The organism is Kribbella koreensis, from assembly GCF_039525325.1.
Taxonomy (GTDB): domain Bacteria; phylum Actinomycetota; class Actinomycetes; order Propionibacteriales; family Kribbellaceae; genus Kribbella; species Kribbella koreensis.
The window spans coordinates 148,537-205,786 of record NZ_BAAAHK010000009.1 but is presented as its reverse complement, the minus strand read 5'-3'; the positions used below and the strand labels follow the sequence as shown (position 1 = coordinate 205,786).

52 protein-coding genes are annotated in these 57,250 nt (G+C 68.8%); 36 read left to right on the top strand and 16 right to left on the bottom strand.

Going from position 1 to position 57,250, the window contains the following annotated elements; all coding sequences use genetic code 11:
* The first annotated feature begins 134 nt into the window (after positions 1-134).
* Positions 135-1,106: a heme o synthase gene (locus ABD116_RS20570; protein WP_425552107.1), complete on the top strand. Its 972-nt coding sequence runs from the start codon at positions 135-137 to the stop codon at positions 1,104-1,106.
* 880 nt (positions 1,107-1,986) lie between these two features.
* Complete coding sequence (locus tag ABD116_RS20565; RefSeq protein ID WP_343972371.1) at positions 1,987-2,964, top strand: ScyD/ScyE family protein; 978 nt, start codon at positions 1,987-1,989, stop codon at positions 2,962-2,964.
* Here ABD116_RS20565 and ABD116_RS20560 read toward each other — a convergent pair.
* From ABD116_RS20560 to ABD116_RS20550, 3 genes are all read right to left on the bottom strand, one after another.
* The gene (locus tag ABD116_RS20560) at positions 2,957-3,883 is read right to left on the bottom strand and encodes a COX15/CtaA family protein (protein ID WP_343972368.1); all 927 of its coding nucleotides are present in this window, start codon (positions 3,881-3,883) and stop codon (positions 2,957-2,959) included. The genes ABD116_RS20565 and ABD116_RS20560 overlap by 8 nt on opposite strands.
* A 25-nt stretch (positions 3,884-3,908) precedes the next feature.
* Positions 3,909-4,685: an ABC transporter permease gene (locus tag ABD116_RS20555; RefSeq protein WP_343972365.1), complete on the bottom strand. Its 777-nt coding sequence runs from the start codon at positions 4,683-4,685 to the stop codon at positions 3,909-3,911.
* Between the two features lie 151 nt (positions 4,686-4,836).
* Positions 4,837-5,556, bottom strand: a complete 720-nt coding sequence (locus tag ABD116_RS20550; protein WP_343972362.1) for an ABC transporter ATP-binding protein — start codon at positions 5,554-5,556, stop codon at positions 4,837-4,839.
* Between the two features lie 127 nt (positions 5,557-5,683).
* Between ABD116_RS20550 and ABD116_RS20545 the strand changes: the two genes are divergently transcribed.
* Genes ABD116_RS20545 through ABD116_RS20510 form a run of 8 tightly spaced genes read left to right on the top strand, consistent with a single transcriptional unit; the run spans position 5,684 to position 12,241 of the window.
* A complete protein-coding gene (locus ABD116_RS20545; RefSeq protein WP_344836389.1) occupies positions 5,684-6,412 on the top strand; it encodes a helix-turn-helix transcriptional regulator in 729 nt (242 codons plus the stop codon).
* Entirely contained in the window at positions 6,409-7,821 is a 1,413-nt protein-coding gene (sufB, locus tag ABD116_RS20540; RefSeq protein ID WP_343972359.1) for a Fe-S cluster assembly protein SufB, read from the top strand. The genes ABD116_RS20545 and sufB overlap by 4 nt, the downstream gene beginning before the upstream one ends.
* Positions 7,821-9,011, top strand: coding sequence for a Fe-S cluster assembly protein SufD (gene sufD, locus ABD116_RS20535; protein WP_343972356.1), 1,191 nt, complete (start codon positions 7,821-7,823; stop codon positions 9,009-9,011). Before sufB ends, sufD begins: the two co-directional genes overlap by 1 nt.
* 2 nt (positions 9,012-9,013) lie before the next feature.
* Positions 9,014-9,349 (top strand): non-heme iron oxygenase ferredoxin subunit, encoded by a 336-nt coding sequence (locus ABD116_RS20530; RefSeq protein WP_328324176.1) that lies wholly within the window; start codon positions 9,014-9,016, stop codon positions 9,347-9,349.
* A gap of 23 nt (positions 9,350-9,372) precedes the next feature.
* Positions 9,373-10,137, top strand: coding sequence for a Fe-S cluster assembly ATPase SufC (gene sufC, locus ABD116_RS20525; RefSeq protein ID WP_343972353.1), 765 nt, complete (start codon positions 9,373-9,375; stop codon positions 10,135-10,137).
* Positions 10,134-11,390: a cysteine desulfurase gene (locus ABD116_RS20520; protein ID WP_343972351.1), complete on the top strand. Its 1,257-nt coding sequence runs from the start codon at positions 10,134-10,136 to the stop codon at positions 11,388-11,390. Before sufC ends, ABD116_RS20520 begins: the two co-directional genes overlap by 4 nt.
* A 1-nt stretch (position 11,391) precedes the next feature.
* Positions 11,392-11,862 (top strand): Fe-S cluster assembly sulfur transfer protein SufU, encoded by a 471-nt coding sequence (gene sufU, locus ABD116_RS20515; protein ID WP_343972348.1) that lies wholly within the window; start codon positions 11,392-11,394, stop codon positions 11,860-11,862.
* Between the two features lie 22 nt (positions 11,863-11,884).
* Positions 11,885-12,241 carry a metal-sulfur cluster assembly factor gene (locus ABD116_RS20510; protein WP_425552112.1) on the top strand — a complete coding sequence of 119 codons (357 nt, stop codon included), beginning with the start codon at positions 11,885-11,887 and terminating at the stop codon, positions 12,239-12,241.
* Between the two features lie 60 nt (positions 12,242-12,301).
* Here the strand turns inward: ABD116_RS20510 and ABD116_RS20505 are convergent, their stop codons facing one another.
* Positions 12,302-13,324 carry a chymotrypsin family serine protease gene (locus ABD116_RS20505; RefSeq protein WP_343972343.1) on the bottom strand — a complete coding sequence of 341 codons (1,023 nt, stop codon included), beginning with the start codon at positions 13,322-13,324 and terminating at the stop codon, positions 12,302-12,304.
* Between the two features lie 113 nt (positions 13,325-13,437).
* Here ABD116_RS20505 and ABD116_RS20500 point away from each other — a divergent pair, with 113 nt between their 5' ends.
* Entirely contained in the window at positions 13,438-14,064 is a 627-nt protein-coding gene (locus ABD116_RS20500; protein WP_343972341.1) for an acVLRF1 family peptidyl-tRNA hydrolase, read from the top strand.
* A 48-nt stretch (positions 14,065-14,112) separates the two neighbouring features.
* On the opposite strand, the gene ABD116_RS20495 is transcribed toward ABD116_RS20500, so the two are convergent.
* The 3 genes from ABD116_RS20495 to ABD116_RS20485 are packed head-to-tail and all read right to left on the bottom strand — an operon-like array spanning position 14,113 to position 22,334.
* On the bottom strand, positions 14,113-14,670 hold the full coding sequence (locus ABD116_RS20495) for a hypothetical protein (protein WP_343972339.1): 558 nt from the start codon (positions 14,668-14,670) through the stop codon (positions 14,113-14,115).
* Positions 14,671-14,673: 3 nt separating this feature from the next.
* Entirely contained in the window at positions 14,674-15,204 is a 531-nt protein-coding gene (locus tag ABD116_RS20490; protein WP_343972337.1) for a hypothetical protein, read from the bottom strand.
* A 56-nt stretch (positions 15,205-15,260) separates the two neighbouring features.
* Complete coding sequence (locus ABD116_RS20485; protein WP_343972335.1) at positions 15,261-22,334, bottom strand: hypothetical protein; 7,074 nt, start codon at positions 22,332-22,334, stop codon at positions 15,261-15,263.
* 196 nt (positions 22,335-22,530) lie between these two features.
* Between ABD116_RS20485 and ABD116_RS20480 the strand changes: the two genes are divergently transcribed.
* From ABD116_RS20480 to ABD116_RS20420, 13 genes are all read left to right on the top strand, one after another.
* The gene (locus ABD116_RS20480; protein ID WP_343972332.1) at positions 22,531-22,956 is read left to right on the top strand and encodes a hypothetical protein; all 426 of its coding nucleotides are present in this window, start codon (positions 22,531-22,533) and stop codon (positions 22,954-22,956) included.
* 51 nt (positions 22,957-23,007) lie between these two features.
* Entirely contained in the window at positions 23,008-23,739 is a 732-nt protein-coding gene (locus tag ABD116_RS20475; protein ID WP_343972328.1) for a hypothetical protein, read from the top strand.
* Complete coding sequence (locus ABD116_RS20470; RefSeq protein WP_343972325.1) at positions 23,739-24,548, top strand: CpaE/TadZ family protein; 810 nt, start codon at positions 23,739-23,741, stop codon at positions 24,546-24,548. Before ABD116_RS20475 ends, ABD116_RS20470 begins: the two co-directional genes overlap by 1 nt.
* Entirely contained in the window at positions 24,545-25,855 is a 1,311-nt protein-coding gene (locus tag ABD116_RS20465) for a TadA family conjugal transfer-associated ATPase (RefSeq protein ID WP_328324149.1), read from the top strand. Before ABD116_RS20470 ends, ABD116_RS20465 begins: the two co-directional genes overlap by 4 nt.
* Positions 25,855-26,760 (top strand): type II secretion system F family protein, encoded by a 906-nt coding sequence (locus tag ABD116_RS20460; protein ID WP_343972316.1) that lies wholly within the window; start codon positions 25,855-25,857, stop codon positions 26,758-26,760. The genes ABD116_RS20465 and ABD116_RS20460 overlap by 1 nt, the downstream gene beginning before the upstream one ends.
* The gene (locus tag ABD116_RS20455; RefSeq protein WP_343972313.1) at positions 26,757-27,677 is read left to right on the top strand and encodes a type II secretion system F family protein; all 921 of its coding nucleotides are present in this window, start codon (positions 26,757-26,759) and stop codon (positions 27,675-27,677) included. The genes ABD116_RS20460 and ABD116_RS20455 overlap by 4 nt, the downstream gene beginning before the upstream one ends.
* A 115-nt stretch (positions 27,678-27,792) precedes the next feature.
* The gene (locus ABD116_RS20450; RefSeq protein ID WP_343972310.1) at positions 27,793-28,032 is read left to right on the top strand and encodes a hypothetical protein; all 240 of its coding nucleotides are present in this window, start codon (positions 27,793-27,795) and stop codon (positions 28,030-28,032) included.
* Positions 28,033-28,036: 4 nt separating this feature from the next.
* Positions 28,037-28,555 carry a TadE/TadG family type IV pilus assembly protein gene (locus ABD116_RS20445; RefSeq protein ID WP_343972308.1) on the top strand — a complete coding sequence of 173 codons (519 nt, stop codon included), beginning with the start codon at positions 28,037-28,039 and terminating at the stop codon, positions 28,553-28,555.
* A gap of 7 nt (positions 28,556-28,562) precedes the next feature.
* Positions 28,563-29,045 (top strand): TadE/TadG family type IV pilus assembly protein, encoded by a 483-nt coding sequence (locus tag ABD116_RS20440; RefSeq protein ID WP_343972306.1) that lies wholly within the window; start codon positions 28,563-28,565, stop codon positions 29,043-29,045.
* On the top strand, positions 29,029-29,859 hold the full coding sequence (locus tag ABD116_RS20435) for a TadE/TadG family type IV pilus assembly protein (protein WP_343972304.1): 831 nt from the start codon (positions 29,029-29,031) through the stop codon (positions 29,857-29,859). Before ABD116_RS20440 ends, ABD116_RS20435 begins: the two co-directional genes overlap by 17 nt.
* Positions 29,859-30,545 carry a hypothetical protein gene (locus ABD116_RS20430; RefSeq protein WP_343972302.1) on the top strand — a complete coding sequence of 229 codons (687 nt, stop codon included), beginning with the start codon at positions 29,859-29,861 and terminating at the stop codon, positions 30,543-30,545. The genes ABD116_RS20435 and ABD116_RS20430 overlap by 1 nt, the downstream gene beginning before the upstream one ends.
* 109 nt (positions 30,546-30,654) lie before the next feature.
* Complete coding sequence (locus ABD116_RS20425) at positions 30,655-31,593, top strand: hypothetical protein (RefSeq protein ID WP_343972300.1); 939 nt, start codon at positions 30,655-30,657, stop codon at positions 31,591-31,593.
* Between the two features lie 13 nt (positions 31,594-31,606).
* Positions 31,607-34,579 carry a LysM peptidoglycan-binding domain-containing protein gene (locus ABD116_RS20420; RefSeq protein WP_343972298.1) on the top strand — a complete coding sequence of 991 codons (2,973 nt, stop codon included), beginning with the start codon at positions 31,607-31,609 and terminating at the stop codon, positions 34,577-34,579.
* Positions 34,580-34,646: 67 nt separating this feature from the next.
* Here ABD116_RS20420 and ypfJ read toward each other — a convergent pair whose 3' ends face one another.
* Positions 34,647-35,552, bottom strand: coding sequence for a KPN_02809 family neutral zinc metallopeptidase (gene ypfJ / locus ABD116_RS20415; RefSeq protein ID WP_343972295.1), 906 nt, complete (start codon positions 35,550-35,552; stop codon positions 34,647-34,649).
* A 130-nt stretch (positions 35,553-35,682) separates the two neighbouring features.
* Between ypfJ and abc-f the strand changes: the two genes are divergently transcribed.
* Entirely contained in the window at positions 35,683-37,281 is a 1,599-nt protein-coding gene (abc-f, locus tag ABD116_RS20410; RefSeq protein ID WP_343972292.1) for a ribosomal protection-like ABC-F family protein, read from the top strand.
* A gap of 36 nt (positions 37,282-37,317) precedes the next feature.
* Here the strand turns inward: abc-f and ABD116_RS20405 are convergent, their stop codons facing one another.
* Complete coding sequence (locus ABD116_RS20405) at positions 37,318-38,238, bottom strand: phosphotransferase family protein (RefSeq protein WP_343972290.1); 921 nt, start codon at positions 38,236-38,238, stop codon at positions 37,318-37,320.
* 23 nt (positions 38,239-38,261) lie between these two features.
* On the opposite strand from ABD116_RS20405, the gene ABD116_RS20400 reads away from it, so the two are divergent.
* Genes ABD116_RS20400 through ABD116_RS20385 form a run of 4 tightly spaced genes read left to right on the top strand, consistent with a single transcriptional unit; the run spans position 38,262 to position 42,938 of the window.
* Positions 38,262-39,911, top strand: a complete 1,650-nt coding sequence (locus ABD116_RS20400; RefSeq protein WP_343972287.1) for a glutamate--tRNA ligase — start codon at positions 38,262-38,264, stop codon at positions 39,909-39,911.
* Positions 39,912-39,963: 52 nt separating this feature from the next.
* On the top strand, positions 39,964-40,734 hold the full coding sequence (locus ABD116_RS20395; RefSeq protein ID WP_343972285.1) for an enoyl-CoA hydratase/isomerase family protein: 771 nt from the start codon (positions 39,964-39,966) through the stop codon (positions 40,732-40,734).
* 58 nt (positions 40,735-40,792) lie between these two features.
* Positions 40,793-42,706 carry an ABC transporter ATP-binding protein gene (locus ABD116_RS20390; protein ID WP_343972282.1) on the top strand — a complete coding sequence of 638 codons (1,914 nt, stop codon included), beginning with the start codon at positions 40,793-40,795 and terminating at the stop codon, positions 42,704-42,706.
* Between the two features lie 55 nt (positions 42,707-42,761).
* On the top strand, positions 42,762-42,938 hold the full coding sequence (locus tag ABD116_RS20385) for a hypothetical protein (RefSeq protein WP_343972278.1): 177 nt from the start codon (positions 42,762-42,764) through the stop codon (positions 42,936-42,938).
* Here the strand turns inward: ABD116_RS20385 and ABD116_RS20380 are convergent.
* A complete protein-coding gene (locus ABD116_RS20380; protein WP_343972275.1) occupies positions 42,928-43,155 on the bottom strand; it encodes a helix-turn-helix domain-containing protein in 228 nt (75 codons plus the stop codon). The genes ABD116_RS20385 and ABD116_RS20380 overlap by 11 nt on opposite strands.
* A gap of 19 nt (positions 43,156-43,174) precedes the next feature.
* Positions 43,175-43,663, bottom strand: coding sequence for a hypothetical protein (locus tag ABD116_RS20375; RefSeq protein ID WP_343972272.1), 489 nt, complete (start codon positions 43,661-43,663; stop codon positions 43,175-43,177).
* A 91-nt stretch (positions 43,664-43,754) separates the two neighbouring features.
* Here ABD116_RS20375 and ABD116_RS20370 point away from each other — a divergent pair, with 91 nt between their 5' ends.
* Positions 43,755-44,828 carry an ATP-dependent DNA ligase gene (locus ABD116_RS20370; protein WP_343972269.1) on the top strand — a complete coding sequence of 358 codons (1,074 nt, stop codon included), beginning with the start codon at positions 43,755-43,757 and terminating at the stop codon, positions 44,826-44,828.
* Between the two features lie 43 nt (positions 44,829-44,871).
* Positions 44,872-45,423, top strand: coding sequence for an FHA domain-containing protein (locus ABD116_RS20365; RefSeq protein ID WP_343972267.1), 552 nt, complete (start codon positions 44,872-44,874; stop codon positions 45,421-45,423).
* 168 nt (positions 45,424-45,591) lie between these two features.
* Here the strand turns inward: ABD116_RS20365 and ABD116_RS20360 are convergent, their stop codons facing one another.
* The 3 genes from ABD116_RS20360 to ABD116_RS20350 are packed head-to-tail and all read right to left on the bottom strand — an operon-like array spanning position 45,592 to position 47,726.
* Positions 45,592-46,314: a PIN domain-containing protein gene (locus tag ABD116_RS20360; RefSeq protein WP_343972264.1), complete on the bottom strand. Its 723-nt coding sequence runs from the start codon at positions 46,312-46,314 to the stop codon at positions 45,592-45,594.
* The gene (locus tag ABD116_RS20355) at positions 46,311-46,733 is read right to left on the bottom strand and encodes a hypothetical protein (RefSeq protein WP_343972261.1); all 423 of its coding nucleotides are present in this window, start codon (positions 46,731-46,733) and stop codon (positions 46,311-46,313) included. The genes ABD116_RS20360 and ABD116_RS20355 overlap by 4 nt, the downstream gene beginning before the upstream one ends.
* A gap of 18 nt (positions 46,734-46,751) precedes the next feature.
* Complete coding sequence (locus tag ABD116_RS20350; RefSeq protein ID WP_343972258.1) at positions 46,752-47,726, bottom strand: LysR family transcriptional regulator; 975 nt, start codon at positions 47,724-47,726, stop codon at positions 46,752-46,754.
* A 225-nt stretch (positions 47,727-47,951) separates the two neighbouring features.
* Between ABD116_RS20350 and ABD116_RS20345 the strand changes: the two genes are divergently transcribed.
* A complete protein-coding gene (locus ABD116_RS20345) occupies positions 47,952-51,269 on the top strand; it encodes a M28 family peptidase (RefSeq protein WP_343972256.1) in 3,318 nt (1,105 codons plus the stop codon).
* Between the two features lie 62 nt (positions 51,270-51,331).
* Here the strand turns inward: ABD116_RS20345 and ABD116_RS20340 are convergent, their stop codons facing one another.
* Both ABD116_RS20340 and ABD116_RS20335 read right to left on the bottom strand, forming a co-directional pair.
* A complete protein-coding gene (locus ABD116_RS20340; RefSeq protein ID WP_343972253.1) occupies positions 51,332-52,153 on the bottom strand; it encodes a MerR family transcriptional regulator in 822 nt (273 codons plus the stop codon).
* 33 nt (positions 52,154-52,186) lie between these two features.
* Complete coding sequence (locus tag ABD116_RS20335) at positions 52,187-53,164, bottom strand: zinc-binding dehydrogenase (RefSeq protein ID WP_343972250.1); 978 nt, start codon at positions 53,162-53,164, stop codon at positions 52,187-52,189.
* An 81-nt stretch (positions 53,165-53,245) separates the two neighbouring features.
* On the opposite strand from ABD116_RS20335, the gene zapE reads away from it, so the two are divergent.
* The 4 genes from zapE to ABD116_RS20315 all read left to right on the top strand — a co-directional run bounded on the left by zapE (position 53,246) and on the right by ABD116_RS20315 (position 56,983).
* Positions 53,246-54,274: a cell division protein ZapE gene (gene zapE, locus ABD116_RS20330; protein ID WP_343972248.1), complete on the top strand. Its 1,029-nt coding sequence runs from the start codon at positions 53,246-53,248 to the stop codon at positions 54,272-54,274.
* A gap of 48 nt (positions 54,275-54,322) precedes the next feature.
* Entirely contained in the window at positions 54,323-54,985 is a 663-nt protein-coding gene (locus tag ABD116_RS20325; RefSeq protein ID WP_343972245.1) for a hypothetical protein, read from the top strand.
* 35 nt (positions 54,986-55,020) lie between these two features.
* Positions 55,021-55,896, top strand: a complete 876-nt coding sequence (locus tag ABD116_RS20320; RefSeq protein WP_343972242.1) for a PPK2 family polyphosphate kinase — start codon at positions 55,021-55,023, stop codon at positions 55,894-55,896.
* Positions 55,897-56,032: 136 nt separating this feature from the next.
* A complete protein-coding gene (locus ABD116_RS20315) occupies positions 56,033-56,983 on the top strand; it encodes a type IV toxin-antitoxin system AbiEi family antitoxin domain-containing protein (RefSeq protein ID WP_343972239.1) in 951 nt (316 codons plus the stop codon).
* The last annotated feature ends 267 nt before the right edge of the window (positions 56,984-57,250 follow it).

Genomic DNA, 57,250 nt, shown 5'->3' with positions numbered 1-57,250 from the left:
TGTCCGGCGGACTGTCACCGGCGGGCCGGCGACACCCCGGTACGGGTGGGTGCAAAGGACTCCTACGGGCCGTCGTAGACTGTCGAACCGTCAGCGCCGGTCCCCGGCGTCAACCCACTCAGTTCGAGGTGTTCGTGACGGCCGTCGACCCGCGTCCAGCCGCGACGACGTCGTACCCGGCGCCGCTCCCGTTGGACCCAGCCCTCGAGGTGCCCGGTCCGTCGGTACGCGACGTGATCAAGGCGTACGTCGGTCTGACCAAGCCGCGCATCATCGAGCTCCTGCTGATCACCACCGTGCCGGTGATGTTCCTGGCCGCCGGGGGAGTCCCCGGGCTGGGCGTCGTCGCCGCCACCCTGGTCGGCGGGATCCTGGCCGCCGGTAGCGCGAACACGATCAACTGCGTGCTCGACCGCGACATCGACGAGCAGATGCGCCGTACCCGCCGCCGTCCGTTGCCCCGGCACGCGGTCAGCCCGCGCTCGGCGACCGTCTTCGGCATCGTCCTGGGCATCCTGGCGACGATCGAGCTCGGCCTGCTGGTCAACTGGCTCTCGTCGCTGCTCGCGCTGGCGGCGAACGCGTTCTACGTCTTCGGCTACACGATGGTGCTGAAGCGCCGTACCGTCCAGAACATCGTCTGGGGCGGGATCGCGGGTTGTTTCCCGACCCTGATCGGCTGGACCTCGGTCACCGGCTCGCTTGCCTGGACCCCGCTGGTGCTCTTCGGAGTGGTCTTCTTCTGGACGCCGCCGCACACCTGGGCGCTGGCGATGCGCTACCGCGAGGACTACGCCTCCGTAGACGTCCCGATGCTCCCTGTAGTCGCCACCGCGGTCCAGACGGCCCGCCAGATCCTCGTCTACTCGATCGTCATGGTCATCACGTCGATCGCGCTGTGGCCGGTCGGCGGTACCGGCTGGGTCTATCCCTTGGCTGCTGTTGTCCTAGGCGTCGTCTTCCTCCGCGAAGCCTTCGCCCTCCTCGCCCGGGCCAACACCGGCGCCGACGGAGCAGCCCTCCGCCCGATGCGCCTGTTCCACTTCTCCAACATCTACCTGGCCCTCCTCTTCATCGCCGCAGCCATCGACCCGCTGCTCCGTTAGTACTTGCGGGTCGGTGCGGCCGAGGTGCTCTGGATCGCGTCGCCGACCATCCACCAAGTACTCCACCCGCCATTGACGGGTTTTCGGCCCGGGATGGGTCCGGCGCAGCCAGTTCGCCCTCCCACTGCCAGGTCTTCGTACCGCTGGCGCAAAGCATCACGCCATCGACACCAAACCCGTCAGCGAACACCGTTGTTCGCCCGCTGACGCCCTACAGGCCGCCAGCGACCGAACAAGCCGCCGTCCAACCCCACGAACACCCGCCGGGGCGTGTGATCGGCTGCGGGATCACGTTGTTGGTGATTGGTCGTCGCTGGGTGCAAGGTTGTTGCCGCTTATCCCCGTGGATTGGTCAGCTCGGGGAGTTGGGGAGGATTCTCCTCGCCGCTGGGGTGCCAAATGGCCCGGATCGGGCGTAAAAGCCTCCCCGCTTGCCCCTCGACCCACTCGACCGGCCTTGCCATCGCCGCCCCGGGACACGAGCCGCCTTGGCAAGGTGACCCATCGGCTCAGACCGCGCACCACAGTCCCTCACCGCGAGCACCCCGCATCCACACCGGCCTCACGTGGCCGGCCACGCACCCCGCGAACCCCGCGTACACAAGGTGCCCGTTGGGGCAGGGGTGGTTGCCTCATCGGCCTATGTGCCGTCGGTACACGGGTGGTGGCGGTGTGCTTTCCCGTTGACCCGGAAGGGATGCGGTGTTGCCATGAAGGGTCCGTGGGGGGCGGCTCCACGCTGGGGGGACGGGGAATGTAGGGGGCAGTAGTGCGAGGGAGAACGGTACGAATAGCGGCTGTGGCCGTGGTGGCCTTGGTTGGGTCGGGGCTGGTGGCGGGGCAGGCTGAAGGTACTGGGGGACACAGCAGCCTCAAGCCGGTGGTAACCGGGCTGAACGGGCCGCGAGGGGTTGCGGCCAAGGGGTCCAAGATCGTCTACAGCGTGGGCGACGGCTCGGTTTACGAGGCCTGGGGGTATGCGACCAACAAGGGGATCAAGAAGCTCGGTACCGTGCCGGGCGGCTTCCCACCGGCGATCGATACCGATCGGTGGGGCAGGACGTACGCGCTGACGGGCGCCGGTGGTGAGCCTGGTCAGCCGCTTCCGCCAGGTGGCGCGACCCTGTTCCGGATGCGGCCGGGTAAGGCACCGCTCGCGGTGGCGAACATCGCGAAGTACCAGGCGCACGACCCGGATCCGTACAACCTGGCCGACGAACCGACCGAGTCGAATCCGTTCGGCGTGGCTGCGTTGCGTGACGGGACCGTCCTGGTCTCCGATGCGGCGGGCAACGACCTGCTGCGCGTCTGGCCGAACGGCAAGATCAAGACGGTGGCCCGGCTGAAGCCGCGCGTCGTCAAGGCACCGGCTGAGTTCGGTGGTCAGCTGATGCCGGCCGAGGCCGTTGCCACGTCGGTGACCGTGGGATCCGACGGCTACTACTACGTGGGCGAGCTGCGTGGCTTCCCCGCGACGGCAGGGACGTCGGAGATCTGGCGGATCAAACCAGGCTCGGTCAACGCGGTCTGCGACCCGCTGAAGCCCAACAAGGGCAACTGCAAGCGGTACGCCGATGGCTACACCTCGATCGTCGACCTGGCCGGCGGGCCGCACGGCACCATCGCAGTGGTCGAGTTGGCCAAGGCCACCTGGCTCGCAGCCGAGGGACCCAGCACCGAACCGGTGATCGGCTCGCTCTACCTGCAGTACCAGGGTCGCAACCACAAGGCCGGCTACAAGAAGGAACTTGCCAAGGGCAAGCTCGTCCTGCCGGCCGGTGCGGCGATCAACAAGTGGGGCGATGTGTTCGTGTCATCGCCGCTCTTCGGGCCGGGAGCGATCTACCGGATCAAGTAGCCGGCGTTCCGCGTTCGCCGTACACCGCGGTGACCAGAGCGATCAGCAGACCGGCCATGAACATGTGGACCAGTACCAGACCCCACGGCAGGCCGGTGAAGTACTGAGTGAAGCCGACCGCACCCTGTAACAGCTCTATCGCCAGCAACCAGGCAGCGAGCTTGCGCAGGGTGCGGGAGGTCGCCGTCACGCGGGTCGCGATCACCAGCGCGATCGAGACACCCAGCAGCGCGAACACGCTGTCCGAGTGCAGCTGGCTGATGATCTCCGGGTCGAAGCCATTGCGGCCGGTCTCCGGGTCTCCTGAGTGCGGCCCGGCACCGGTGACGACAGTGCCGAGGGCAACGGTCAGCCAGACGCACACCACAGAAGCGGTTGCCAGCGCCCGGACCACCGGGGGAGTGTGCGGATAAGGACTGGTCCGCGACCGCCGCATCATCGCCACGGTCAGCGTGATGATGATCGGCGACACCAGGAAGTGCGCCGACACGATCCACGGGTTGAGGCCGGTGAGAACGCTGATTCCACCGATGACGGCCTGCAGAGGCACACCTAGTGCGGCCGCCGTCGCGAGCCGGCGCAGGTCGGTACGCCGGGGCCGGTACCGCATCACGACGAGCCAGGTGCAGATCGCGACCGCGGCGACCACGAACCCGAGCATCCGGTTCCCGAACTCGATCGCGCCGTGGTACCCGAGCGCGCTGTGCGGGACGTACGACTCGTCGGTGCAGGACGGCCAGGTCGGGCAGCCCAGTCCGGAGCCGGTCAGCCGGACCAGTCCGCCGGTCACCACGATGCCGATGTTGACGATCACCGAGGCCCAGCCCCAGCGGCGGACGACGTCCAGACTCGGCTCTGGCACCAGTCGCCAGAATCCGCTGACGGGCTCGGTCGGGTGGGCGGGCGCTTCCGTGGTCACCGGCACACTCTAGAGAAGGCTCTGCTCAGTCCCACCGGAAGGTCCGGGACACCAGGTATCCGAGCACCGCCGCCCAGAGCGCCAGGGACAGTGCGGCGGCCCACGGCACAACGCCTTCCAGGGTGGAGTTCGCCAGCCCGTTGGCGAGCGCAGCACTCGGCAGTAGCCGTACTACGCCCTGCATGCTCTCGGGGTACTCCTCGACCGGCGTCATGATGGCCCCGCCGACCAACAGCAGCAGGTACAGGAGGTTCGCCGCTGCCAGGGTTGCCTCGGCCCGCAGTACGCCGGCCATCAGCAACCCGAGCGACGCGAAGGCCGCAGTACCGCACAGCACCATCAGTACGACGCCGACGACGGCAGTAGCTCCACCGACCGGCTTCCACCCCAGCGCGAACCCAGCACCGATCAGCACTGTCAGCTGGATCACCTGGATCGCCAGGACCGACCCGATCTTCCCGGCCAGCAGCCCAGTGCGGGACAGGGGAGAGGCGCCCAGCCGCTTGATGACCCCGTACCGCCGCTCGAACCCAGTAGCGATGGCCAGCGACGTGAACGACGTCGACAACACGGCCAGGGCCAGCACCCGCGGTACTGCGAGGTCCACCGCCGGCCCGTCCCCGAGCGGCAACCGGTCACCCAGCCCAGTGCCGCCCAGAAGCAGCAACAACCCCAACGGGATTACCAGAGCAAGCAGCAACTGCTCCCCGTTACGCAGTAGCAGCCGGAACTCCATCACCGCATGCGAGTAGACCTTGCGCGGCCAGGGAGCACTTTGCGGATGAGGTGCATACGTGGTCATCGGGCCTCCCGGTCTGGACTGAGGAGCGGAGCGACGAGGGAAGACCGGGAGTTCAGCCCGATGACCCGCCGAGCCGAAGGCGAGGCCGAAAGCGAGGCCGAAAGCGAGGCCGAAAGCGAGGCCGAAAGCGAGGCCGAAAGCACAGCAATGCTCACTTGGTGCGCTCCCGAGCCGTCAGCGCCAGGTACACATCTTCGAGCGACTTGGCGCCGTGCTCGGTCAGTACGTCGGGGCTGCCGGAGGCGATCACCTTGCCGGCCGACACCACGTGCACCTGGTCGGACAGTTGCTCCGCCTCGTCCATCGCATGCGTGGTCAGCACGACAGTGACCCCGTCGTCGCGCAGGTCCCGGATCAGCTGCCAGATCTCCCGGCGCCCGTGCGGGTCCAGCCCGGTGGTCGGCTCGTCGAGGAAGACGATCTCCGGCCGCCCGACGATCGCCATCGCCAGCGACAGCCGCTGCTTCTGCCCACCGGACAGCCGCCGGTACGGCGTACGCCCACAAGTACCCAGATCGAGTCGCTCGACCAGCGCCGCCAACTCCAGCGGATGACTGTGCAGCGAGGCGACGTACCGGAGCATCTCCATCGCGCGGACTCCCGACCAGGCGCCGCCCTCCTGCAGCATCACGCCGATCCGGGGCATCAGCTCGTCATGGTCGGCGATCGGGTCGAGCCCGAGCACCCGGACCTGACCCGAGTCCGGCCGGCGGAAGCCTTCGCAGGTCTCCACCGTGGTCGTCTTGCCGGCTCCGTTGGGGCCGAGCACGGACGTCACTGTTGCGCCGGTTACGGTGAGACTGAGCCCGTCGACAGCGGCCTTCTCGCCGTACCGGACGACGAGGTTGTCGATCTCCACCGCGACTGGCACAAGTGCAGCGTAGTAAACGCCTTGACGTGACGCTGCTCACGGTCACCCCAAGCGGCAGGCGCGGCGGTGTGAACCGGTTAGGGCAGCCTTATTTGAAGGGCTCCGGCAATTAGGTGACACTGATGTTGTGAAAACTTCCGCGCAGACCAGCACGGCCCCTGAGGGCACCGCTGTCGCGCGGGACGAGTCCACCCGGGACCGGGTGGCCCGCTCGATCCTGACCAACGGGCCGTCCAGCGCCGCGGTGCTGGCCGAGCGACTCGAACTGACCCCGGCGGCGGTCCGCCGGCACCTCGACCACCTGCTCGAAGCGGGCCTGGTCGAGAGCCGCGAGGAGCGCGTCTACGGCCCCCGCGGCCGTGGCCGTCCCGCCAAGGTCTTCGTGCTGACCGACACCGGCCGGCACGACTTCCACCAGGCCTACGACGACCTGGCCGCGACCGCCCTCCGCTTCATCGCGGAGTCCGGTGGCGACGAGGCCGTCGTGGAGTTCGCCCGGCAACGGGTGGCCGACGTGGAGACGCGGTACCGGGAGCTGCTGGCGGCCGCTCCCGAGAGCGACAAGGCGCAGGTACTGGCCAAGGCGCTCACCGCGGACGGTTACGCCGCCTCGACCATGCAAGCCGGTGCCGGCGAGCAACTGTGCCAGCACCACTGCCCGGTCGCGCACGTGGCCGAGCAGTTCCCGCAGCTGTGCGAGGCCGAGACCGAGGTGTTCTCGAGACTCCTCGGCCGGCACGTCCAGCGGCTGGCCACCATCGCCCACGGCGACGGTGTCTGCACGACGCACATTCCCGGTGCCCCGGCACCGGTTTCCCCTGTATCCGACAGCGAATCTGCGAGGACCACTCGATGACGCAAACCGCTCACCCCGAGCTCGAAGGGCTCGGCACGTACAAGTTCGGCTGGTCCGACAGTGACGCTGCCGGATCCATCGCCAAGCGAGGCCTCAGCGCCGATGTGGTGCGCGGCATCTCGACGCTGAAGAACGAGCCGGAGTGGATGCTGGACCTGCGGATGAAGGGCCTGAAGCTCTTCGACCGCAAGCCGATGCCGTCGTGGGGCGCGGACCTGTCCGGGATCGACTTCGACAACATCAAGTACTTCGTCCGCTCGACGGAGAAGCAGGCCACCAGCTGGGACGAGCTGCCCGAGGACATCAAGAACACCTACGACAAGCTCGGCATCCCGGAGGCGGAGAAGCAGCGCCTGGTCGCCGGCGTCGCCGCGCAGTACGAGTCGGAGGTCGTCTACCACCAGATCCGCGAGGACCTGGAGGCGCAGGGCGTCATCTTCATGGACACCGACACCGGCCTGCGCGAGCACCCGGAGCTGTTCCAGGAGTACTTCGGCTCCGTCATCCCGGTCGGCGACAACAAGTTCGCCGCGCTGAACACGGCGGTCTGGTCCGGCGGCTCGTTCATCTACGTGCCCAAGGGCGTCAAGGTGGACATCCCGCTGCAGGCCTACTTCCGGATCAACACCGAGAACATGGGCCAGTTCGAGCGGACCCTGATCATCGTCGACGAGGACGCCTACGTGCACTACGTCGAGGGCTGTACGGCGCCGATCTACAAGTCGGACTCGCTGCACTCGGCCGTGGTCGAGATCATCGTGAAGAAGGGCGCCCGCTGCCGCTACACGACGATCCAGAACTGGTCGAACAACGTCTACAACCTGGTCACCAAGCGCGCCACCTGCGAAGAGGGCGCGACGATGGAGTGGATCGACGGCAACATCGGTTCCAAGGTGACGATGAAGTACCCGGCCGTGTACCTGATGGGCGAGCACGCCAAGGGCGAGACGCTGTCGATCGCGTTCGCCGGCGAGGGCCAGCACCAAGACGCCGGCTCCAAGATGGTGCACAACGCGCCGTACACGTCCAGCTCGATCATCTCCAAGTCGGTCGCCCGCGGCGGTGGCCGGACGTCGTACCGGGGTCTGGTCGAGGTCGCGCCGGGCGCGCACCACAGCAAGTCCACGGTGCGCTGTGACGCGCTGCTGATCGACACGATCAGCCGCTCCGACACCTACCCGTACGTCGACGTCCGCGAGGACGACGTCGCGATGGGCCACGAGGCGACCGTCTCGAAGGTCAGCGACGACCAGCTCTTCTACCTGATGAGCCGGGGGATGGCGGAGGACGAGGCGATGGCGATGATCGTCCGCGGCTTCATCGAGCCGATCGCCCGCGAGCTCCCGATGGAGTACGCGCTGGAACTGAACCGACTGATCGAGCTGCAGATGGAAGGGGCCGTCGGCTGATGTCAGCCACCGAAACCCTGGTTGCGACCGGTAACCAGGCGCACTCCCACGGACCGGGTTCGCCGGTGCCGTTGCAGGCCCGGAGCGAGCGGACCACGTCGTACGACGTGGCCGACTTCCCGGTGCCGAACGGCCGTGAAGAGGAGTGGCGCTTCACCCCGGTCAAGGCACTCAAGGCGCTGTTCGCCGACGAGGCCGGCACCGAGACCCCGAAGATCGACGGGCGCGGCCCCGAGGGCATCGTCCTCGAGGGCATCGCGGCCGACGCCGTCAAGGCGCTCACCCCGCAGGACCGGATCGCGGCCGTCGCCTGGAACCAGGCCGCCGAGACCCAAGCCGTCCGGATCCCGGCCGAGGCCGAGCTGTCCGAGCCGGTGCACGTCAACGTGGCCAGCCTCGGCGGCCGCGGCTTCGGCCACCTGGTGATCGAGGCCGGCCGGCACAGCCGGGCGACCGTGATCATCGACCACACCGGCAGCGGCGAGTACGCCGGCAACGTCGAGATCGTGGTCGGCGACGGCGCGGAGCTGCGGGTCGTGTCGATCCAGCAGGGCGACAACGAGTCGATCCATGTCGGCCAGCACGACGCCGTGATCGGCCGCGACGCGAAGCTCAACCACGTCGCCGTCACGCTCGGCGGCAAGATCGTCCGGCTGTCCACCAACGTCCGGTACGCCGGTCCGGGTGGCGACGCCGAACTGCTCGGCGTGTACTTCGCGGAGACCAACCAGCACCACGAGAACCGGCTGTTCGTCGACCACGAGGCGATCAACTGCAAGTCGAACGTGCTCTACAAGGGCGCGCTCGCCGGTGACGACGCCCGCTCGGTGTGGATCGGCGACGTGCTGATCCGGGCCGCGGCCGAGGGCACCAACACCTTCGAGCTGAACCGGAACCTGGTGCTCACCGACGGCGCCCGCGCCGACTCGGTGCCGAACCTGGAGATCGAGACCGGCGAGATCGAGGGCGCCGGGCACGCCTCGGCGACCGGCCGGTTCGACGACGAGCAGCTGTTCTACCTGCAGGCCCGCGGCATCCCCGAGGACGAGGCCCGGCGACTGGTGGTGTCCGGCTTCTTCAACGACATCATCGGCCGGATCGGCGTGCCCGAGGTGACCGAGCACCTGCACGACGTGATCGAGCAGAAGCTGGCCCGCGCGGCCGAGCTGAGCGCGGCGGCCAAGGCCTGAGCATGAGCGACTCGTTCGAACGCGCGTGCGCGGTGGCCGACGTCCCCGACGAAGGGGTCGTCGCCACCGAGGTCGGCGGGGTGGAGGTGGCCGTCGTGAAGAGCGAGGGCCAGTACTTCGCCGTCCGCGACGAGTGCTCGCACGCGCAGATCCAGCTGTCCGAGGGCGACGTCGGCAACTGCGAGATCGAGTGCTGGCTGCACGGCTCGCGCTTCAGTCTGAAGACCGGCGAGCCGCTCAGCCTGCCGGCCTACGACCCGGTGCCGGTCTACCCGGTGCGTGTCGACGGCGACGATCTGCTGGTCGACGTCAAGAACCCCCTGAACCAGGCTTCCTAGTAAAGACGGAGATAGAAAACCCCATGGCGACACTCGAGATCCGCGACCTGCACGTGTCGGTCGACACCGAGAACGGCCCGAAGGAGATCCTGCGCGGCGTCGACCTGACCATCGCCGGTGGTCAGACGCACGCGATCATGGGCCCGAACGGTTCCGGCAAGTCCACGCTGGCGTACTCGATCGCCGGCCACCCGAAGTACAACGTCACCAGCGGCACCGTGACGCTGGACGGCGAGAACGTGCTGGACATGGCCGTCGACGAGCGCGCCCGGGCCGGCCTGTTCCTGGCCATGCAGTACCCGGTCGAGGTCCCCGGTGTGTCGGTGTCGAACTTCCTGCGCACCGCCAAGACCGCGATCGACGGCGAGGCGCCGAAGCTGCGCACCTGGGTCAAGGACGTCAACAAGGCGCTGGCCGACCTGGACATGGACGCCGACTTCGGCACCCGGAACGTGAACGAGGGCTTCTCCGGTGGTGAGAAGAAGCGGCACGAGATCGTCCAGCTCGAGCTGCTCGACCCGAAGATCGCGATCCTCGACGAGACCGACTCCGGCCTCGACATCGACGCGCTGAAGATCGTCTCCACCGGCGTCAACCGGTTCGCCGAGAAGGGTGACAAGGGCGTTCTGCTGATCACCCACTACACCCGGATCCTGCGCTACATCAAGCCGGACTTCGTGCACGTGTTCGTCGACGGCAAGGTCGCCGAAGAGGGCGGCCCGGAGCTGGCCGACGAGCTCGAGGCCAACGGCTACGAGCGGTTCCTGAAGACAGGCGCCAAGGCATGAGCGACGCCCGGACCTTCAGCAGTCCGCTGGACCTGCAATCGGTCCGGGCGGACTTCCCCATCCTCGCGCGCGAGTTGGCCGGCGGGTACCCGCTGGTCTACCTCGACTCGGCGAACTCCTCGCAGAAGCCGCTCCAGGTGGTCAAGGCGATCGAGGATCACTACCTGATCCACAACGCCAACGTCGCTCGCGCGATGCACCAGCTCGGGGCCGAGGCGACCGCGGCGTACGAAGGCGGCCGGGACAAGGTGGCGGCCTTCATCGGCGCGACCAACCGGGACGAGATCGTCTTCACCAAGAACGCCTCCGAGGCGCTCAACCTGGCCGCGCACACGCTCGGCGCGTCGCTCAAGCCGGGGGACGAGGTGCTCATCACCGAGATGGAGCACCACAGCAACATCGTCCCGTGGCAGCTCGCCTGTGAGCGGACCGGCGCGACGCTGCGCTGGTTCGGCGTCACCGACGAGGGCCGGCTCGACCTCGGCAACATCGAGGAGCTGATCAACGAGCACACCAAGGTCGTCTCGCTGACCTGGGTGTCGAACGCGCTCGGCACGATCAACCCGATCTCCGACATCGCCGCCAAGGCCCACGCGGTCGGCGCGACCGTGGTGGTCGACGCTTCGCAGGCCGTGCCGCAGTTCCCGGTCGACGTGTCCACGCTCGGTGCCGATCTGCTCGCCTTCACCGGTCACAAGGCCGTTGGGCCGACCGGGATCGGCGTGCTCTGGGGCCGGTACGACCTGCTTGCCGAGCTGCCGCCGTTCCTCGGTGGTGGCGAGATGATCGAGGTCGTCCGGATGACCGGCTCGACCTACGCCCCGCCGCCGGCGCGTTTCGAGGCCGGTACGCCGCCGATCGCGCAGGCCGTCGGACTCGGCGCGGCACTCGACTACCTGGCCGGTGTCGGGATGGAGAAGGTCGCGGCGCACGAGCAGGCCATCACGGCGTACGCGCTGGAGGGGCTGCAGACCGTGCCGGGGCTGAAGATCCTCGGGCCGACCGACATCGCCGACCGCGGTGGCGCGATCAGCTTCGAGCTCGACGGCGTGCACCCGCACGATGTGTCGACCGTGCTGGACACTCGCGGCATCGCCGTCCGGGCCGGGCACCACTGCGCGCGTCCGGTGCACGAGCGGTTCGGAATGCAGTCGTCGACCAGAGCGTCTTTCTACCTGTACACGACTCCCGCCGAGATCGACGCGCTCGTCGACGGCCTCGGCTTCGTCCGGTCATTCTTCAAGGTGGACTGATATGCAGCTCGACAGCCTGTACCAAGAGATCATCCTGGATCACTACCGCAGCCCGCACCACGCGGGGCTGTCGGACCCGTACGACGTGGAGGTGCACCACGTGAACCCGTCCTGCGGGGACGAGGTCACGCTGCGCGTCGAGCTCGACGGAGACACCGTGACCGGTGTGACGCACCAGAGCGTCGGCTGCTCGATCAGCCAGGCGGCCACGTCGGTGATGAGCGACCTGGTGATCGGCAAGCCGGTCGCCGAGGGCATGGCGACGTACGAGAAGTTCCTGGAACTGATGCAGGGCCGGGGGAATGTCGAACCGGACGAAGAGGTTCTGGAAGACGGCGTCGCCTTCGCGGGTGTCGCGCAGTTCCCGGCAAGGGTGAAATGCGCACTGCTGGGCTGGTCGGCCTGGCGCGACGCCACCGCCCAGGCGCTGGCGAAGTCCGAGGCGAAGAAAGAAGGAGCAAACAATGTCTGACCAGACCGACGAGAAGATCGAGCTGCCCGAGGTCGACCTCGAGGCGGCCGCGCAACCGGCTGGTACGTCTCCGGTCGCCGTCGAGGACGTCACCGAGGCGCTCAAGGACGTCGTCGACCCCGAGCTCGGGATCAACGTCGTCGACCTCGGCCTGATCTACGGCGTGACCGTGGACGACAGCAACACCGCGATCATCGACATGACGCTGACGTCCGCGGCCTGCCCGCTGACCGACGTGATCGAGGACCAGACCCGGATGTCGCTGGACGGCCTGGTCAACGACTTCCGGATCAACTGGGTCTGGATGCCGCCGTGGGGCCCCGAGAAGATCACCGACGACGGCCGCGACCAGCTGCGCGCGCTCGGCTTCAACGTCTGAGCAACATCTCCAGTCTGTGAGAGCCCGGGTCAGGTGGCCCGGGCTTTCGCATGCCCGCCGCTATTCGAAGTACAGATCCAGCGGGGTCTCGAGGTCAGGCACGTGGGTGGCAACGGCCTTGATGACCGCTTTGCCGGCGGAGACGCGCTCCACCAGGATCGGAAGCGATCTGGTCGCGAGACCGGGGAACGCCGCCCGGGCCGGAACCTTGGCCACTGCCGGGTTGTCCGTGGTCAGATCGAGCATCAGGCCGGCGTGCGGTGCCGGAGCAGGCAGGGTGAGGATCAGGATGGCTTTGTCCGTCCCGCTCGGTACGCGCCGGCTGGGACCGCCCTTGAAGGACAGCTTCGCCGCGAGAGTCTTGATCTGCAGGTCCTCCCGGATCCGGGCGATGGGGACCGCGTAGCCCCTGGTGAAGTCCGCGGTCGCAGCCACCAGAAGCCCGACCACCTGGTTCTGGATGCTGACCACGACCGACCCCGAATCGCCGTTCTCGCCGAACGTCCCCTCGGTCGCGGTGATCTCGAGCAGACCCTTGAGTTCGTACTTCCGGTCGCCGTCGACGAAGGTCAGGGTCTGGTGGCTGGCAGTCACCCTGCCGTGCGTGATGCCGGTCTCCGATCCGCGCTTGCTGACCGGGTAGTGCCCGACCTCGTCGTCGGTGATGTCGTGCTCGCCCAGGACGGCTCCCAGCCCGATGATCTGGGGCAGGAACTTGTCGTCGTAGTGGAGCAGGTCGGAGATCGCGAAGTCTCCATGCTCGTTCTCCTTGCCGCTGACGGCGAGCTGGACCCAGCCGATCCGGTCGTTGTCGATGTCGTACGGCTGGCCGACCCCCGTCCCGACCGGACCGACGACGTGTTCGGCGGACAGCGCGTAGGTGCCGCCGTGCTTCAGCGACGCGTTGCTCCCGTCCGGCCCGCCGTCGGGCCCGGTGTACGTCACCGCGCAGCCGATGCTTCCGTAGATGATGTCTATCCCGGAGACCCGTTCCGTGTAGCAGCCACCCTGCAGCGGGCGGATCTTCTCTTTGTCGTAGTACGCGTCTACCTCGTCAATCTGCTCGATCTCCTGTGCGGTCATGTCCGGGGGCTCCGTTCGGCTCGACGATGTGACGCAATGTATTCGAGCGTAACGCTTGGTAGTCGCAATCACACCGGCAGCTTTGGGCACGGGAGATGGGCTAGCGTCGGCGGGTGACTCGAATCGTGGCGGTGGGGCCTGAGCGGCTGGAGCGGTGGTTGGTGGGCTTCGGCGAGCGGCATGGGGTGATGTCGTACGACGTGACGGCTGAGCGGTTGGGTGTTGTCGCGGAGGACGGGGCTCGGGCGGAGATCGTCGTGCCGTTCGGGCCGTTGGAGGAGCTGAGCGCGGAGGGGCTGGTCGCGCATGTGCTCGAGGACCGGCGGCTGGGGGTCTTGCTGGTACGCCGAGGAGGCTACGGCGCGGGTGTCTTCGACGGAGGCAAGTTGATCGACTCGAAGGTCGGGTCCCGGCACGTGCAGGGGACCACCAAGGCCGGTGGGTGGTCGCAGCAGCGGTTTGCGCGGCGGCGGGACAACCAGGCCCGGGAGGCGTTCAACGCGGCGACCGAGGTGGCGGTACGGATCCTGGCGCCGGCCAAGCTCGACGTACTGGTCTGTGGGGGAGACCGCAAGGCGATCGACACCGTGCTGGAGGATCCGCGGCTGAAGGCGCTGCGGCCGCTGGTCCGGCCACCCTTTCTCGGGGTGGCCGATCCGAAGCAGAAGGTGCTGGAACAGGCGGGGGTGGACGCCCGCGCGATCCGGATCGAGCTCACCGACCCGCCTGCCGCCGATTGACCCGGCCCCGGCCGACGGGGCCGGTGCTCCGGTCCGGGCCGACGAGGGTCAGGCGGGGCCGTAGAGGGCGCGGAAGTCGTCGAGGGTGCCGCGGTAGTACTGCAGGTCGTCGACCAGCTTGCCGCGGGTGAGCATCTGCGGGTTCTTCGCGCGGGTCCGGGTGCCCAGGTCGGACCACACGCCCGCCTCGGGCACGTCCTCGGCGCCCTCCGGCAGGAACTTCAGCGCCTCGCCGACCGCATCCGCGGCGAACTCCCAGTTCAGCTCGACGCTGTACCGGTCCTGGTCCGGCTGACCGGTGTACGCCAGGTCCGCGGTCAGCGCCCGGCGCGCGTAGGCCTCCGCGACCAGCACCCATTGCGCCGCGTCGACGAGCTGCGAGACCCCGAGGCCGTAGCGCGAGCCGACCGTCCTGGCCGCCTGCTCGGTCACGTACGGCACCACGATCTCGCCCACCGTCGTGGTCAGCGTCCAGGCGTCCTCGCCCTCGACGGAGTTCACGCCCGGCTCGATCGGGGCCGGCGCGACGGCCGGTAGCGACTCGTCGACCACCGTCGACAAGCTCACGTAGACCTGCGCCTCGGCCAGTGTCCTTGCGGTCAGCATCGGTTAGTTCGCTCCTGTTTCCCGTACGAGTTCGGAATACGTGTCCTGGACCACCAGCAGGCGGTCCAGCCGGAACCTACCCGGTTCGGCGTCGAATACCCGGCGGCCTTCCGGCGTCCAGAACGCATCCGCCGGTACGCCGTCCAGCCCGGCCGGCACGAATTTGATCACCTCACCGACCGCCGCCCGCGCGATCGACAGCGCGACCCGTGCCTCGCCCGGCTCCACCGGCACGTTGCCCGCAGCCTGATCGGCCACCGCCATCCACTGACCGGCGTCGAGCAGCTCCGAAGGCTCCGTACCCCCGAAGGCCGGCCAGGAATCCGGCGCCGTCTCCCGGGCCGGCAGCCCGAAGAGGTACTCGCGCTCCGCGTCGCAACCAGGACAGACCGCGGCATAACTGATGACCAGCTCGCCGTCGACCTCGATCAGCGCATGCTGCCAGGGTGCCTCGACCGAACCGCAGTCCGGGCAGGGCTGCAGCTCGAGGTAGAGAAACGCCTCGTCCCTCGTGCGTGCGACCGCGAACGCCATCGGTCTCCCTCTCGTCGTCGTCGGACCATCATGCCCGCTGTCCGGCCGCGGCCCGGTCAGGAACCAGCCAATGACGGCCCGTGCCCGCTGATCGTCCTGGCCGAGGTGGCGCCGCCGATCTGCTGCCGCTCACCCTGCCCGGATGCCGCGGGCAACTGCCGGACCGTCGCGGAGTGGTCGAGCCCCTTCAGCATCGCGAGCGGCACGCCCTTGTCCACCAGCTCCGAGGCGACCTTGGCGTTGAACGACTCCGACCGCGGCGTCGCGTTGTACAGCTCGCGCAGCGGCACCCGTCCCTCACACATCAGCGCCACCCGCGGATGCAACTGCGCGAACGCCTCCGCATAACCGCTGTTGTCGCCGATCTCCGTCATCGTGCCGTCCGCGAACGCCTGGTAGTTCCGCTCGCCGCCGGCTTCCTCGATGGTCAGATTCACCGTCCGCTTCTCGTTCACCGCCTTGCTCAACGCGGCCACCATCGGCTGGTACGGCTGGTGAACTCTGTTGCCAGCGGCATCGACCCGGTACTCCGACGCGCGCAGCTCGGGCTTGCCGAGCCGAGGCGACGCGGCCTCCAGCGGGGGAGCAGCCTGCCGGCCCGACTCGAGTTGCCGCAGCCCGTCGAGGTACTCGTGCTGCAGCATCTTGAGGTAGTACACGGCTTTGGAGGTCTCGGGCAGGTGCTTGGAGTGTTTGACCTTCGGTGCGCTCTTGCCCGTGTCGGCCACCTCGTGAACCGTGACGCTGTAGACCATCGGCGCCTCGACTGTGCCGAGTGTGCCTTCCTGGAAACGGCTCGTCTCCAATCGCGTCCCCTGCGAGTCGGACGACGTCTCCTTGAGCTGCTCACTGACCGAGCCGCCGACGTTGACCGGTCCGCCGCTCGCACCGCCACTCGCCGTCCCCGGCGTCAGCTTGTTGCCGGTCGTCGTGATCCCGTTGCTCTCCATGTCGCGCCATACCTGGCCGGCCTGACCGCCTGGAATCGGATCGTCCTGGATCGTCCAGCCCACCGGCCTGGCCTTGACCACGACGACGAACTTGGTACCCGAGTTGCCTCGTCCGGCGATCGCGGTCAGCTCGAGGCCTTCCTCGCTGGTCAGCCGCTTGAGCGCGGCCCGCAGGGAGGTCGGTGAGAGCTGGGTCGCCAGCGCCACGTCGTGCTCCCGCATCGCCGCCTCGCCCAGATCCTTGTGGGCGACCAGGTAACCGCGGATCTGCGCGTGGAGCTGGTCGGTCTCCGGCTCGCCCAGTCCGTGCGGGACCATCGCCTCCGCAGTGGCGCCTTCCGGCACCTGGAACGACCGGTGATCGGGCTGCGAGGCCTGCTGGGCAGGAGCGTCGGGAGTGGCCTCCTTGAGCAGCTCCCGCGGCACCATCAGCGTCATCCGGGCACCGACCCGGACCGGCGTCGCGTGGGTCGTCTGCTCGGCCGGCAGCGTCTTGTTGAGCCGCCAGCGCACCCCGGCCATCGTGGCAGCACCCGCGCTGCGGACCCGGGACACCTGGATGTCGAAGACCGCATCCCGGTAAGTCTCGGCCTGCTTGAAGTGACCCGTCCGGTCGATGTGCGTCTTCTGGGTACCGCGTTTGGCTGCGACGGTCCGGTCGCGCTCGGTCCCGGCCCCACCGGACAGGGAGGTGTCGGCGGAGCCCTTCACCTCCGCTCCGGCCGAGTACGTCGTGGAGTGTGAGACGGACTGATCCTGCCCGAGGTAGTCGTAGTTCTGCTTGAGTCCGATCGCGTCCACCTCGGGCACATCCGGCGTCCCGTCGACCATCGGCGGGCCGGCGTACTGCGCCTTGACCTGGACGACGACGAGGTCGGGCTGAGGTTGTCCCGGCACCGGTACTTCCACCTCGGTCACGAAGCCGCGGACGCCGTACATGTCGCCCAGATGCCCCTGCCAACCGTCCGTCCCGAGGTCGATGGCCAGCGCCGCGCGCAGCATCGGGTTGGTCGCCATCAGCCCGGGCGCGAGTTCTTCCACCTGACGCAGCGCCGGGGTGAGCAGGTCGACGTGCCCGCCGGGCTGGCCGATCGGGCTGATGTCCTCGATCTGCGCCGACGCCAGGCCGATGTCGTACTGCGGTGGCAAGCTCATCGCGCGAGGCTGCTCAGCCTCTTGCTCGACCTCGACCAGCACCTCGTCGATGCGCTGGTCAGGGGGTGCGGCGGGCGTCGACTGGACGTCTCTGGTTTGACCAAGGAGCCGCGCGGCCAGCCGTTCGTCGGTGTGCTCGGCCGCGAGACCGGTCGTCACACCGGCCTTCTCCTGCTTGTAGCGACGGACGAAGGCCCCGGCGTCGCGAGGACTGATCTTGAGCTGCCCCGCCAGGTACCGCTCGGCCGCGTCGGTGACGACCTCGAGCGGCAGGTCGAGTTCGCGACGGCCGTACAGCCTCAGCGCCCGCCGCTCCGGCATCGTCGTCTGCACCTTGGCGTCCTGCAGCGGCACGGACTGGACGACGTTGCCATCGGCATCGACCACGTCCGCGACCAGCTTGTACCGGTCGACGAACTGGTGATGTGTGCCGACGTTGATCAGCAGGCCTTCTTCGCCCATCGTCTGGCTGTTGCTCGTCGACTGTGAGGTACCACCGGTACGTCCCGCGCTGAGGCTGCCCGCGAACGAGGAGCCATCGGCCTGGACCGGACCACCGCCGCCGTCGAGCCCGACCCCACCCGACGACGACCGGCCCGAGGTGAAGCCGGTGTCCTTCATGGTGAGGTTGATGTCGCCGGAGTTCTGCTGCGTGACGGCGACGAACGCGCGATCGGTCGCCTCACCCCGGACCACCACGCTGTAGCCACGTGGCAGCATCGTGCCCTGCCGGACCGCGTCGACCGGGTTGCCGGCCGGCGGGACGATCGTCAGCGGGAGCCGGTACTCCCCGTTCATCCACTCCTTGTGCGCGACCAGGCTGTCGGGCCCGAGCATCGCGTGCAGTTCCTGGTACGTGTTGGAGCCCAGCTCGATCGCGTCGACGGCCGAGGTGATCCGATCGACCGGATTGCCCGCGTCGACGTGGACCGGCATCGACTGCTTGACCGCGGCCATACTCGGCGCCTTGGGCTGCGCAGAGCGGACCGGTTCCTCTGCACGCGACAACGCACTGTCGACGAGGATCCGGGCGCTGCCGGGCGCAGTGGCCAGGGGAGCGGTGTCGCCCTTCGGGGTGACCTCCGTGACGACGATCTGGTGTCCGACGCGCAGGATGTCGACCGGGGCGGTGGTCTCGGTCAGCGACACCCGGTTGACCCGCCGGCCCGCGGACCAGCTGAAGCTCCGGCCGACCGCGCTCCGGCTGAGCTTCACACCCAGTCGCCCGGCCCACCCGCGCACACCTTCGGCCGGGCCGTTGCTGACACCGGCGCCGGCCGACACAGGCATGCCCTTCGACCGGCCTCCGGAGCGGCTGTTGGCGTCGGAGGCGATGCCGAGCCGTACGACGTTGTCCGTCGTACTCGTGCCCTCGCCGGTGACGTCGTTGAAGTCCTGCCGGACTGCGACCCGGAACGTCCGGTATCGCGGCGCATGCCCGGTTCGCTGATCGATCAGGACCATCGGGATGCCGCTCTGCGAAGCCTGGTTGTAGCCGGCTTCGAGCCGGTCGGACCCGATGGTCTGGATCACCCGGTCGTAGTTGATCAGCTGTCCGCTGCGCAGTCGCCGGTCCTCGGGCAGGTCGGCGAAGACCGGCTGGAGGTTGTCGTCGAGCGGCGGGACCAGCCCGTCGCGGCTGAGGTTGCGCAGGGTCTGTTCCAGCGCGTCGCGATCGCCGGTGAAGTTCTGGACGAGCGCCTGGCCCGCGCCACGCATCTGCTCGGCGCCGGGGCCGATCACGGGTGGCAGCGTCTGCTTTCCGGTCGGCGGCTCGGGGTCGCCGCGGAGCAGGGCCCGCTTGTGCTGGTCGAGGCGGACGGTGTCGTCGGGGTTGCGGAGTACGGCGAACTTGTCGACCTTCGCGCCGGCGCGCAGCAGGTCGTTCTCGGGGACCCGGAGCCTGGCGTCGACGAAGTCGTTGATGACGACCGGGTCCGCCTTGGGCTTGGTGAGGTCGCGCAAGGTCGCCCGGACCCGGAAGCCGACCACCACGCCCTGCGTCGGGCCGTGGTTGCGGTGAACCACCGGAGTGATCGAGGTCGCGCTGACGCTCAGCCCGCCCTGCCGCGAGACGTTGCGACCGGCCGAGACACTCGGACCGAGATCGGCCGTCGTCGAGCCGATGTCCTTGAAGGTGCCGCCGACACCGACGGACACCGACGCGGAGGTGTTGGAGTTCTGACTCGCGCTGACGCCGTTGAAGTCGACGCCGACCTTCTCCTGCCACAGGTCGTAGCTGGCCTCGCCGCTGAGTCTCGCCGTACTCCAGATCGGCTCGACTTCGAGCTGTACGTGGTAGACCGCCTCGCCCGCGCTGACGATCTGCCGGCCGTACCCTCCTGGCCGGCTCGTCTGGCGCAGCAGCCGGGAGATGTCCTGGGTGAGCAGGCCGTCGATCTGGCCGTAGGCGACCCGGTCGATCTTGCCGAAACGCTCGCGGCCGCCCGCGACGAGCCGGTCGCGGATGGAGGACATGCCGTCGATGTTGGTGACCGTATGCCGGGGGAAGGCTCCGGTGACCTCGTTCGCCCGGCCGAGCTGGGCGAGCGAGACCGTCTCGGTCGCAGGCTTCACCGTGTACGCCGCTGACACCCACGTCAGTTGCGGGCCGGCGTCGAAGGCGGCAGGTGCCGACCAGGGCTCGGTCGCGGACGCACGAACCTCGATCTCCCACTGACCGGTCCAGCCGACCTGCAGCGACTCGCCGCGGTCGTCGTCGACCGAGCCTTCCTTCTCGTGCGAGCTGGACCCGCTCGACTCACTCAGCCCCTGCCCGGAGGACACATCCACCCGGGGAGCGGCGAACTGGGACAGCGTGTGGACCGTGCTCCCGGGCGGCGCCATCGCCATGAACGGCTGCGCGCTCACCCCGAAGCTGACGCCGGTCGAGTGGGCTGCCGTCGTTGAGACGCCCTGGCCGCCGTCGCCGATCGTGCCCGACATCTGCTCGGCCAGGTCGTAGTCCCGGTCGAGGTTCTCGCGCACGTCCTGCGCCTTCAGCCGGAACCGGACCTGCGCCAGCTCGTTCACGTCGGAGTTGGGATTCCCGCCGACGGTGAACTCGATCCCCTCGGCCGTCACCAGCCGCCGGTACGCCGCCGGAGGCACCGGCAGCGGGCCACTGCCCTCACCGAGCCGCGCGGAGATGCCGTGCGCGGCCAGTACCTGGTTGATCTCGCCTACTGGGACCGCTGGCAGTTCACCGGCCGGTACGCCGGTGTGCAGGACGGCCTTGACGGGCAGGGCTGAATCCGACGCGACCTGGTACGCACTGGTCTTCTCTGCCGCGGTCTGCGCCAGCGTGACGAGTGCTGCCTGCGGACGGTTCGGGTCGGCGAGCACTGCGTCGAGTTCGGCCAGCAGGTCGCGTTGACTGGTCAGTGCCTGCTCAGCCGTCGCTACCGCTTGGTTGTAGCCTGCGGCGATTTCCGTGTGCCGGTTGGCCTTCCGGGCAGCACCGGCTGCCTCGACGTCCAGGACCCGCGCCCGCTCAGTCGCACCCTTGTCCTGAAGCTTGCCCTCGGCAACAGCTTTGCCGGACAGCTCTTTGGCCTCCTCGGCGGCTGCGGCCGAGCTGGCCGTCTTGGCGCCGGCAAGCTTCTGGAGTTCTTGGACCTCCGACTCCAGGCCAGTGACCGCGTCAGCAACCTTCAGCCGCAAGGCAGCCGGGGTGTACGGCGCCAGCTCGGCTGCCTCAGCCCGTACCGCGAGCGCGGCCGCCGTCCCTGCCGCCGCTGCTCCGCGGACGTGGATCGCGTCGGCAGCCCAGGGGAGTGTGGGTGCGACGCCGCCCTTCTGACGGATCGAGGTCGCGAGAGCGTCGAGATCCCGTTCCAGCACGGCCGTGCGCTGTGGGTCCTGCTGGTTCCTCGCCTGCTGCCAAGAACTGTTGAGGAACTGGTACGACGCGTAGTCGGCGTTCAGCGTGCGATCGCGTTTGTCGCGCCCGAAGGCCGAGCGCAGCTTGCCCAGCACGCCGGCCGGTCGTTGCGAGTTGGCAGGGTTGAGCTCATGCGTCAGCTGGTTGAGCTGGTGGACCCAGACCTGGGCCAGCTGGTCGTCGGCGAGGCGCGGCGAGATCCGTAGGACGTGGGGATCGTTCGCGGTGCCCGAGCGAAGTCGGCCCTCGGCGACGAGACCGCGGGAAGTGGGGAGGATCTCGACCCGGACGTGTTGCGGTGCGTCGCTCGTCGCCGTCTGGAGTACCGCAAGTTGCGCCTGGGGGTCGATGGCCGGCCTGCTGGTGATGAAGCCACCGAGTTCGGCGCGGCCGAGTTGTCGGAGGGCCGCGAGAGCTGTTCGCTCGTCGAGGTCCGGGTCGAGGGCTGGGCGGCCACCGATTCCGGTGACCAGTCCGGAGCCACGGACCTCGGGCGTTGCCGTTCGGGCGTTTGCGGGCCGCTGGTGCCTCGCGCCGGGCTGGGATCGATGCTGTCCGGTTTGCGGCTGGGGTGGGGCGATTGCGAGCGTCGTACCGGTAGGTGGTGGCTGGGTGCGTGCTTGATGGTTCAGGAGGTGGGTGTCGCGGCGGATCTGTTGTGCTGCTGCGACGAGTTCTGTCGGCATGGCCGGCTGGGATCGGCCGGGGAGCGCGGCTAGGCGGGCTGCGGCGGTTTCGGAGTACGGGGCGGCGCTCTCGAGGACGATCCGGAGCATCGCGCCGGCCTCGTCGCGCCTTGCCTGCTGGAGGCCGGGGACGTGCAGGAGGCGGTCGAGGGCGGCGATCGCGCCGTCGGCCGGGTCGAGCTCGCGATTGCGGGCGACCTCCGCGCCGACCAGGGCGACCGACTCGGCCAGCAGGCGCTCGTCGCTCGCTCGGTCAGCCGCGCGCCGGTTGAGCCGCTTGTCCAGATCGTCGACGACCCCGGCCGGGAGGGTCTCGGCGGCATCGAGCCGGAAGCTGCCGTCGCGCAGCCGGACGCCGGAGGGCGCGATCACGCCGAACGCGATGCCGAGAGCCTCGCGGGCGCGGGCAGCGGCCAGGTCTCCCCGTGCCGGATCGCCCTGTGCCGCGATGGTCATCCAGTCGGCTCCTTCGTCGTCGGTGACGTGAGTGTGACCGCAAAGTAACCTCCTGGGTTCCCCCGGGCAACCGGCAAAAGATTTCAATCCGGCTACCGATCGATGGTGCTGAGTTCCGGCCGTTGCCGTGTCAGGCTGGGCGGCGATGAACGTGAAACTTTCTCCTTCCCAGTGGTCGGTTTCCGAGGCCAGAAGCTTGATCGCTCAACTGCGTCAGCTCGCCGAGGGCGACGCCTACGACGGCATCGAGCTGTTCGCGGCGCTCTGCGAGTACCTGGATCAGCTGTACGGCGGTACCGGGTTCGACGAGTTGCTGCCCGAACCCCAGGCGACCGAGCTCGGCGGTCTCATCCGGAGTGTGGTGTCGACCACTCCGCTGGACCCGGACGGCGATCCGCTGGACCGGCTGGACCAGCCGGTCAACTCGGCCGTGACGCTGGCTGAGGGCCGCCGGCTCGCGGCGTACCTGGCGACGGCCGACGACTGGCAAGGCGAGTTGGGCCGCGCGTTGCAGGGGCTTTACAGCTATCTAGACCACTTGTCGGGCGGGCCGGGGACGTTCGTCCGGCTGCTCACCCGCGAAGAGCGCGAGCAGGTCGCGGCCAGAGCACCGAAGAGGTAACGGCATGACCATTCGGTCCGAATGGTCCTCTCCGACCATTACGGTAGGCGCGTGAGTTTCTCGTCCCCCACGCGTCCCTCCGCCTCCGGCGCCCGTGGTTCCAAGGCGCCGCTCGGTGGCTCGAACCGTCTTCCCTCCGGCCGCGAACGCCGTCCGGCGCTCGCCGCGCTGGCGGTGATCCTGATCCTGCTCGGCGCCGCCGGCTCGGCCCTGATCGCCCTCCGCAGCGGCGACCGGACCAACTATGTCGCGATCGCCGTCGATTCGATCAGCCCGGGCCACAGGATGACCCAGAAAGACCTCGCCACCGGAGACCTGGCCGGCAAGACCGCTGCCTTGATCCCGTCCGACCAGTGGAAGACGCGGGTGGACGGCAAGTTCGCGACCGGCTGGCTGTACAAGGGCCAGTACGTCACCGACGACAACTTCACCGACAAGCAGATCGCCGCCGGCGGCGTCGCGGTCGGCGTCAGCCTCGAGGCCGGCCGGGCCCCGTCGTCGGGTCTGCGGGAAGGCGACATCGTCCAGGTGGTCCAGGTGCCGGCCGCCAACCAGGCCGGTGGCGTGTCCTCGATCCTGGTGAAGGCCGCCGAGGTGACGGCCGCCAGCGGCGCTATCAGCGACGACAAGACCAAGGCGAACAGCACCTTGAACGTCACCATCGTGGTGCCGGCCGCGCAGTCGGTCACAACGGCCGGGGCCGCCGCGTCCAAGACGCTCGTACTGACGAAGCTGCCGTCCGGTACCAAGCCGGAGGTAGCGGCCAACGAGGGAGACGGCTGATGGCTCTCGTTGCGCTGGCAAGCGCGAAGGGCTCGCCCGGAGTGACCACGACCAGCCTGGTGCTCGGTGCGCTCTGGCCGCGGCCGGTGCTGCTGGCCGAGTGTGACCCGGCCGGTAGCGATGTGGCGATCCGGATGACGGCGCCGGGTGGCCAGCCGCTCAACTCCGATCGCGGGCTGGTCAGCTTGGCTGCGGCCGGCCGCAAGGGGCTGGACGACGACGTCATCATGGCGCACAGTCAGCAGCTCGACGGTGGGCTCGATGTGATGATCGGGGTCCGCACACCCGAGCAGATCGGTGGCATGGGCGGGCTGTGGGAACCGCTGGGTATCACCTTCAACCAGATGTTCAGCTCGGACGTGATCGCGGACTGCGGCCGGATCGGGCCTGCTTCGCCGCAGCTTCCCGTAGTACAGGCTGCTCGGCTGGTCGTTCTCGTCTGTACGGCGACCGGCTCGTCCGTCGCGCATCTGCGGGAGCGGCTGTCGTCGCTCATCCATCACGTCGACGCGAAGCTCGGCGTGCTCGTGGTCGCCGACCCGAAGAAGCGTGAAGGCGTCAAGCAGGTCTGGTCGGTGCTGGACGCGATGTCCGTGCCGCTGGCACACCGCTGGCACCTCGCCTACGACCCGGCCGGCGCGGCCTTCTTCGACGGCCGCGGACAGGGCCGGCTGGACCGTACGCCGCTGATCCGGACCGCTGCCGACATCGCCGCCGAGATGGCGGCGATCGTCTCGCGGCCGACCCAGCACGACTTCGACATGGCCCAGGCGGCCTTCCCGCCCGACGGCGGCCGGGAGGGTAGATGAGCACGGATCAGGAGCTCGTCCGCAAGCTCCGGGTCCAGGTCGCCGAGCGGCTGAACGAGCAGCGCCGGCGCGACCAGGTCAACGGCGTACCGCCGATGAGCGCCGAGGACGAGCGCGAGTACGCCCGGTCGCTGATCGTCCAGGTGCTCGAGGACCACGCCCGGTACGAACTGGCCGAGGGGCGCACGCCGCCCACTCCGGACGACGACGCGCAGATCGCCGGCGCCATCCACGCCTCGCTGTTCGGTGTCGGCCGGCTGCAGCCGCTGATCGACGACCCCGAGGTCGAGAACATCGACATCAACGGGTGCGACCAGGTCTTCATCCAGTACGGCGACGGCCGCGAAGAGCGGCCCGGGCCGGTGGCCGACAGCGATGACGAGCTGGTCGAGCTGATCCAGGTGCTCGCGGCACACGCGGGTCTGACCAGCCGGCCGTTCGACTCGGCCAACCCGCAGCTCGACCTGCGGCTGCCCGACGGCTCCCGGTTGTCGGCCGTGATGGGCGTGACGTCGCGGCCGTCGGTCTCGATCCGGCGGTCGCGGCTCGGCAAGGTGTTCCTGCAGGATCTGGTTGCCAACGGCACCATGTCCGCCGACATCGCCTCCTTCCTGCGGGCCGCCGTGGCAGCGCGCAAGAACGTGATGATCGCGGGCGCCACCAACTCCGGCAAGACCACGCTGCTGCGCGCGCTGGCCAACGAGATCCAGCCGCACGAGCGCCTGATCACCGTGGAACGCTCGCTCGAGCTGGGGCTGGGGGAGTTCAAGGACCTGCACCCGAACGTGGTCGCGTTCGAGGAGCGGCTACCGAACTCCGAGGGCGTCGGCGAGGTCAGCATGGCCGACCTGGTCCGCCGTTCACTGCGCATGAACCCCAGCCGGGTCATCGTCGGTGAGGTGCTCGGCGACGAGATCGTGACGATGCTGAACGCGATGAGCCAGGGCAACGACGGCTCGCTGTCGACGATCCACTCGAACAGCTCGATGGAGGTGTTCAACCGGATCAGCACCTACGCGATCCAGGCGTCCGAGCGGCTGCCGATGGAGGCGACCCAGATGCTGATCTCGGGTGCCCTCGACTTCGTCGTGTTCGTCCGCAAACACAACGACTACCAGCACGGCGGCACGCTCAGTCGGTACATCGAGAGCATCCGCGAGGTGACCGGCTGGGACGGCCGCGTGCTGTCCGGCGAGGTGTTCGCTCCCGGCCCCGACGGCCGGGCCGCGGCCCACGCGCCGATCGCCTGTATGGACGAGTTGGAGCACTACGGCTACCAGCCGCTCGTGCACGGTCGGTGGGCCTGATGAGCAACGAAACCCTGCTGTCCCTGCTGTCCGGCGCGGTCGTCGGCGGCGCGATCCTGCTGCTGATCGTCGCGATCCGCGGCACGACGCCGCGCGAGTCGACCCCGTCGCTGTTCAAGCGCGGCGGCAGCGTCGAGGGCCGCAAGCAACTGATCCGCTTAGGCACCGGTATCGGAGTCGGGCTGATCGTGCTCGTCGTCACGCACTGGCTGGTACTGGCGGCGGCTCTCGGCTTGCTTGCTGCGCTTGCCGATCGCTTCTTCGGTGGTACCGGGGAAGAGCGGCGCGCGATCGAGCGGCTGGAGGCGCTGGCCACCTGGACCGAGGCGCTCCGCGACACGATCGCAGGCGCGGTCGGTCTGGAGCAGGCGATCCCGGCCACTGCGATCAACGCAGCGCCCGCGATCAAGCCCGGCCTGAACCTGCTCGTCGACCGGCTCCGGATCCGCGAACCGTTGCCCTCGGCATTGATGCGGTTCGCGGACGACCTCGACGACCCGTCGGCCGACCTGATCGTGGCCGCGCTGGTGCTGAACGCGCGCCTGCGCGGACCCGGTCTGCGCGAGGTGCTGAGCGCGCTGGCCGACTCGGCCCGCGAGGAGCTCGACGTACGCCGGAAGGTGGCGGCCGAGCGTCGATCGACCCGGCGAAGCGTGCAGGTCGTCGTGGCGATCACCCTGCTGGTGGCGGCCGCGCTGATCCTGTTCAACCCGACGTACGTCAGGCCGTACACGAGTTTCATCGGCCAGTTCGTGCTGTTCATCGTGATCGCCCTGTACGCCGTGGGGCTGGTCTGGCTGCGCAAGCTGGCGAAGATCGAGGTACCGGACCGGTTCCTGATCCGCAGTGACGATCGGCGGGCGGCCCGCAGTGGTGACGAGCGGATGGAGGTGGTGGGCGGATGACCGGCGCTTTCATCACAGGTGCGATGGTCGGCCTCGGTGTCTACCTGCTGGTCCGGATGCTGATCCGGCCGCGCGCCAACGTGCTCTCGACGATCGCGCGGATCGACGCCGGTCGGTCCGGGTACGTGAGCGCGGCGACCGCGAGTGCCGCGGGGGAGCGGGTGCTCGGTGGTGTCGACCGGGCACGCGAGACGCTCGGCCAGCGGCTCGAGGCCGAGGCGAACGCGCGGGGCTGGACCTTCGGACGGTTGCGCCGCGACCTCGCGGTGATGAACCAGCCGTTCGCGGCGATGCTCGCGACCAAGGTGTTCTTCGCTCTGGGTGCGCTGATCTTCATCCCGTTCGTGCTGTTCTTGTTCGCGCTGCTGAGGTTCAAGGCGCCGGGCGCTTCGCCCGCGATCGTCACGCTGGCGGCGATGGCGTTCGCGTTCTTCCTGCCCGACCTGGCGTTGCGGCAGGAGGCGGAGGCGCGGCGGCGCGACTTCCGGCATGTGGTCGGCAGCTTCCTGGACCTGGTCGCGATGAACCTGGCCGGCGGCCGCGGTCTGCCGGAGGCGCTGATGACGGCCTCCACGATCGGCGACCACTGGGCGATGGCCCGGATCCGGCAGGCGCTGGCCAACGCGCGGTTGATCGGCATCACGCCGTGGGACGCGATGGCCCGGCTGGGCGAGGACCTCGGGGTCGAGGAGTTGCGCGACCTGGCGTCGGCGCTGGCACTGGCCGGTGACGAGGGCGCGAAGATCCGGGCCTCGCTGCTGGCCCGGGCGGCGTCGCTGCGGCGGAAAGAGCTTGCGGACGTGGAAGGCAAGGCAGGCGAGCGGTCGCAGTCGATGCTCGTCGCGCAGCTGGTGATGTGCGCGGCGTTCATGTTGTTCCTCGGCTACCCGGCCGGCGCCGCCATCCTGGGCAGTTAGTGACGGCGGTCACGGGGAACAGGGATCCATCGGGCATTTGTGTCCGTCCTACAGGGCATACTGAGGCTCGAATCGGGCTCAGGACTGAAGTAACGAGTTTCGGAGGGTTAACCGGATGAACGTGGAAACGCAGTTCGTGCGCGCGATGGTCGGCTACGCGCTGGCGCGGGCCCACACCCAACGGGCCCGGGGCGCGGCCGCCAAGGCCCGCGGCGCCCGCCGTCGCGACGAGCTCGGCGCGTCGGCGCTGGAGTGGGCGATCATCTCGGCGATCCTGGTCGCCGCGGCGCTGGCCATCGGTCTGGTGGTCCGGGGCGTGATCGACAAGCGCACGGGCGAGATCCAGAACGGCTGAGGCGTTGTCGCGGTCACCTCGTGCTGGGGAACGAAGTGCGCACGGCCGTTGGAACTCGGCGGACCGGAGCGGGCGCGGCCGAAGCCGATCGCGTCGGGTCGGCAGCGGTGGAGCGCCTCGGAGGCGGTCCGAGCGGGGAGCGTCCTCGCTCGAGCTGGCCATCCTGGCGCCGTCGATCCTGGCGCTGATCTTCATCTCGATCCAGACCGCGCTGTGGCTGTACGGCCGGTCCGTCGCGCTGAACGCGGCCCAGGAAGGCGTCTCCCGCCTGCGACTCGTCCAGCCGCCGCTCTACACCAGCGCGATCGGCGAGAAGGTCCGCGGCGACATCGAGGCCTACGCCCAGCAGTTGGGTGGCAACACCCTGGGTGACGCCGTCGTCGAACCGCCGTCCTACAACACCCCCGAGGGCATGGTCTCCTTCACCGTCACCGGCGAGACCATCTCCTTGGTCCCCGGCCTGAAACTGACAGTCACCCGCACCGCGACCGGCCCCATCGAACAATTCCAAGCCGACAAATGAGCGAGGCATGAACCCGATCAGGACGCGCCGCCCCCGCGCTCCCCGCGGTGCTGACGCCTGCCCGCGCGCACGTGGTGAGCGCGGGACGATGGCGTTGGAGATGGTGATTCTGGCGCCGTTGCTGCTGATTCTGTTTATGTTTCTGCTGGCTTGTGGGCGGTATTTCCAGACGTCTTCGTTGCTGGAGAACGCGGCGCGGGACGGCGCCCGGTCGGCCAGTCAGACCCGGTCGTTGGGGGATGCCCAGACGCAGGTGGATTCCGCGGTGACGCGGACCATGGATCAGGCTGTGAAGTCCTGTAAGGACAGCGCGGGCGGGAGCATCACGAGCGCGTTCGCGGCGGGGGCGACACTGTCGGTCGAGGTGACCTGCACGATCAACTACCGCGACCTGGGTCTGCTCGGCATCGGCGGCGACACCACCATCACCAAGCGGTTCAGCTCATCCATCGACCCCTACCGAGGAGTGCGCAGTGGCGACACTCCCTGAGCCCGTGGCGCGGCTCGTCGCGTTCCTGCGAGTCGATGCCCCACGCAACCATCGCGGCGCGCTCAGCCCGGCCGTGGCGATACTCGCGGTGATGATCTTCACGCTGGCCGGCCTCGTCATCGACGGCGGCCGCCAGCTCGGCGCCAAGTCGCGCGCGGTCGGGTACGCCCAGGAGGCGGCCCGCGTCGGCGCGGCCACCATCCAGCTGAACACCACCGAAGCCAAGATCGACACCACCAAGGCCGGCGCCGCGGTCGCCGCGTTCTGCGCCGAGGTCTCCTCCAACGACAAAGCAGTCCAGAGCTGCGGCGCCACCGAGCTGACCGACGACGGCCTCAAGGTCCAGGTGGTCATCGGCAACCAGACGACCTTCCTCGGCATGGTCGGCATCGGCCACCTCGACGCCACCGGCACCGGCGAGGCGCACGCCGAACAAGGCGTCAACAAGGCCGACGACAGCCCCAAGATCCCCCCGATCGTCGTCAGCGGCCGCACCGACGGCCCCGGCAACATCCCCACCAGCATCGCCGTCCCGCCGACCCTCGACCTTCCGTGCCCGTCCCCTTGGTACGAAGGCTCGCCGACCCCCATCTGGACCCTTCCGTTCCCGTTCCCGGCGACCTGTACGCCGAGCGGGACCCCGTCGGCGCCCGGCACCCCACCGACCACGCCTCCGACGAAGCCGACAACGCCGCCGACGAAGCGCCCGCCGCCATCCAGCACTCCGAAACCGACCAAGACGAAGACCACCAAGCCGGGCGGCGGCGCCCCCGCTGGTGTACCGCAGAACTCCCAGCCCCCGGGAGCCAACTGATGACCGACCTTCGAGGAGCCCGAGTCGTGCGACGTGCCGGCATCCCAGCCATCCTGCTGGCCGCAACCCTGCTGCTGTCCGCCTGCGGCGGCAGTAAGGACGACGGCGGCATGCCGGTGCCCGTCGGCGACGGTGGCGGCGATTCGGAGCCCACGATCACCCTCAGCCGTACGCCGTCCGCCGACCCCACGTCAGCGCCCACCGGCAAGACCTCGGCCCCGCCCGTCACCGCCGCGCCGCCACCGCCGGCGAACCAGGTGATCGTCGTACCGGGGAACTTCGCGTCGATCCCCGCCGTCCAAGGCCTCGTGACGAGCTACCCGGTCTACTTCAGCGCCCTGGTCGCCCGGGACTCCAAGATCATCCAGAACAACTTCCCGGCCTACTTCTACGCCGACACGTCGCAGGCCGTCGACGACGCCAAGCGGAACGGGTGGGTGATGAAGCCACCGGGCAGTGTGGTCGTGATGGGCACCTCGAACCAGCCGCTCGGAATCGTCCGGCTGAAGCTGTGCCTGTCCCAGACCACCCAGTTCTGGAACCCGAAGACGAAGAGCTGGGTGGTGCCCGCGCCGAAGGGGACGCCGCAGGCACTGGACATGGTCCGGACCGGGCTGGGGTGGCTGCCCTACCGGGTCGCGCCGTCGAAGGGGATCAGCTGCGGCAAGGTGCGTTATCCGGCCTAGACCACTGCATAACCATTTGCGCAACGGCGTGACTGGACAGCGTTCACCGGGCATGATGCCCCTGGCTGAACATAACCTACGAGTAGCCGACCGAGACTCTGGAGTGAGGATGCGCAACCGAGTGAGCCGAGGGTTGATCACCCTGACCACCGTGCTTGCCCTTCTGGGTGTCTACCCGGCCTCGACCGCCAGCGCGGAGACGATCAGCGAGGGCGACCGGGTCTGCAGTATGTACGTCAACAGCATCGGCTTCGGCGCCTTCTGCAGTTCGGGTGCGGCCTATTTCGGTGGCTCGCCGCCGCCGACCTGGAAAGCGCGACTCGGCAACAACATCTTCATCCCGTGCCGTGACTTCGACATCCCCAAGGGGATCAAGCTCGGTCCGGCGCCGGATGGCAAGACCTGGGTGCTGCGGGTGACGATCGAGGACTACGACCTCAACACGGTCAACGGCGGTGAGAACGTGCACCTGGAGCGGGCCATCGTGCCGGTCTCGGGTGACGAGCGCAACCAGTGCCGCGACGAGGACTACATGGACCCGTTCTGGGCCGAGTTCGCCAGTACTTATCCCGACCCGGCTCTGCAGGTGATGCCGACCTACACACCGCGGGTGAACGTTCCGGCCTACTTCTCGCTGACCCGCGAGAGTTCGATGATCCTGAAGAACGAGCAGGGCGACCCGGAGCTGAACAGCGCCTTCTACGACGCGACCCACAACCTGACGATGCGTGGGCTGGTCACGTCGATGGTGGTCGATCCGGGTGACGGCACCGAACCCTTCACCTGCCTGATGGGTGTCGGCAAGAAGGACGACAACGACGACGGGTACGACGGGACGAACGATCCGTTCCACCAGATGAGCACCTGCTCGCACAAGTACGCCAAGTCGAGCGCGAGTCAGCCGGACGGGATGTACACGGTGAAGCTGACCATCACCTGGTCGGTGGACTACTGGAAGGGTGGGCCGACCTGGAACCCGGTCGGCCAGGCCGAGATTCACGCGGTACAGCGCCTGCCTGTGCAGGAAGTTCAGGCAATCGGTGGGTAAGGGAGGGGCGACGATGGTGAAGACGAGTGAGCCGGTGCGGAACGCACGGCTGCCGCAGCGGGCCGGCGGAGGAGCCGGCGACCGGCTGAAGGGCCTGGCCTCGCTGCTGGCGATCGTCGCGATCGTCGGTGGTGTTCCGTACGTTCTGCTGACCTACTTCGGCAAGCCGTGGCCGAGCCGGATGCCGAGCCGGGACGTGCTGTTCGACGAGCTGAGCGCCAAGACGATCATCGGCATCATCGCGTTCTTCATCTGGGTGGCGTGGCTGCACTTCGTGATCTGCCTGCTCGCCGAGGCAGTCGCGGAGGTCCGGGGCCATGGCCTGTCACCACGGATCCCACTCGGCGGCGGCTCGCAGACGCTGGCCCGCCGGCTGATCGCGGGTGTGGTGCTGATCGCGGGCACCGCCAGCGTCACGCTGCCGGTCGCCAACGCGGTGACGGCGACATCCGTCGGCAACCCGGCGTCAGTGAGCGTTGCCCAGGGCAACGACAACAGCTCGGTCGAGTCGTTCCGGCAGACCGAGCCGCGCAGCTCGGTGCAGATCGGCGTCGCGCCGACCGTGAAGCACACGCACACCGGCGTACGGACGAACAGCGACCACACCGGTCAGGTCGTCAAGTACACGGAGGTCAGGCCGCCGCAGGGGCGTAACTACGACTGCCTGTGGGACATCGCCGAGCGGTACCTGGGCGAGGGCCGGCGGTACAAGGAGATCTACGACCTCAACCACAACAAGCTGCAGCCGGACGGCCGCCGCCTCACCAACCCGGATCTGATCCTGCCGGGCTGGCAGGTGCGGCTGCCCGCTGATGCCAAGGGCGCCGGTGTGCACACCGTCCTCGTCAACGTGGACCACCACCCGGCCGGCAAGACCACCACGAGTCCGGCTGGGAAGCCCGCCGCCAAGCCGGTGGCCAAGCCCGCTGAGCGGCCGACCGCCCAGGCGCACCCGGCGACCGAGACGCGGACCGCCGAGGAAGGCACGAACGCAGTCGGCAGTCGCTGGTTCGAGCATGAAGAGGCCGGTTCGTCCGTCGGCGTGGCCGGTACGACGACCAAGCCTGACGCGTCCACGCCGGAGACGACAGGCACCGAGGCCGCCAACCCGGCCGTGGACGGCGCGAAGGTCGAGGCGCCCGCAGCAAGCGGCTTCGACGTCCAGCAGGCCGGGATCTACGGCCTCGGGGCGACGTTGCTCGCCGCTGGTCTGGCCATCGCGCTGAAGCGTCGTCGCGGTTGGGCCCAGGGTCCGGGTCCGAAGGCGGCGGGGCACCGGCAGACCGAGATCGGGCTGCGGCTGGCGTCCGACGTACCGACTGCTCGGTTCGTCGACAACGCGCTGCGTTCGCTGGGTGCCACGATGACCAACGACAACCGGGTCATGCCGACCGTCGTCGCCGCGCTGGTGACCGATCGGGCGCTGACGCTGGTACTGGAGCCGGGCGAGACGCAGGCTGCGCCTCCTGGCCCGTGGCAGGCCATTGCCGACGGCACTCGATGGGTACTGCGCCGTGCGTACGGACCTGAGGGCGATGTGGACGCGCCCGCTCCCTACCCGACGCTCGTGACGCTCGGCAGCAACGCCGACGGCGCGACCGTGCTGGTCGACCTCGACACCGCGGACGGCATCGTCAGCTTCGGTGGCGTCACCAACGCCTCCCGCGACGTCGTCGGCTCGCTGGCGGCCGAGCTGGCCACGAACCTGTGGTCCGAAGGCGCTCACATCAGCATGGTCGGCTTCGGTGACGACCTGTCGACGCTGGCGCCGAGCCGGTTGAGCTACTGGGTGAGCCTGGACGATGCGCTGCGGGAGGTAACCCGGCGTACCGATGCTCAGGTGCAGGCCTGTGGGCGGCGGGACGCCGACTCGGTGGCCGACGCGCGGATGGCGTTCCCGGACGCGCAGCTGTGGGGTGCCGAGATCATCTTCGTCTCCGCGCCGCCGTCGCCCGAGGAAGAGGCGAAGCTCGCGAAGCTGGCCGCGGACTCGAAGCGCAGCGTCGCGGTGGTCGTGGTCGGCGACGTGATGAGCTCGCCGTGGCGGTTCGTGGTGGACGAGAAGAACCAGGCTGTCTGCCGGCTGCTCGGCCTCGAGGTCGATGCCCACAGCATCAACCCGTCCCAGTTCGCCGACCTGGTCGCGCTGTTCGGCGTGGCCGAGGCGGAGGCGCTGGACAAGCGGCGCGCGGATCTGGACATGCCGGCGTACGAGTTCTCCGCGACCGACCTCAGCCGGCCCGCGCCGGTCGAGATCGACCTGCTCGGCCCGGTCGAGGTGGACGCGCGGGGAGAGATCGACCCCGGTCGGGTCGCGCTGTCGACGGAGATCGTGGCGTTCCTGGCCAGCCAGGACTACGGCGTACACCCGAACGTGCTGGCCGGCGCGATCTGGCCGCGGGGCATCAGCGACGAGCTGCGCAACGCGGCGCTGGAGCACACCCGCAACTGGGTCGGTGTGGACGCCATGTACGCCGACGAGTCCGGCCGCTGGCTGCTGAACCGCAGCGTCGTCCGGGTCGACTGGGACGTCTTCCGCACGCTGGCCAAGCAGGCGTCGATGATGGAGGACCCGCGTGGTCCGCTGTCGACGGCCCTGAGCCTGGTGCATGGCCAGTCCTGGTCGAACCTGCCCGCAGGCCGCTACTCGTGGCTGGCGGCGTCCGGTGTCGAGCGCAAGATGGCTGAGTCGGTCGTCGACGCGGCGCTGCGCCTGGCAGAGGCCAGCCTGCGCCACAACGACGGCAACCTGGCCCGTACGGCCCTCCAGACCGGTCTGAGCTTCTCGCCGGCCTCGGAGGACCTGTGGCGGGCCACGCTGCGGCTGGCCGCTCACTTCGGTACCTCGGAGGATGTGGGTAACGTCGCCGCCCAGATGTACGCCGCCCTGGCCAAGCACGGTGCCCCGCGTGGGGCCGAGGCCGAGACGGACGCTCTGGTCGACGAACTGCTGCCGGGGTATCACCGGCCGGCGGCCGTCGCGTAGTACCGGCCCACAAGCAAGAAACCGCCCCCGGGAGGAACTCTCCCGGGGGCGGTTTGCTGTCGCGGGGTCAGAGCGGGTCGGCCGACCAGGTGTCGCAGCGGGTCATGTCGCCGGAATCCATACCGATCTGGAACCACTTCATCCGCTGCGCCGCGGTGCCGTGGGTGAAGGACTCGGGGTTGGCCTGGCCCTGCGTCTTCTCCTGGATGCGGTCGTCGCCGACCGAGGCGGCGGCGTCGAGGCCGCGCTCGATGTCGTCCTGGGACAGCTCGGTGATCAACGGCTTGCCGCTCTTGGTCGGGACCGTCGTCGCGTGGTTGGTCCAGATACCGGCCAGGCAGTCGGCCTGGAGCTCGGACCGGACCGAGTCGGAGTTGGCGCCCTCGCGGGACTTGATCCGGTCGAGGATGCCGTACAGGTCCTGGACGTGGTGGCCGTACTCGTGGGCCACGACGTACGCCTCGGCGAACGGGCCGCCCTTCGCGCCCAGGTCGGTCTCCAGCGTCTTGAAGAAGCCCAGCTCCAGGTACACGCTCTTGTCCGGTGGGCAGTAGAACGGCCCGACGGCCGCCGTCGCCGGCCCGCAGCCGGTGTTGACCGAGTTGCTGAAGACCCGCATCGGCGCCTTGGTGTACTTCTTGCCGCGGCGGGGGAGCTCTGCGGCCCAGAAGCCCTCGATCGAGTTCTGGTACGCGACGAAGGCGCAGTCCGGATTCTGGCTGATGTCCTTGCCGGTCTTGCAGGAGCCCAGATTGCCTGCCGCCGTGTTCCTGGCCGCGGGCTGGTCGCTGCCGCCTCCGCCGCCGAGGGTGCCGTTCAGGAGCAGGATGACGACCAGCAGGATGACGCCGCCGATCCCGCCGCCGACCGGGATTCCCATCCCGCCCGGAAGCAGCCCGCCGCCTCCACCGCCACTGCCTCGGGTGTCTTCGACGCCGCTGGTGTCCAAGTCGGCGTCAGGGTTGAATTTCACAGCACATACACTAGACCTCGTCGCCGCAAGAGGCTGCCTTGTGACGCGGCGCGCGGCGCTGCCCGCATCTCGCCGCTGCCGCCCGCCCGACCGAGCCCGTTCATTCCGACCTGAGGACACCTGCGCCGCCATGATCACTGCCACCAACCTCGAGGTACGCGTCGGGGCCAGGCAACTGCTTTCGCCTGCCTCTTTCCGCGTCGGCCCAGGCGACAAGGTCGGGCTGGTGGGGCGGAACGGCGCCGGTAAGACCACGCTGACCAAGATCCTGGCCGGCGAGAGCCTGCCCGCGTCCGGCTCGGCGACGTCCTCGGGCGAGATCGGCTACCTGCCGCAGGACCCGCGCACCGGCGACCTCGAGATGCTGGCCCGGGACCGGATCCTGGCCGCACGCGGGCTGGACGAGGTGGTCCGGCGGATGCGCAACGCCGAGAAGTCGATGGCCAGCGCCGACGACAAGACCCGCGAGAAGGGCATGCGGCGGTACGAGCGCGCCGAAGCCGACCTGCACGCCGCCGGCGGGTACGCCGCGGAGTCCGAAGCGGCCCGTATCGCGGCCAACCTCGGCCTGCCGGATCGGGTGCTGGGGCAACCACTGGGAACGCTGTCCGGCGGTCAGCGGCGCCGGGTCGAGCTGGCCCGGATCCTGTTCGCCCAGGCCGAGACGCTGCTGCTCGACGAGCCGACCAACCACCTGGACGCCGACTCCGTCGTCTGGCTGCGTGACTTCCTGAAGAACTACCCCGGTGGCGTGATCATGATCAGCCACGACGTGAACCTGCTCGAGGAGACCGTCACCCGGGTCTTCCACCTGGACGCGAACCGGGCCGAGATCGACATCTACAACGTCGGCTGGAAGGCGTACCTGCTGCAGCGCGAGACCGACGAGCGCCGCCGCAAGCGCGAGCGCGGCAACGCCGAGAAGCAGGCGTCGCAGCTGATCGCCCAGGCGAACAAGATGCGCGCCAAGGCGACCAAGGCGACCGCCGCGCAGCAGATGCTCAAGCGGGCCGAGAAGCTGATGGCCGGGCTCGAGGACGAGCGCCAGTCGGACCGCGTCGCGAAGATCTCCTTCCCGACGCCGGCCGCCTGCGGCAAGACCCCGCTGATGGCCAAGGAGCTGTCGAAGTCGTACGGCTCGCTGGAGATCTTCACCGACGTCGACCTCGCCATCGACCGCGGCTCGCGCGTCGTCGTACTGGGCCTCAACGGCGCCGGCAAGACGACCCTGCTCCGGGTGCTGTCCGGCATCGAGAAGATGGACACCGGCGAGGTCATCGACGGCCACGGCCTCAAGCTCGGGTACTACGCCCAGGAACACGAAACCCTGGACGTCAACCGCACGGTCATCGAGAACATGAAGTCCGCGGCCCCCGACCTGAACGAAACCCAGGCCCGCTCGGTCCTCGGCTCCTTCCTGTTCAGCGGCGACGACGCCGACAAGCCCGTCAACGTCCTCTCCGGTGGCGAAAAGACCCGCCTGGCGTTGGCCACGCTCGTTGTCTCCGCCGCCAACGTGCTCCTTCTCGACGAGCCCACCAACAACCTGGACCCCGCATCCCGCACCGAGGTCCTCAACGCCATCCGCGCCTACCAGGGCGCCATCGTCCTGGTGACCCACGACGAAGGCGCGGTAGAAGCCCTGGAGCCCGAGCGCGTCCTACTCCTCCCAGACGGCGTAGAAGACCTCTGGACCAACGACTACGCAGACCTGGTCTCCCTCGCCTGACCCCACACACGACCGCGTGGTCGGGGTGGGCAGCTGTCAGGCGAGCAGTGTCTGGAGGGCTGGGAGGCGGGCGTACAGGTCGGGGAGGCCTTGGATGCCGGCACGTGCGGACTCATGTGAGAGGGCGAGGTCGGGGCCTGTGGTTGCTTCGGTGCCGGCTAGGGCTCGGAGGATGTTCCATCTGGTGTGGCCTAGCCAGCCGCTGATCAGGTAGGCGAACCAGCTGGGGCCGGGTGGGGGGAGTGTGCCGCCGGCGTTGGTGTAGCCGTTGAGGACTGCGCGGAAGACCGTGCGGTCGATGGTGTCCAGGCCGGGGCCCTTGGCGATGCTGAGGGCGGTGGAGCCTAGTTCGCCGGAGAGGTCCAGTAGGCCGGAGAGCTCCCAGTCGAGTACTACCGGGCGGCCGTCTCGGGCGAGGAGGTTCCAGGGCTGGATGTCTTTGTGGGTCAGGACGACGGGGCCGGGCCGTTCGCAGGTGTCGACGAAGTGGGCGATTGCCAGGAAGGTGTCGACCTGGCAGGCGAGTTCGTCGGCCCACGGCTGGTCGGTTTCCGCCGCGCGCTGGGCGAGTACGGGCCAGTCCTGGGGCGTGGGTTCCTCGGTTGAAGCGGTCCACTCGACGTCCAACGCGTGGATACGGGCGAGGATCTCGCCGACCTCGAAGGCGTATGCCTCCGACACCGGTGCTTCAGGCACCTTCTCGCCGTCGACCCAGCGGTGGACCAGGGTTTGGTGGTCGGCCGAGATCGGTTCCGGCATCGGGATGCCGGCGGCGAAGGCTGCGCGCTCCAGCCTGAAGACGTCCTCGACGCGGTAGGTCCAGCGGCGGTCGGCGACGTTCAGTTCCTTCACCGCGAACGATCCCTGGTCGGTGTCGAGCCGGTACATCCGGTTGGCGAATCCGCCGTGCACACGGGTCATCGGCCTGATCGGCGTACCGAGAGACGAAAGGTCCACCCACGCACTCTAGGCTTGCGCGCATGAACGTCGACGCTCTTTTTCCCGCTGACCTGCCGGAACCGGCCTACTGGGAGGAGCAGTTCCCGCAGCGCGAGTTGCCGGACGGGGCGAAGGTCACGCGGCTCGGGCCGTCGCCGACCGGATTCATTCACATCGGCGGCATCTACGTCGGGATGATCGACCGCGATATCGCGACGAACACCGGCGGGGTGTATCTGGTCCGCGTCGAGGACACCGACCAGTCGCGGGAGGTGGAGGGCGCGCTCGAGCAGTTCGCGCGCGGGTTCGCGTACTTCGGCATCGACTCCGACGAGGACGCGAACCACGGTTCCTATGGTCCGTACCTGCAGTCGCAGCGCGAGCAGATCTACCTGAGCTTCGTCCGGGAGCTGCTCCGGCAGGGCAAGGCGTATCTGTGCTTCGCCACGAAGGAGGAGCTCGCCGAGACGACCCAGCGTCAGCAGGCGGCCAAGGTTCCGAGCGGGTACTACGGCAAGTGGGCGATCTGGCGCGACGCACCGGCGGCCGATGTCGAGGCCAAGCTCGCCGAAGGCGCGGCGTACGTCGTCCGCTTCCGCGCTCCCGACGGTGCCGACGGGCAGCGGGCGTCGTTCGTGGACGCGATCCGCGGCCGGCTCGAGCACGAGGCCAACCGGAACGACGCGGTCATCCTCAAGTCGTCGGACCAGTCGCCGCGGCTCCCGACGTACCACTTCGCGCACGCCGTCGACGATCACCTGATGCGGGTGAACCTGGTGATCCGCGGCGACGAGTGGATCTCGTCGGTACCGCTGCACCAGCAGCTGTTCGCGGCGCTGGAATTCGAGCCGATCGAGTACGCGCACATCGCGCCGCTGATGAAGCAGATCCCCGGCGGCAAACGAAAGCTCTCCAAGCGCAAAGACCCCGAGGCCGGCGTCGACTTCTACATCGCCGAGGGCTTCCCGGCCGAGGCGGTCCTTTACTACCTCCGCGGCCTCGCGAACGGCCGACTGGCCGAGCTCCCACTGCCTGAGGCGCTGGCGGCCCCGATCCACCTCGACCAGTGCGGCGTCGCCGGCCCGCTCGTCGACCTGGTCAAGCTCGAGGACATCAGCGCCAACCACATCGCAACGCTGACCGGCCAGCAGATCTTGGACGCCGTGCGGGTGTGGGCGACGACGTACGACCCCGAGCTGGTCACCGTCCTCGACAACGAGCCCGAGCTGGCCCTCCGAGCCCTCGCTGTCGAGCGGGACGGCGTCGAGAACCCTCGTAAAGACCTCCGCAAGTGGTCGACCTTCCGCCCCGAGTACGGCTTCTTCTTTCCCGAGCTCTTCACCCCACTAACCGGCCCCACCGACGAACGCCTGGCCGCCCTGAACGTCGCGCCAGACGTCATCACCTCCTTCGCCTCCGAGCTGATCGCCGGCTACGAGCACCTCGACGACCCCCAAGCCTGGTTCGCCCAGATCCGGGACCTGGCCGTAAAGCAGGGCTTCGCCCCCAACGCCAAGGAATACAAGAAGAACCCCGATGCCTACCCCGGCTCGATCCGCGAAGCCTCCCAGTTGGTCCGGGTAGCCATCACCGGTTCCACCCGCAGCCCCGACCTACACGCCACCACCCAAGCCCTAGGCGCCCCCGAAACCCTCCGCCGCCTCCAAGCGCTGCTGGCCAAGACCGCCTGAGTGCGACGAACGCCTCACGGACTGTGGGGTGGTGGTGACGTATGTTCCTGGCATGGGTGAACTTGGATTGCGGTTGTCGGTTGAGGGGGCTGTGGCCCGGGTGGTGCTGGATCGGCCGGAGGTGCGGAATGCGCAGACTCCGGCGATGTGGGCCGCCTTGTCGGACTTCGGGGCGAGCCTGCCTGACGAGGTTCGGGTTGTTGTGGTGTCGGGGGAGGGGCAGTCGTTCTCGGCAGGACTGGATCGCAATTTGATGATGGGGGAGCCGGTCGACGGGCAGGAGCCGTTGCTCACGCTGGGGAAGAGGCCTGCTGACGAGTTGCAGGAGTTGATTTCGCATTTTCAGGGTGGGTTCTCGTGGCTGAGGAAGCCGGAGATCGTGAGTATCGCGGCGGTGCAGGGGCATGCGGTCGGCGCCGGGTTCCAGCTGGCGTTGGCTTGCGATCTGCGGGTGGTGACGCCGGACGCGAAGTTCAGCATGCGGGAGCCGGCGCTCGGGCTGGTACCTGACCTGGGCGGGACGCAACCGCTGGTGCAACTGGTCGGGTACTCGCGAGCCCTGGAGATCTGCGTGACGTCGCGCTGGGTCGAGGCGGCCGAGGCCAAGGAGATCGGGCTGGCCAACATCGTCGTACCGGCTGAAGAGCTGGCGGCGACGGTCAAGGACCTGTCGGAGGCCGTGTTGTCGCCGCTGGTCGGTGCAGTGCGGGAGACGAAGGCGCTGCTGCTGGGCGCTGCGGACCGTACGTACGAGGAGCAGCTGAAGGCAGAGCGCGAGGCCCAGGCGCGGCGCCTGGCCGAGCTGATCGCCGCCTTCGGCTGAGCGAAACGGCCGGGCAGGGAAGCAACAGCTGGCGTCAGGTGTTGTCAACGTTGACGAGATGACTGTGGGGAGGGACCGGATGTCCTCAGGGATGCGAATGGGCGGCGGTGGCAGCGCCATGATGTGGCGGCGCCAGGACGCGTCGGTGGTCGATCAGAAGCTGGCCAAGGGCACGCTGCGGCGCATCCTGCGGTTCGCCAAGCCGTTCAAGTGGCACATCACCGCGTTCCTGGCGCTGGTGATCATCTCGGCGTTCCTGGTGATCGCCTCGCCGCTGCTGTTCAAGAAGATCGTGGACGACGGCATCACCAAGGGCAACGGCGGCCTGGTGACCGCCCTCGCCCTGATCGTCGCGCTCCTCGCGCTCTTCGACGCCGCACTCGGCCTCATGCAGCGCTGGTTCTCGGCACGCATCGGCGAAGGCCTGATCTACGACCTCAGGACGCAGGTCTTCGCGCACGTCCAAAAGATGCCGGTCGCGTTCTTCACCAGGACGCAGACCGGCGCCCTGGTCTCCCGCCTCAACAACGACGTCATCGGCGCCCAGCAGGCCTTCACCTCAACCCTGTCCGGTGTCGTCTCGAACGTCATCAGCCTGATCCTCGTCGTCGGCGCGATGCTCCTCCTGAGCTGGCAACTGACCGTCGTCGCGATCCTGCTCCTCCCCGTCTTCCTCCTCCCAGCCCGGTACCTCGGCCGCCGCCTGGCCGCGATGACCCGCGAGCAGATGACCCTGAACGCCGAGATGTCGACCGCGATGACCGAGCGCTTCTCCGTCGGCGGCGCACTCCTGGTGACCCTGTTCGGCAAGCCCGAAATCGAGAACGCCCAGTTCGGCGAGAAGTCGGGCCGGGTCCGCGACCTCGGCATCCGCATCGCCATGCTCGGGCGGGTCTTCTTCACGGCCCTGACCCTGGTCGCGGCGCTGGCGACAGCTCTCGTGTACGGCGTCGGCGGCAACCTCGCAGTCCGCCAGACCCTGACCGTCGGCACCCTGCTCGCACTGGTCGCGTTGCTCGGCCGGCTCTACGGCCCGCTGACCGCGCTCTCCAACGTCCGCGTCGACGTGATGACCGCGCTGGTGTCCTTCGAGCGGGTCTTCGAGGTCCTCGATCTCGAGCCGATGATCAAGAACGCCCCGGACGCCAGACCGCTGCCGCCCGGCGCGGCCTCGGTCACCTTCGACAAAGTCACCTTCGGCTACCCGACCGCCGACGAGGTCTCACTGGCCAGCCTCGAGTCCGTGGCCGTCCTCGACAAGCGGGTGAACGCGCAGGTCCTCGAAGACATCAGCTTCACCGTCGAGCCGGGCCAGATGATCGCCCTGGTCGGCCCGTCCGGAGCCGGCAAGACAACGATCACCAACCTGGTCGCCCGCCTGTACGACGTGACGGGAGGCGCGGTCAAAATCGGCGGCGAAGACGTCCGCGAGGTCACCCTGGAGTCGCTGCACGACGCGATCGGGTACGTGACGCAGGACGCCCACATGTTCCACGACACGATCCGCGCCAACCTCGCCTACGCCAAACCGGACGCCACCGACGACGAGATGGCCAACGCGTTGCGCTCGGCGCAAGTATGGGACTTGGTGAAGAACCTCCCAGACGGCCTGGACACAGTCGTCGGCGACCGTGGCCACCGGCTGTCCGGCGGCGAGCGGCAGCGCCTCGCGATCGCCCGGCTCCTGCTGAAGGCACCGCACATCGTCGTACTGGACGAAGCGACTGCCCACCTGGACTCCGAGTCCGAGGTCGCAGTGCAGAAGGCACTCGATACCGCACTCGAGGGCCGGACCTCGCTCGTCATCGCCCACCGCCTGTCGACGGTCCGGAACGCCGACCAGATCCTGGTGGTTGACCACGGCAACATCGTCGAGCGGGGCACGCACGAGGAACTCCTCGCCCTCGACGGCGAGTACGCCGACCTCTACCGCACCCAGTTCGCCGAATCCGGCTCAGCCGCGGGCGTGTAACCACCTGACCAGGTAGCGTTTGTCCTGACGTGAGGTCGTGAGGGGAGTCCGCCGGATGATCAAGTTCGCGCTCGTCCTAGGGGCCGGCTACACCGGCTACAAACTCGCGTACCACTCCGAGGACGGCCGCCACTACGGCAAGGTCGGCGAGCACAGCCTCCGGGCCACGCTCTCCCTGGTCTTCGCCGCGCTGGCGGCCGGCTGCACCTACGCCGCTCTGCTCATCCACTGACCAGCGCAAGATGGCGCCGCACCGGCGCCGCGACGGCCGGCCTCATCGCCAGCAGCATGCGCACCACGTCGTCACTGGTGAAGCGCAGCTCGGCAGGCAGCGGCCCTGGCGTGCGCAGCGGGCTCACGGTCCCGGCCGCGACGTGCTTGTAGACGGCGTACACCGAGATCCGCAGCAGCTCCGCGACCTCGTCCGTCGTGTAGAGGGTTGGACTCACACCTGTCTAACGAGGCTGACTACTTTTCGTCTTGTTCCAGCAGATGAAGAACCGGTACGCCGAGATGCCGGCGGGCCGAATTGGTCCAGTCGAGGTGGAAGAACTCCGCCACGATGTGCGGCCGGGTGAGGATGATGACCTCGCGCCCACCGACCTTGTCCACCGTCGCCGTCAGCGCGTCGATCGGCCGGTCGTGCGAGATCCCGCCCTCGGCCTGCTGACCGAGATCGCGGAGCCGCTGGATGCTGCGCCCGGTGCAGTCGGTCGCCTCGCTGTCGATCGCCTTCTGTGCCTCGGCGAGGTCCGCGCGCTGCTCGGTGAGTCCCGGCCCGTAGAGATCCGCCGTCCCGAGCGCGCTGATCGACGCCTCGACGCCGGCCTCGGCGTTGTGGCACGGCACGAGCACGTGGTACTTGACCGGCTCCGGCATGTCCTGGTGCAGCTCGACCACCCGCTGGGCATCAGGCTCGGTCAGTTCCTGCTCGACCAGCAGTACGACGTCGTACATCTCGGTACCTCCGGTTCGTACCAGTCGGTATTGCCTCCATCATGCCCCCGCTTCGGCCTCGGTGGCCGCAAATGGGGGCAGAATGGCCGCCATGAAGCTACCCGTGATGCCGCCGGTCCCGCCGATGCTGGCGAAGCCGATCAAGCAGATCCCGGACGGGAACGTCAGCTTCGAGCCGAAATGGGACGGCTTCCGCTCCATCATCTTCCGCGACGGCGACGAGGTGGAGATCGGCAGCCGCAACGAGAAGCCGATGACCCGGTACTTCCCGGAGCTGGTCGAGGCGATCAAGGCGAACCTGCCGGAGCGTTGCGTGATCGACGGCGAGATCGTCGTGGTCGGCGCGTCGGGGGACCGGCTCGACTTCGAAGTACTGCAGCAGCGGATCCATCCGGCCGCCTCCCGGGTCAAGATGCTGTCGGAGACGACGCCGGCCCGGTTCGTCGCGTTCGACCTGCTCGCACTCGGTGACACCGACTACACCGACCGGCCGTTCGCCGAGCGGCGGGAGGCCCTGGAGCAGGCGTTGGCCAAGGCCGCGGCGCCGATCCACCTGACCCGGACGACGACCGACAAGGCGACCGCGACGGAGTGGTTCCACCAGTTCGAGGGGGCCGGGCTGGACGGGGTGATCGCGAAGCCGCTCGACGGCCTGTACGAGCCGGACAAGCGGACGATGTTCAAGATCAAGCACGAGCGGACCGCGGACTGTGTCGTCGCGGGGTACCGGGTGCACAAGAGCGGCGAGAACCGGATCGGGTCGCTGCTGCTCGGGCTGTACAACGCCGACGGCGTGCTCGCCAGCGTGGGCGTGATCGGCGCGTTCCCGATGGCTCGTCGTGAGGAGCTGTTCGTGGAGATGCAGGAGCTCGTCACCGACTTCGACGACCACCCGTGGGCATGGGCGAAGCAGGAGGAGGGCAACCGGACGCCGCGCAACGCGGAGGGCAGCCGGTGGCAGGCGGGCAAGGACCTCAGCTTCGTGCCGTTGCGGCCCGAGCGGGTGGTCGAGGTGAAGTACGACCACATGGAGGGGGTCCGCTTCCGGCACACGGCCCAGTTCGTGCGCTGGCGGGAGGACCGGACGCCGGAGTCGTGCACCTACGAGCAGCTGGAGGAGCCGATCAAGTTCGACCTGGCCGACGTGCTGACCGCGCGCCCTTGAGGCACGCTGGACAGGTGAACCCGGAGGCACGGACAATCCAGGCATGACGGCGGATCGGATCGAGCTGGCGCGTCCCTCGGACGCCGAGCGTGATCGGGCGCTCGCGATCCTGCGTGACGGAGCCGGCTCGGGTCGGCTCTCGCACGACACCTTCATCCGCCGGATGAACTTCGTACTCCGCGCGCAGAGCCGCCGCGAGCTCGCCAACGCGACGCACGACCTCCCCGGCACCGAGCCACGCGTCGTCCAGCTGCTCAACCGGCTGCTCGCCCGCATTCCGCGCCTCACGATCACCCCGCGCACCACGACGCCGTACGTCCGCCCGCAAGGTCTGGCCCTGCCGTCGCCGGACTCACCCACGGTCCGCATCGGCCGCGGCCCCGGCGCCACGCTCCGGGAGACCGACCTGTCCGTCTCCCGCTTCCACGCCGAGCTCCGCCACGTCGACGACGGCTGGCTGCTCCGCGACCTCGGCTCGATGAACGGCACCCACCTCAACGGCCTGCGCATCACCACCCCGGTCCGCGTCCGCCCGGGCGACCACATCCGCTTCGGCGCAGTCACCTACCGCCTGACCTGGACCGACCAGAGCTAACGCTCGTGGGACCGGGCTAGCGCAGGCCCAAGAGCGACACCCGTCGCCCGGACCAGCGCTGCCGCTCGGCACCGACCACCCGTCGGCCGGACCCAGCTCTGCCGCTCGGCAGCGACCACCTGTCGGCCGGAGCCAGCGCTGCCGCTTGGCTACGCCGGGCCGACCGGGTCAGCGCTCCTGGCCGGTGGACTTCTCTGGGCCGTCGGTGCCGGCCTTGCGGGCCTCGGGGGCAGCACTTGGCGTGCTCACCGCCTGGCTGGCCGGGGCTGTGCCCTGGAGGGCTGCCTGGGACGCCTTCGAGACCTGCAGATTCGGGTGTGAGCCCTGCTGCTCCGGCGGGACCATCGAGTTGAGCTTGTGCGCGAACCCCTTCAGGTCCTGCTGGGTCGCCATCTTGTCGATCAGCTCGGGCATCGTCTGCGGCGCCCGCCGGTTGCGGTCGACCATCTTCTGCATCGCGCCGACCACCTCCCGCGGGTGATCGTCGGCGAGCTGGTTCAGGAACTCGGACGTCCGCTCGACCTTCATCGCGTGCGGCCCGGTCGCCGGCGGGTCGAAGTCCTTGGTGTTCTCGGTGACCAGCACGTCCGCCTCACCCTGAACGGCCGCGGCCAGCACGTGCTTGTCCTTCTCGTCCGCCTGCATCTGCGGCGCGAGTCCCTCGTACCCGGTTGTCATCGCGGCCGGGAACACCTTGTTCATCTGCGCGAACCGCTTGTTGACCTGCTCTTCGCTGACTCCCGGCGGCCGGTTGCGCCCGGCTTCGTTCAGCACGTCCTGCGACCACTGCGGCTGGTACAGACGCTCAGCGGCGAGGCTCATCATGATGTCGGTGGTGAGCTGACCGCGCAGGACGTTCGCGTCGAGGAACGCGCTCCGGGGATTCGTCATCGGTCACCGTCCTGCGGGTCGTCCCACGACTCTTCCTCGGCGAACGACTGGAGCATCTCCTCCCGCGCGGCGTCGAGCCGGGCGCTCAGGGCCAGTACGTCGGACAGCTTCACCCAGTCGACGTAGTCGGACGACCGGAAGGGGATCTCACCCTGGCTGGCCAGCAGCCGGAGCTCCTTGCGCGGCATCAGCGCCGCGTCGGCCGCCTCGTCGATCGGCAGCTCCTGGCGCAGCGGCGTGATCTGGACGGCGTACCCCTCGCGCAGCGCGGCCTCGACGTACGCCATCGCCTCGTAGACCTTCGGCGGGATGTCGTGCCGCGCGCCGGACGGATCCGTCAGGGCGGGGCCGTTGGCAACCAAATTGCGATCCTGCTCATCGAGCAAAAAGACCTTGGGGCGGGTAGGCGTGACGTCCATGCACCGAATTCTAGGTGCTCATGGGTTGAGCACGGTCGGATGTGCCCCTGGGTTGAGGGACCACCAGGGCCGGGTGGCGGCATGGGTGGCGATGGTCTGGCGGTAGACGTCGGTGAACGCGCGATGGATGAGATCGACGTCCGTCTGCGGTGTGCTGTCGGCGCGCCAGCGAAGAGCCCGGCGCCACAGCAGCGGCGCCCCGGTGATCGGCAGCACGATCGTGTTCGGGATCTCGCGCACCGTCGGCGCGCACAGGCTGATACCTCGCCCGGCCCCGATCAGCTGCTCGATCTCGGACGTGTCGAGGTTGGCGTAGCGGAACTCGGGCGTGAACCCGGCCGACTCGCAGATGCTGCGCAGGTACGCGAGATCGCCGTCCTCCTTGCCCGCCGGCGGGCAGATCCAGATCTCCTCGGCGAGGTCCACCAAGTCGATCGTGTCCTTGCCCGCGAGCCGGTGGTCGGCGGGCAACGCGACCGCGAAGGGCTCGGGCCAGACCATCGTCTGTTCGCGGATCCCCGGCGGACACGGTGGCGCATACGCATCGTCACACCGCCCGAGCATCACCACGTCGACCACGTCGGCAGCCAGCAGATCAGTCAGTACTGCGCACGACGGATCCACCTGCGCCGCGATCTGGCGCCCCGGCAGGAGCTGTTCGAGTCGCGACAGCCAGGCCCCGAACATCACGGTCCGGACCGCGCCGAGGCGTAGTACGGAGGACGTAGCCGTATAACGTCGACTGCTGCCGACGAGCTCGTCCATGTCGGCGAGCATCGCCCGGGCGCGGCCGAGCACGTGCTTGCCGAGGGGCGTCGCGACCACGCCGTACGGGCCGCGTTCGAACAGGACGCCGCCGATCGCGTCCTCGATTCTGTGCAGCTGCGCGGTCAAAGACGGCTGCGAGACGCCCAGGGCGGCCGCGGCCTTCGAGACGCTGCCGGTGTCCGCGAGGCGGCAGACGACCCGCAGATGGCGTAGCTCCAACTCCATAGCGGTGAGGTTATGCCCTGCTGGGATAAGACAGCCATAACTCGCAGGTGTCAATCTCTTCCAACAGAGGAAGCCGGGAGTTCATCCACCTGCCCACGGAACTCTTGCGGCGCGCACGCCCACGTGCGTCATCAGGCATCCTCGCCCCCGCCATCGGCCGGCCGTGGATTGCAGCCCCCCGGCCCGTGGCGGGGGCTCCCGCCCCCTCAGTGAGGAAGTGTCCCAGTGAAGAGCACAGCCCTGCGCGTCGTCGCAGCCGGTTGCGTCCTGAGCCTGGCAGCAGCCGCCACCGCGGTGATCGCCATGAGGATGCCGTCGGCATCTGCTCAGCAGGACGCGGCACCACCGGTGAATCCGCGAGCCGCCGCGCTCAAGACGGCGGACCGCCTGGTCCAAGGCCGGGTCGCCGAACTCAAGGCGAGTCCGAATGACCAGTTCATCCGCCAGCAAGACATCAGCACGCCCTGGGGCCTGCAGTACGTGAGCTACCAGCGCACGTACCAGGACCTGCCCGTGATCGGTGGCGACTTCGTGGTCGCGACCGATGCCTTGGGCAACGCCAAGAGCCTGACCGTGGCTCAGCAGGACGTCATCAGCGTCGACCGGCACCCGGTGGTCACCAGGGCCGCCGCCAAGAAGACGGCCCTCAAGGCGATCACCGACGGCAAGGCGGCTCCTGGTGAGCCGGCGCTGGTCGTCTACGCCGGTACGAAGAAGCCGGTACTGGCCTGGGAAGCGATCGTGCAGGGTCGCAACCACGGCGAGCTGAGCCGGCAGAAGGTGTACGTCGACGCGCGCACCGGCAAGTTCCTGCAGGCGATCGAGCAGACCGCGGCCGGCACCGGCACCGGGATCTGGAACGGCTCGAACCTGACCATCGGTACCACCAAGTCGGGTACGACGTACTCGATGACCGACCCGGCCCGCCCGAACCTGCGGTGTGGCGACCAGTCGACCGGCAGCACCTACTCCGGCTCGGACGACGTGTGGGGCAGCACGTCGAAGACCGACAAGGAAGCCGGCTGCACCGACGTCATGTACGTCGCCGCCGGCGAGTGGGACATGCTGAAGAACTGGTACGGCCGTAACGGGCTCGACGGCAACGGCAAATGGGCCGACGCGCTCGTCGGTCTCGGCGACGTCAACGCCTACTGGGGTTCGCAGTACAACTCCGACGGCGTCGTCTTCGGCTACAACAACGCCCGCAACTGGATCACCGCGACGGACGTGGTCGCCCACGAGTACGGGCACGGCCTGGACGCGATGACGCCCGGCGGCATCTCCGGCTACCCGTCGCAGGAAGCCGTCGCCGACATCTGGGGCACGTTGAGCGAGTTCTACCTGAACAACGCCAACGACAAGCCGGACTACGAGATCGGCGAGACGATCAACCTGACCGGCAGCGGCCCGATCCGGTACATGTACCAGCCGTCGAAGGTCTCCGGGCACCCGGACTGCAACTCGTCCAGCCTGCCGAGCGAGATCCACGCGTCGGCCGGCCCGATGAACCACTGGTTCTACTTGCTTGCCGAGGGCACCAACCCGGCCAACGGCCAGCCGACCAGCCCCACCTGCAACAACACCACGCTGACCGGCATCGGCCACCAGGAAGCCGGCAAGCTGTTCTACAACTCGATGCTGATCAAGACGTCGAACATGTCCTACGGCAAGTGGCGTTCGACCACGCTCACCGCTGCCAAGAACCTGGACAGCAGTTGCGCGTTGCACGCCAAGGTAAAGGCCGCTTGGGATGCCGTCTCCGTCGGCGCCCAGTCCGGGGAAGCGACCTGTACGCCGAGCGGCAACGACTTCACCCTGTCGGTCTCACCGGCCAGCGGGTCGGTCAAGCCGGGGGAGAGCGCGACCGCCACGGTCAACACCGTGATCGGCAGCGGCTCGGCCCAGACCGTCCGGTTCACCGCGACCGGGCTGCCGAGCGGCGCGACCGCGACCTTCGACCCGAGCTCGGTCCAGTCGGGCAACTCGTCGAGCCTCACGATCGCCACCACGTCGAGCACGCCGGAGGGCGCGTACAACGTGACGATCACCGGTGACGGCACGGACGTCGACAAGACCGCGACGTACCGGCTCACCGTCGGCGGTTCCACCCCGCCCGCCGGCGTACCGGACATCGACGTCGAGAAGGTCAAGGCGCACCTGGCCGCGCTGCAGCAGGCGGCCGACAACAACGGCGGCAACCGCCGGGCCGGCAGCGCGGGCCACACCGCGTCGGTCAGCTACATCGAGCAGAAGCTGCGCGACGCCGGCTACACGGTCGTCAAGCAACGCTGCACGAGCTGTCAGTACCCGTCGGACAACCTGATCGCGGACTTCCCGGGTGGTGACGCCAACCAGGTCGTCATGCTCGGCGCGCACCTCGACAGCGTCAGCGCCGGACCGGGCAGCAACGACAACGGCTCGGGATCAGCGACGATCCTCGAGGTCGCACTGCAGCTGGCCAAGGACAAGCCGGCACTGGCCAAGCACGTCCGGTTCGGCTGGTGGACCGATGAGGAGCAGGGCCTGAACGGCTCCGAGTTCTACGTCGGCCAGCTGTCCTCGGCGGACAAGGCGAAGATCAAGGCGTACTTCAACTTCGACATGGTCTCCTCGACCAACGCCGGCTACTTCGTCAACAACATCACCACCGACACCGGCAAGGTGCTGAAGGCCTTCTACGACGGCCTGAACCTGCAGCCGGAGGAGAACACCGAAGGTGTCGGCCGGTCCGACGACGCATCCTTCAAGAACGCGGGTATCCCGACCAGTGGCGTCGCATCCGGCGCCAGTGCCCGCAAGACCACCGCACAGGCGCAGAAGTGGGGCGGCACGGCCAACCAGGCCTACGACTCCTGCTACCACTCGGCCTGTGACAAGTATCCGTCGAACATCTCCTCGACGGTGCTGGACCGGAGCGCGGACGCCGCGGCGTACGGGCTGTGGAAGCTGGCAGTCGGCGATGCCCCGCCGACCGGCAGCGACTTCTCGCTCGCACTGAGCCCCACCTCGGGGTCGGTTGCCCCGGGCAGCTCGGTGCAGACGACGGTCGGTACTACGACCAGCAGCGGCGACCCGCAGTCGGTGCAACTGTCGGCCAGCGGTCTGCCGTCGGGTGCGACCGCATCCTTCTCGCCGTCAACGGTGACGTCGGGCAGCTCCTCCACGCTCACCCTGGCGACGTCGGCCACAACGCCGGCCGGGACGTACCAGGTGGTCGTGAAGGGTACGGGTGCGGTCAGCCACGAGGCGACCTACAGCCTGACGGTGACGGGGTCCTCGACGGGCACCGTGACCGTGCAGAACCCGGGCAACCAGTACGGGTTCGTCGGCTGGTCGTCCTTCCCACTGCAGATCCGGGCCACCTCGAGCGCCGGCCTGCCGATCACCTTCCGGGCGACAGGCCTGCCAGCAGGCTTGTCCATCAGCGCGGCCGGAGTGGTGTCAGGTACGCCGACGACCCGCGGCTCTTACACGGCGACAGTGACTGCGACCGACAGCGGCGGGGCGAGCGGTAGCGCCACCTTCGGTTACACGATCTGGTAAGCAGCCAACGCGGCAAGCGCCCCGGACCGTCCACCAGGCGGCCCGGGGCGCTCTGCGTTGCTTCAGGGCCTGGTGACCTCGATCTGGAACTCGTGCACCCATTTGGACTCGTCGTCGGGGTCGAAGGCCAGGCAGACCTCGCGGGCGTAGCCGACGCTGCGGTAGCCGCCGTCGTCGATCCAGCGGGCGAGGATCTGCATGCTCTGGTCGGCGTCGTCCATGGAGCCCTGGTGGACGATCGTCGCGGCGGTCGCCAGCTCTGGCAGGTCGACGACCTGGAAGTCGCCGGTTTCGGCCTGATCGGGCTTGACCGTCACCGCGGCGTGGACGACGACGGCCTCGCCGTCGGTCTTCTCGTAGTACGCGACCGGCGGACCGTCCGGCTCGACCCCGGCCATCCCCAGGCGTTCCCAGATCTGCCCGTACAGCGGCTGGATGACCGGCGTGATGTCCGGTCCGTCGTAGCTCGCCGCCACGGCCGACAGCTCGGCGACGCGGACGGACGGGATCGTCTTGAGGACGACGTCGTCAGTGGACATGTGCCCCTCCTTCTCGATGATCCGGAGCCTCGCCTCGACCGCGTCGAGCCGGATCGCGTCCTCGGCCAGCCGCTGCGCCAGTTGCGCGCGACGGAGCCGGAGCATGCCGCGCAGCTCCTCGGGACCGACCTTGGCGTCGACGATGTCGCCGACCTGCTGGAGGGTGAAGCCGAGCTCCTTGAGCGCGACGATCCGGTTCAGCCGGCGCAGCTGGTCGGCGGTGTAGTACCGGTAGCCGGTGGCGCTGTCGACGCCGGCCGGGCGCAGCAGGCCGATCGCGTCGTAGTGCCGCAGCATCCGCGCCGACACCCGCCCGAAGGCGGCGAAGTCTCCGATGGTGAACATAGGTCAACGGTGAGGCTTGACACGGTGTGAAGGTCAAGCGGGGATCAGCACGACTTTCCCGACGGTCTCCCGATTCTCCAGCGCCCGGTGCGCATCCGCGGCCTTGGCGAGCGGGTACTTCGTGAGCAGGGGAGTCCAGTTGCCCTCGATCGACTGCTTCAGCGCTTCGGCCTCCAGCGCGCGGAGATTGCGCATGAGCTTGGGGCCGATCGCCCAGGTGGCGGTGAGGCCGCGGGCCATCAGGTCGTCCGTGGTGAGCTGGATCGGGCCGCCGCCGGACCAGCCGAACATGAGCAGCCGGCCACCGATGCCGAGCAAGTCGAAGGCCCGCTGCCCGTTCTCACCGGCCACGCCATCCAGTACTACGGTGAGCTCGCGGCCGTCGAGTTGCTTGGTGACCTGGTCCGGCCAGTCGTCTGCGGTGTAGTCGATCGCGATCTGGGCGCCGAGGTCCTGCACTTGCTTGACCTTCTCCGGTCCACCGGCGAGGCCAACGGTCAGAGCCCCGGCGTTGCGAGCAGCCTGCACGAAGAGGCTGCCCATGCCGCCAGCTGCGGCGGTGATCAGGACGACGTCGGTGGCCTGGAGTGCTGCCTGCTCGAGGATGCCGGCCGCCGTGCGCCCGGTTCCGATTGTGGCGACCGCCGTCGGGCTGTCCAGGTGGTCCGGGATCTCGTGCAAGGACTGCACCTTGGCCACCGCCAGGTCGGCGTACCCGCCGGGGTTCGGGCCGAGGTGGACGACGACGCGCTTGCCGACCCAGGACTTGGCCACACCTGGACCTACCGCGTCGACCCGGCCTGCGATCTCGCGGCCGGGGATGGTCGGGAGCTCGGGCGGGGCGATCGGTCCGCCGCCGGCGTTGCCCGCGCGGAGCACGGTGTCCATCAGGTGTACGCCGGCCGCCTCGACTTTGATCCGCACCTGCCCGTGTTCGGCTTCGGGGTCCGGTACTTCCTCGTAGGTCAGGTTCTCGGCGGGACCGAACTCGTGCAGCCGTACCGCGTGCATCAGCTCTCCTCACTGGGGGTCGATGCTTTCGACGCTATGACCTCAAGAGCAGTTGAGGTCAACTCTTTGTAGGGTGAGGGCATGCCGATCCGACTGAGCGAGCGCCGGCCGGAGGTGAGTCCGGACCGGTTGCTGTCCGAGTGCGTGCCGCCGCCACGCTTCGCCGGCGTCCGCTTCGACACCTACCGCCCCAACCCGGACGAGCCGAGCCAGTCGGAGGCCTTGGCGGTACTGCGGCAGCGCGGGCTGGCCTTGGCGGAACCACGCAGGGAGCGCTCTGTGTGGAGCCGGCTGCGCGGGGCGAAAGCGCTCTCTGCGGGCAAACCCGGGTTCTATCTGGACGGCGGGTTCGGCGTCGGCAAGACCCACTTGCTCGCGTCGCTGTGGCACGAGTCGGCGGGGCCGAAGATGTACTGCACGTTCGTGGAGCTGACGAATCTGGTCGGGGCGCTGGGGATGCGGCCGGCGGTCGAGGCGCTCTCGGCGTACCGGCTGATCTGTATCGACGAGTTCGAGCTGGACGATCCGGGCGACACGGTGCTGATCTCGCGGCTGCTCGGGCAGCTGGTCGAGGCAGGGGTCGAGCTGGCGGCGACGTCGAACACGTTGCCGGACAAGCTGGGTGAGGGGCGGTTCCAGGCGACGGACTTTCTCCGCGAGATCCAGGGGCTGGCGGCGCATTTCGACGTACGGCGGATCGATGGTCCGGACTATCGCCATCGTGGATTGCCGGTTGCGCCTGAGCCCTGGGCGGATGGCCGGGTGGAGGAGACCGCGGCGTCGATCGCGGGTGCTTCGTGCGATCACTTCGTGGATCTCTATCGGCAGCTGGCGGAGTTGCATCCGAGCAAGTACGGCGCGCTGCTCGACGGGGTGACGACGGTCGGTATCACCGACATCCGTGAGTTGACCGACGAGAACGTCGCGCTGCGGCTCGTTGCGCTCGCGGACCGGATGTACGACCGCGACATCCCGCTGCTGGCCGGGGGAGTGCCGCTCGATCGGATGTTCACGCCGGAGATGCTCAAGGGCGGATACCGGAAGAAGTATCTGCGAGCGCTCTCTCGGCTGATCGCGCTGGCGCATGTGGGGATGCCTCCGGCGAGTTGAGTGGTCCTACTCACGCGTCGTGGGCCGGTGCCGTGGTTCGCTGAGGACATGACTACACAAGAGCAGCGATCGCTTCCCTCGCCGGTGGTGGGTGGCCTCGGGCTGCTGGGCCTGGGGATCGTCCTGCTCGGCGTCGGTGGGTTCGTCCGGTTCCACGACAACTCGGGGACGGGAAGCGATCGGTGGATCCTGCCGCTCGGGGTCCTGGCCGCGTTGGTCGCGGCGGGCGGGGTTGGTGTCGCCTTCGTCAGTACCCAGTCGAGGCGGTGGGTCGGGGGCGCGCTGGTGCTGCTCGACCTCGTACTGGTCTGGCAAAGCGCGAGCAACGGTGGCTTCCGGTTCGTCTGGATGGCCGATGAGGGCGAGCTGATCCTGCTGGAGGTCGCGATCGGGCTGATCGCGCTGTTGCTGCTCGCCTTGTCCCTCCAGCTGCCACGCCCAGCTGCCTCGGCCGGTGGTCTGCAGTGGCCGGCGCGGGCAGCCCTGTACCTGTCCGGGGTCGTCGCTGCGGTGATCGTCGGCTTCTTCGTCGGCGTGCGGTTGTACGAAGCGGAGTACTGCGGGCGGCCCGAGGGCTGTGACGCCGACGATCTGACCGGCCTCGGCTGGGGCGTGACCGGGAGCCTGATCGCGTTGGCCGTCGGGGTGGTCGTCATCCTCGTCACCGAGGTGGTCCGGCGGCAGCAGCGGAAGGTCGGTACGCCTGCTTGAGCCGCTCCCGGCCGTTGATGAGGCAGGATGGGCGGATGGCGAAGAAGAAGGCTCCCAAGCCGGATGACGTGGCGGGCGGCAGGCTGCTGGACCAGTTGCGGGTACCGCAGGGTCCGGTCGATCTGAGCGCCTGGGACACGAGGGCGACGACCGGGTTCACCGGCAGCAAGGACGAGGGCAAGCTCGCGCTGGACGCGATCGGGCCCGAGGTCTCCGACTGGCAGGAACGGCTGTTCGCCGAGGGACGGTCAGGCGGCGAGCGTCGGGTACTGCTGGTCCTGCAGGGGATGGACACCTCCGGCAAGGGTGGGGTGATCCGGCACGGCGCGGGGCTGATGGACCCGCAGGGGCTGAAGATCACGTCGTTCAAGGCGCCGACTCCGGCTGAGAAGCGGCGTGGCTTCCTCTGGCGCATCCGCCAGGCGCTGCCCGGCCCCGGCATCATCGGCGTCTTCGATCGGTCGCACTACGAGGACGTGCTGATCGCCCGCGTCCGCAACCTGGTCGCCCCGCCGGTCTGGAACCGCCGCTACGAGCAGATCAACGAGTTCGAGGCCGAGCTGGCCGCGAGCGGCGTCACGGTCGTCAAGTGCTTCCTCCACATCTCCGAGGACGAGCAGAAGGTCCGCCTGGCCGAGCGCCTCGACAACCCGACGAAGTACTGGAAGTACAACCCGGGCGACGTCGAGGAACGCAAACTCTGGCCCGCCTACGCCGAGGCCTACCAAGCAGCCCTCGAGAACTGCAACAACCCCGCCACCCCCTGGTACGTAATCCCCAGCGACCGCAAGTGGTACCGCAACTGGGCCGTCACCACCCTCCTCCTGGAAACCCTGAAGGACATCAACCCCGAATGGCCCAAACCCGACTTCGACATCGAAGCCGAGAAGGCTCGCCTAGCTGCGACATGACCGCCCATGCACGCATAACCGGCTGATCGCCCGGCGGCTGAGCGGTCGCTCGGGGCCGGCTCCGGGGGTTATGCATGCGTGCGGGACCTGTGGACAACTCGAACCAGTCAGGCCCCGAATCCGCCAGACTCGTCCCATGGCCGACGTCCTGGAGATCCTCCAACGCGCCGGCGGGGCGGTCCGGTACGCCGACCTGGCAGCGCTCACGTCAGGTCGATCGATCCGTCGCGCCCTCGAGCGCGACGAGATCAGTCGCGTCGCCAAAGGGGTCTACGCGCTGCCGAGCGAGCCGTCCGACCTGACCGTGGCGATCGCCAACGGCGGCGTACTGTCCCGGCAGAGCGCGGCGATCCACCACGGCTTCGAGGTGGTGACCCGGCCCTTGGTCCCGCACGTGACGATCAGCCGCACTCAGCGTCCGCGCGAGACGGAGCTGGCTTGCGTGCTCCACCGCGCCATCACCCCACTGACCGCCCGCACCCCACTGACCGCCGGGACCCCACTGACCGCCGGGACCCCATTGACCGCCGGGACCCCATTGACCGACCACGTCACGTCGCCACTCCAGACGGTGCTCGACTGCGCCAGGCATCTGCCCTTCGGAGAGGCGTTGGCGGTCGCGGACTCGGCCCTGCGGTTGAAGAAGGTCGACCCGGGCGCGCTGGCCGAGGCAGCGGGCGCGTCTCGGGGGCCGGGGCGGACCGGCGTACTGCGGGTGGCCGCGGCGGCAGACAGGCGTTCGGAGTCGGCGCTCGAGTCGATGCTCAGGGCAAGGGTGCTGGCGGCCGGGTTCCCCGGGTTCGTTCCGCAGTACAGGATCACGGACCGGTCCTTCTACGCACGGGTCGATCTGGCCGATCCGGCGCTGCGGATCGTGCTGGAGGCCGACAGTTTCGCTCATCACGGCACCCGGCAAGCCCTCCGCAAGGACTGCCGCCGATACGTCGAACTGGCGATCCGCGGCTGGACCCTGTTGCGCTACTCCTGGGAAGACGTGATCCTCGACGACTCCTGGGTCGCCACGTCCCTCAACACCCTGACCCGCCGTCCGGCCACGCCCCCATCCACCGCCCACCGCGCCGCCTGACCCTTACCGCCCCGGTCTCCGCCCGTCGCGCCGCTTGACCGTCACCGTCCCGGTCTCCGCCCGTCGCGCTGTCTGACCGTCACCGTCCCGGTTTCCCGCCCGTCGCGCCGTCTGACCCTCACCGCCCCGGTCTTCACCCGTAGCTCCGCGCACGCATAACCGCGGCCGGAGGGCGCGACGCGCCGGGGGAAGCGTTTGCTGGGTGGGGTTGTGCGTGCGTGGCGGTGCCGCCTGCCGCCTGCCGCCTGCCGCCTGCCGCCTGCCGCC

Coding starts and splice junctions, on each gene's coding strand:
- ABD116_RS20555 (WP_343972365.1), bottom strand. CDS start 4,685: ATGACCACGTATGCACCTCATCCGCAAAGTGCTCCCTGGCCGCGCAAG.
- sufB (WP_343972359.1), top strand. CDS start 6,409: ATGACGCAAACCGCTCACCCCGAGCTCGAAGGGCTCGGCACGTACAAG.
- sufD (WP_343972356.1), top strand. CDS start 7,821: ATGTCAGCCACCGAAACCCTGGTTGCGACCGGTAACCAGGCGCACTCC.
- ABD116_RS20530 (WP_328324176.1), top strand. CDS start 9,014: ATGAGCGACTCGTTCGAACGCGCGTGCGCGGTGGCCGACGTCCCCGAC.
- sufC (WP_343972353.1), top strand. CDS start 9,373: ATGGCGACACTCGAGATCCGCGACCTGCACGTGTCGGTCGACACCGAG.
- ABD116_RS20520 (WP_343972351.1), top strand. CDS start 10,134: ATGAGCGACGCCCGGACCTTCAGCAGTCCGCTGGACCTGCAATCGGTC.
- sufU (WP_343972348.1), top strand. CDS start 11,392: ATGCAGCTCGACAGCCTGTACCAAGAGATCATCCTGGATCACTACCGC.
- ABD116_RS20505 (WP_343972343.1), bottom strand. CDS start 13,324: ATGACCGCACAGGAGATCGAGCAGATTGACGAGGTAGACGCGTACTAC.
- ABD116_RS20495 (WP_343972339.1), bottom strand. CDS start 14,670: ATGCTGACCGCAAGGACACTGGCCGAGGCGCAGGTCTACGTGAGCTTG.
- ABD116_RS20490 (WP_343972337.1), bottom strand. CDS start 15,204: ATGGCGTTCGCGGTCGCACGCACGAGGGACGAGGCGTTTCTCTACCTC.
- ABD116_RS20485 (WP_343972335.1), bottom strand. CDS start 22,334: ATGACCATCGCGGCACAGGGCGATCCGGCACGGGGAGACCTGGCCGCT.
- ABD116_RS20470 (WP_343972325.1), top strand. CDS start 23,739: ATGGCTCTCGTTGCGCTGGCAAGCGCGAAGGGCTCGCCCGGAGTGACC.
- ABD116_RS20465 (WP_328324149.1), top strand. CDS start 24,545: ATGAGCACGGATCAGGAGCTCGTCCGCAAGCTCCGGGTCCAGGTCGCC.
- ABD116_RS20460 (WP_343972316.1), top strand. CDS start 25,855: ATGAGCAACGAAACCCTGCTGTCCCTGCTGTCCGGCGCGGTCGTCGGC.
- ABD116_RS20455 (WP_343972313.1), top strand. CDS start 26,757: ATGACCGGCGCTTTCATCACAGGTGCGATGGTCGGCCTCGGTGTCTAC.
- ABD116_RS20450 (WP_343972310.1), top strand. CDS start 27,793: ATGAACGTGGAAACGCAGTTCGTGCGCGCGATGGTCGGCTACGCGCTG.
- ABD116_RS20440 (WP_343972306.1), top strand. CDS start 28,563: ATGAACCCGATCAGGACGCGCCGCCCCCGCGCTCCCCGCGGTGCTGAC.
- ABD116_RS20430 (WP_343972302.1), top strand. CDS start 29,859: ATGACCGACCTTCGAGGAGCCCGAGTCGTGCGACGTGCCGGCATCCCA.
- ABD116_RS20425 (WP_343972300.1), top strand. CDS start 30,655: ATGCGCAACCGAGTGAGCCGAGGGTTGATCACCCTGACCACCGTGCTT.
- ABD116_RS20420 (WP_343972298.1), top strand. CDS start 31,607: ATGGTGAAGACGAGTGAGCCGGTGCGGAACGCACGGCTGCCGCAGCGG.
- abc-f (WP_343972292.1), top strand. CDS start 35,683: ATGATCACTGCCACCAACCTCGAGGTACGCGTCGGGGCCAGGCAACTG.
- ABD116_RS20400 (WP_343972287.1), top strand. CDS start 38,262: ATGAACGTCGACGCTCTTTTTCCCGCTGACCTGCCGGAACCGGCCTAC.
- ABD116_RS20395 (WP_343972285.1), top strand. CDS start 39,964: ATGGGTGAACTTGGATTGCGGTTGTCGGTTGAGGGGGCTGTGGCCCGG.
- ABD116_RS20390 (WP_343972282.1), top strand. CDS start 40,793: ATGACTGTGGGGAGGGACCGGATGTCCTCAGGGATGCGAATGGGCGGC.
- ABD116_RS20385 (WP_343972278.1), top strand. CDS start 42,762: ATGATCAAGTTCGCGCTCGTCCTAGGGGCCGGCTACACCGGCTACAAA.
- ABD116_RS20375 (WP_343972272.1), bottom strand. CDS start 43,663: ATGTACGACGTCGTACTGCTGGTCGAGCAGGAACTGACCGAGCCTGAT.
- ABD116_RS20370 (WP_343972269.1), top strand. CDS start 43,755: ATGAAGCTACCCGTGATGCCGCCGGTCCCGCCGATGCTGGCGAAGCCG.
- ABD116_RS20365 (WP_343972267.1), top strand. CDS start 44,872: ATGACGGCGGATCGGATCGAGCTGGCGCGTCCCTCGGACGCCGAGCGT.
- ABD116_RS20360 (WP_343972264.1), bottom strand. CDS start 46,314: ATGACGAATCCCCGGAGCGCGTTCCTCGACGCGAACGTCCTGCGCGGT.
- ABD116_RS20355 (WP_343972261.1), bottom strand. CDS start 46,733: ATGGACGTCACGCCTACCCGCCCCAAGGTCTTTTTGCTCGATGAGCAG.
- ABD116_RS20350 (WP_343972258.1), bottom strand. CDS start 47,726: ATGGAGTTGGAGCTACGCCATCTGCGGGTCGTCTGCCGCCTCGCGGAC.
- ABD116_RS20340 (WP_343972253.1), bottom strand. CDS start 52,153: ATGTTCACCATCGGAGACTTCGCCGCCTTCGGGCGGGTGTCGGCGCGG.
- ABD116_RS20335 (WP_343972250.1), bottom strand. CDS start 53,164: ATGCACGCGGTACGGCTGCACGAGTTCGGTCCCGCCGAGAACCTGACC.
- zapE (WP_343972248.1), top strand. CDS start 53,246: ATGCCGATCCGACTGAGCGAGCGCCGGCCGGAGGTGAGTCCGGACCGG.
- ABD116_RS20325 (WP_343972245.1), top strand. CDS start 54,323: ATGACTACACAAGAGCAGCGATCGCTTCCCTCGCCGGTGGTGGGTGGC.
- ABD116_RS20320 (WP_343972242.1), top strand. CDS start 55,021: ATGGCGAAGAAGAAGGCTCCCAAGCCGGATGACGTGGCGGGCGGCAGG.
- ABD116_RS20315 (WP_343972239.1), top strand. CDS start 56,033: ATGGCCGACGTCCTGGAGATCCTCCAACGCGCCGGCGGGGCGGTCCGG.